Genomic DNA, 57,306 nt, shown 5'->3' on the forward strand with positions numbered 1-57,306 from the left:
TTTTCAAAACTTTTTTCAAGTGCTTAGCTTGGCTAATTTGACCTGCTGATTCGTTTTGGTTTCTTACGAAGCCATCCCGTGTCAGCGAGGTGGCATTATAGAGATTTCGATCACACTGGCAAGCCCTTTTTGAAGTTTTTCTTACTTTTTTGATTGTTCGAGCGTTTTTTGTTCAAAACACCCCATTTTCACTAGTATTCCCCTTAATTAACGGCTTAAGGTGCCTATATAAAGGAGGATTTATGAGTTCAATACGCAGTTATAAAGGAATATCCCCTCAGATAGGGCAAGGTGTCTATATAGATACAAGTTCGGTACTGGTTGGTGATATCAAAATCGGTAATGACTCTAGCGTGTGGCCTTTGGTTGCAGCTCGAGGGGATGTGAACCACATTCATATTGGAGAGAGAACGAATATCCAAGATGGTAGTGTCTTGCACGTCACCCATAAGAATGCAGAAAACCCTGAGGGTTACCCTCTATTAATAGGCAATGATGTCACTATCGGTCATAAAGTAATGCTGCATGGCTGCACGATTGAAGATCGTGTACTTGTGGGTATGGGAGCTATTGTGCTTGATGGCGTGATTATTAAAGAAGAAGTGATGGTTGGTGCTGGTAGCTTAGTGCCACCGAACAAGGTACTTGAAAGCGGTTATCTCTATGTAGGAAGCCCGGTAAAACAAGCACGCCCATTAAACGATAAAGAGCGTGCTTTTTTACAGAAGTCAGCTGACAACTATGTTCAGAATAAAAACGACTATCTAGACTCTGTACTTCCAGTCTAAAGCGCTTTGATTTGGATCCGATTAGAGGAGTCATACTCCTCTTCTTCTATTAACTCTTCAGCTAGCTCTTCAATATCGAAACGTAACTCTGAAAAGATAACTAAAGCTTGATCGCCTTCTTCTATATCTTTGCCTGCCAATCGAGACAACTCTTCAATAGACATTACACACTCAATCAGTGCACCCGACTGCTGTGCTGGGAAGGTGATTGATTGATTCTCTTCATCCCAATCTTGGATATCAGAAAATAGAATTGATTGATTCATTTTTTATAAACACCTCATTACATCTCTAGGTTTTTACGTAATTCTCTTAAAATCTGTTTTGTTCCCGGACGAAGACCACGCCAAAGCATAAAGCTTTCTGCTGCCTGCCCCACCAACATACCCAAACCATCATAAGCAGCATGAACACCATTATCTAATGCCCATTGATTAAATACTGTGGTTCCCGATCCATAAACCATGTCATAAACGGCGCTAGTAGAATTGAAAATAGCATCAGACACTTCAGGAAGCTGCCCACTTAGACCAGATGAGGTCGAGTTAATAATGACATCAAAACCTTCATTAACATCACTTAACCCTATACCTTTGATATTTCCATGCGACGAAAACATCTCAGCCAGAAGTTCAGCCTTGGAGCAGGTTCGATTAGCGACCACCAGCTGTTGTGGCTTTTGATCGAGAAGAGGTTGAATCACTCCTCTCGCAGCACCACCAGCGCCAAGAAGAAGAACGCGAGCTCCTTTTAACGCAACTTGATGTTGAAGAAGGTCTTGAACTAAGCCTTCACCATCGGTGTTATCACCAATGATCTCTCCATCATCTAGCTTCTTAAGTGTGTTTACGGCACCTGCTAGTTCAGCTCTCTCAGTCAGGCGATTAGCGAACTGATAAGCATCTTCTTTAAATGGCGCAGTGACATTACACCCTCTCCCACCTTCACTAAAAAATGCTTGAGCAGCAGTGATGAATTCACCTTGTTCTGGCTGGAGTGCTGTATAGGTAAGTTGTTGGCTGGTTTGGCGAGCAAATAATGTGTGAATGAATGGCGATTTGCTTTGCCCAATAGGGTTACCGAAAACGGCATAACGATCTACTTGCTGTGTCATATCCTTACCTAACAGAAATAAAAAAGGGTCATCTATATAGATGACCCTATCACTATCCCTATAAGGAAGGAAGAACTACCAAACTCGAGGCTTTAGGTAGTCGCTATAAAGCCGAGCTTCTGGTGAACCCGCTTGTGGTTCGTAGCGGTATTCCCAACGAGCCAATGGCGGCATCGACATTAATATAGACTCTGTGCGACCACCGCTTTGTAGACCAAATAAGGTGCCACGGTCATACACTAGGTTAAATTCAACATAGCGGCCACGACGGTATAGTTGGAAGTCACGCTCACGTTCGCCATAAGGTGTCTCTTTGCGTCGTTCTACAATTGGTAAGTACGCCGCAGCAAAGCCTTCACCGACCGCCTGCATGTAAGCAAAGCTCTTATCGAAGCCCCACTCATTTAAGTCATCAAAGAACAAACCACCCACACCGCGTGTTTCGTCTCGGTGAGGCAGATAGAAGTATTTATCACACCACTCTTTATGCTCTTGATAAACATCATCACCAAACGGCGCACAAAGATCTTTAGCGGTTTGATGCCAAGATTGGCAGTCTTCATCGAAAGGATAAAATGGCGTTAAATCAAAACCACCACCGAACCACCAGATAGGGTCTTCCCCTTCCTTTTCAGCAATAAAGAAGCGTACGTTGGCGTGTGAGGTTGGGATGTATGGGTTTTTAGGGTGGATAACTAATGAGACACCCATTGCCTCAAACTTGCGTCCAGCTAATTCAGGGCGATGAGCCGTGGCTGAGGCAGGCATTGCCTTACCCGCTACGTGAGAGAAATTAACCCCACCTTGCTCAAATACCGCACCATTGGTCATCACACGAGTTCGACCACCGCCACCAAGGCGTTCGCCAGGTTCACGTTCCCATGCATCTTCTTCAAACAGTGCTGCGCCATCAGCTTGCTCAAGCTGTTGGCAAATCGAATCTTGTAGGCTCAGTAAAAACTGTTTTACTGCTTCTTTATCAATTGCTGACATCTTTCTTCCTCTGCAGGGTTTAACCCTGTCTTAATATTTTCGACGTTTTTGCATCTCTAATTTCGCTTGGCTTCTCACGACCACCCGTTTGACCTTCTAAAATAGCCACCAAATGTTGACCCAGTTGCTGTTGAACTTCTTCAGTCGTCATACAAGGCGATTCACCTGTCAGGTTAGCACTGGTCGAGGTTAACGGCTTACCGAATTCATTACACATTCTTTGAACTAAAGGGTGATCCGTCACTCGCACCGCGATGGATTCAAATTGGCCACTGACCCAGTCAGTTACTTTACTGCTGGTTGGCATTATCCAAGTCACTGGTCCCGGCCATGTCGCTTTCACTGTTGCCAACTGCGCTTCCGTCAACTGGCTTTCATCAATATAGGGCAGCAACTGCTCGTAACTCGCTGCAATTAGGATCAACCCTTTCTCCATCGGCCGCTGTTTTAAATCGAGCAATTTCTTAATGGCTTGTGGATTATCGGGATCACAACCGACCCCAAAAACGCCTTCAGTCGGGTAAGCAATGACTTCACCTTGTTGCAATGCCTGCAAAGTATGTTGAAAGTTATCCACGGGTTGCCTCATAAATTCTGTTATCGAACTCGCTAAGTGTACAAATTATCATTCACTGTGACTAAAGCTATTTGTTTATAAAATGTATCAATTAACAACTTAGACTGACGCAAACGTTTTCCTTAAGCAATTTTACCCGTATAATGCGCGCAAAATATCTAATCACTAATTAAATCGTACCTGAAGGAGTTTGAGATGACTGTCGGTATTATCATGGGTTCTAAATCTGATTGGCCAACAATGAAGCTAGCTGCAGAAATGTTGGATCAGTTTGGCGTGGCGTACGAAACAAAAGTGGTTTCTGCTCACCGCACACCTCAGTTGCTTGCAGATTACGCAACCAGTGCGAAAGAGCGCGGTATTAAAGTGATTATTGCGGGTGCTGGCGGTGCAGCTCACCTTCCGGGCATGGCAGCTGCTTTCACAAGCGTCCCAGTTCTTGGTGTTCCTGTTCAGTCTAAAGCACTGAAAGGCATGGACTCACTGCTTTCTATCGTACAAATGCCAAAAGGTATCGCGGTAGGTACTCTGGCTATCGGTGAAGCTGGCGCTGCCAATGCAGGCATCCTAGCCGCTCAAATCATTGGTACACACAATGAAGAGGTGATGGCGAAAGTAGAAGCGTTCCGCTCTGAGCAAACAGAAACGGTTCTTGCTAATCCAAACCCTGCAGAGGACTAATTCCAATGCATGTTCTTGTGTTAGGCGCGGGCCAACTTGCTCGCATGATGTCCCTAGCTGGGGCACCGCTGAATATTGAAATTTCTGCTTTTGATGTTGGCAGCAAAAATATTGTTCACCCATTAACGCAAGCGATTCTAGGCAACGGCTTAGACAATGCGATTGAGCGTGCGGACGTCATTACTGCTGAATTCGAACATATCCCTCACGATGTTCTTGAGGTATGTGAGCGCAGCGGTAAGTTCTTACCGACAACAGAAGCAATCAAAGCTGGCGGTGACCGTCGCCTTGAAAAAGCCCTGTTAGACGAAGCAAACGTGAAAAATGCTAAGTACTACGAGATTAACTCTCGTGAAGACTTTGACGCTGCGATCGCTCACGTTGGCTTACCAATGGTATTGAAGAGCACACTTGGTGGCTACGATGGCAAAGGCCAGTGGCGCTTAAAGACATTAGATAATGTTAACGCGACTTGGGCAGAAATGGCTGAGTGCATCGCTGCAACAGACAACCAAGCGATTGTTGCTGAAGAGTTTGTCCCGTTTGACCGCGAAGTATCACTGGTGGGTGCTCGTGGCGCTAATGGCGAGATTCAAGTGTACCCACTGGCTGAAAATGTTCACACCGACGGCGTGTTGAGCTTATCGACAGCGATTGATGACATTGAACTGCAAGAGCAAGCAAAAACCATGTTCACCGCTGTTGCAGAACGTTTGGATTACGTTGGCGTGCTAGCGTTAGAGTTCTTTGATGTTAAAGGTTCACTGCTGGTTAACGAGATTGCACCACGTGTTCATAACTCTGGCCACTGGACACAGCAAGGCGCTGAAACTTGTCAGTTTGAGAACCACCTACGTGCTGTGTGCGGTATGCCACTAGGCAGTACTAAACTGATTCGCCCAACCGCAATGATCAACATTCTTGGTGAAGATACCCTACCTGAGGCTATTCTGGCTCAAGGTGGCTGTCATGTTCATTGGTATGGCAAAGAGAAGCGTGCAGGTCGTAAGATGGGCCACATTAACGTGAGCGCTGACTACAACGCAGAGCTGCAAAGAGCGTTATGCTCACTGGCAGACATTCTCGATAAGCAAGCCTACTCTGCTGTGCATGAATTTGCTGAGCAGATGAAGTAAATCTACATTGCTTGATGGATATAGAACGTTTATTGGATATAGAAACGGCGCTCATTGAGCGCCGTTTTTTTTCTATAACATCAAGTTATTGAGATTGAATGTGATGACACTTGCGATCAGCACATTGCTTCTTAGTGCCACTGGCCGTTTTCTTCTCCAGCAACAGCGGGAACTGACACTCTTCACAACGACCTATAACAGGTGGCTGATTAACGGCGAACTTACACTTAGGATAGTTATCGCACGCATAAAAGGTTTTACCATAGCGAGATTTACGCTCAACCAAATGGCCTCTGCCACACTCAGGACAAGCAACAAGTGGCTGCTCTTCAGGTTGTTCTTTTGGTTGATCCAAAGATTCGATGTGATTACACGTTGGGTAGCTACTACAACCAATGAACATCCCAAAGCGGCCTTGCCTTAATACCAATTCGTTTTGGCATTTAGGGCACGGCACACCCAGCTCTTTAACTACGTGGCCATCGTTCTGATGCAGAGGCTTGATGTAATCACAGCTAGGATACTGCTTACAGCCTAAAAATGGGCCGTGCTTACCATGGCGAAGCTGAAGCTCTCCACCACACTGTGGACATGGTTCATGCTCTAGTGCATGTTCATGTGCTGAAAAAAGCTGATTATCAATCTTACTACTCATGACAAGCCTGTATTAATGCAAGATACCTTGCTCTTTGGTGTACAACAGCTCTTCCATTTGCGTGTAAGCACTTTCATTACCCGGTACATTAAATAGCACCATTAAGATAATCCATTTCAGATCATCCAATTCAAATTCGTTTGTCTCAAGCCCCATCACACGATCAATCACCATTTCACGAATCTCTGTCGTGAGTACATTAATCTGTTCAAGGAAAAGTAAGAAACCTCGACACTCCATATTAATACGTGAAATCTCTCGACTGGTATAAATACGCATCGAGGTATTGGAACACACACTAATCGCCGCTTGGTTCTCAGTATCTTGCAATGCAGCAAGATCTTCTAACCAATGGAGGGCCTTATAAATATCATCTTGGTGAAACCCTGCTCGAAGAAGCTCATCTTCCAGCTCATCTTGATCCACCTGCAATTCAGAATCGCTATGGATGTAGGTTTCAAACAAGTACATCAGTATGTCCATCATCATAGCTTAGCCTCTCCCCTTTCGAATATAGCCACCGGAAACTGCAACAACATGCCCTGAGAGCTCAAGCTCTAAAAGCTGCATCATGACCTCATGCACAGGTATATGGGTTCTCTGTGCCAAAATATCAACGGGTGTCGCCTCTAACCCTACGTTAGCTAACAGCTGTGGAAATGGCAATTGTTCATTTTCCCCCATACTGGGCGTAGGTTCGAACAAGCTGGGCTGCTGATCTATAGACCAGTCTAACAGACTCTTTATTTCGATCAGAACATCTTGAGCATTTTGCACCAAACATGCACCAGCTTTAATTAGGCTGTTACCTCCGCGGCTGGTTGGACTATGAATTGAGCCAGGCAGCGCAAACACCTCTCGGCCTTGCTCCATGGCATAGCGAGCCGTAATCAAAGAACCACTCTTCTCAGCAGCTTCAACTACCAAGGTTCCGAGCGATAACCCACTTATAATACGGTTACGCCGAGGGAAATGTTCAGGTCGTGGTTTTGCGCTTGGGCGAAACTCTGAAATCAGCGCGCCATTCTCACAAATTCTATCCGCTAGATTTCGGTGACGTGCAGGATAAATGGAGTCCAAGCCTGAACCCAACACCGCAAAAGTTTCCCCTCCTTTATCCAGAGCACCATCATGAGCATAGCCGTCAATGCCCAACGCTAATCCACTGGTGACAATTAAACCGTTTTGCACAAACTCTTTGGCGAAGGACTTCGCTGTCTGCAGCCCTTCGAGGCTGGCATTACGACTGCCGACCATTGCGATTTGAGGCTCAATCAGTTTTTCAACGTGACCTTTAACGAAAAGCACGCTCGGCGCAGAGGCGGTCTCATTCAGCAGTTTGGGATAATGCGAGCAATTCGGGGTAATGATGTGATGGTTAGTTTGTTTTGCTTGCCACGCCAGGCAAGCCTCCACTTCTCTTGGGGCTTGCTCTCTTAGATAGGAAATTTGCTTGGCAGACAAACCAAGCGCTTGCAGTTGCTGGCTTGAGTAGCCAACAATATTCGAAGGGGAATCAATGCTCAGCAGTCGAGAAAGTCGCTTGCCACCCAATTGCGGTACAAAACTTAGAGTTAGCCAAGCACTCAGTTGTTGCTCATTCACTCGGAGCCCTTAAGCTCTTCCGTCAAAGCCAGATCCAGAGGCGATACAGCCAGAATGTCATTGCTAACCGGCTTAGAGCTCTGAGTGATCAAAGCCAAGCTAAAATACTCATAAGGGCGAATGACCATCAAACTACCGAGTGAGGTACTTGGCAACTGCACCTTATCGCTCGCCGCTGACTCTTTATAGCTGTATTCACCCTGCTTACCAAACACCACCGCGCCGCTTTCGCTGAGCGTAAACATAGATCCTTGGCGAAGATTGTCCTGTGAGCCTTTATTAATAACCACGACCTGATTCTTTGCACTGTATTGGCTGCCGTCTAATGAACCCAAGATATTAGCAAATTGCCCCGCAGCACTAGGCGCTGGATAAAATGTGGTTGAGAGCTTCACCTGATCAACGCCAAGTTCTGGTAACACGAGGTCGTTGAGCAGTACCTCTTGCAGCTGAGTCTCTATTTGCAAACTACTGAACTCAGCATCCACCTCTTTCAAGCGCGCCGTGGCGACCAAACGCAAAGAAGTCATACTCGCTTGAGGTTGCTGTCGTTGGTAAGTTTCGACAGAACGGTAAATACCCCATTTTTGATGTTGCTGATTGCCCGAGATAAATAGTCGGTCTTCACCTGATAAGAAACGTTTACCATCACTTGTCCCCAACACTCGTTGAGCAGATTGGATATCTTGCTGCTCCACCAAGCGATCAGACTGTAGATACGGCAAAACCAGCCCCTCATTGACGGTAGGTACTGCTTTCTTCTCAGAGACACGAATCTTAGGGCTTAGCTTGATGACGGGTTTGAGGCTCAATACAGGCTCGCCATTAATCCAAACCAGAGACAATTTATCTCCGGGGTAAATAAGGTGAGGGTTTTCTATCTCAGGATTGACCTGCCACAACCTCGGCCACAGCCATGGGCTATCGAGATACATCGCGGAGATATCCCACAAAGTATCGCCCTTCACCACCACATACGCTTCGGGTGCGCCTTGTTTAATGGTTAAAGGTTGCTCACTATTTTCAGCCATAGCAGCGAACGAAAGCGAGGCACAAATAAGAGATAAAGCGGGGGAAAAATGACGCATGACCTAGGTTCCTTGGTCTGAATATATGACATCTGATTAGAGAATTACCTTCAGGATGCTGTCATTTGACCTCTAAAATGTCTAGAATTGAGCCAACAAGGTTTAAGCTGTTTCGGCACAGTTCAATATTTCGAGTGTATATGTCTGTATTACAAGTATTAACATTACCAGATGATCGTCTACGTACCGTGGCGAAACCGGTAAAAGAAGTTACCCCAGAGATTCAAAAGTTCGTTGATGACATGATTGAAACCATGTACGACGAAGAAGGTATCGGCCTTGCTGCAACGCAAGTAGATTTCCACCAGCGCATCGTTGTTATCGATATTTCAGAAACACGTGACGAGCCTATGGTTCTGATCAACCCTGAAATTACCGACAAACGTGGCGAAGATGGTATCGAAGAAGGCTGTCTATCTGTACCAGGCGCTCGAGCTCTAGTCCCTCGCGCTGCAGAAGTAACGGTTAAAGCATTAGACCGTGAAGGCAACGAATTCACATTCGACGCTGACGACCTTCTGGCTATCTGTGTTCAGCACGAACTTGACCACCTAGAAGGCAAGTTGTTTGTTGATTACCTATCGCCACTAAAGCGCAAACGTATTCAAGATAAGCTAGCGAAGATTAAACGTTTCAACGAGAAACAAGGTTAATAACCGCTGCTATTACTAAATTAAGAAGGAAGTCTACCTTGAGTCAATCTTTAAGAATTGTCTTCGCAGGTACTCCGGATTTCGCCGCCCGTCATTTGGCGGCGTTGTTGTCTTCGGAGCATGAAGTTATTGCTGTTTACACACAGCCAGATCGTCCAGCAGGCCGCGGTAAAAAACTGACTGCGAGCCCAGTAAAAAACATCGCACTTGAAAACAATATTCCGGTTTACCAACCAGAAAACTTCAAGTCAGATGAAGCTAAGCAAGAGCTAGCAGATTTGAATGCTGACATCATGGTTGTTGTCGCTTACGGCTTGCTTCTTCCACAAGCTGTATTAGATACGCCTCGCTTGGGTTGTATTAACGTGCATGGTTCTATCCTACCGCGCTGGCGTGGTGCTGCTCCGATCCAACGCTCTATCTGGGCGGGCGATAAAGAGACTGGCGTGACGATCATGCAGATGGATATCGGCCTAGATACCGGTGATATGTTAAGTATCGCGACGCTACCAATCGAAGCAACAGACACCAGCGCGTCAATGTACGAAAAGTTGGCTGGCCTTGGTCCTGATGCTCTTGTTGAGTGCTTAGCAGACATCGCTTCTGGTAAGGCTGTTGCTGAGAAGCAAGACGACGAACTTGCTAACTACGCGAAGAAGCTGAGCAAAGAAGAAGCAAAAATTGATTGGAATGACAGTGCAGAACACATCGAACGTTGTGTGCGCGCTTTCAACCCGTGGCCAATGAGTCACTTTGCGATTGTTGATAGCAGCTCTAGTGATGAAAAAAGCATTAAAGTTTGGCAGACACGTGTTGATGAAGAGTCGACATCTGCGCCAGCTGGCTCAATCATCAAAGCAGATAAGACTGGTATTTATGTTGCGACTGGCGACAAAGTACTAGTATTGGAACAACTACAAGTTCCAGGCAAAAAAGCCATGTCAGTTCAAGATATCTTGAACTCACGTGCAAGCTGGTTTGAAGTTGGTACTCAACTTTCTTAACCGCTTTAAAGCTACTCAATATGTACTTAAAAACGTGTAGCTTGTAAAAACACTATTTAGAAAACCTTTACGAGGGCAGAGATGCCCTCATGTATTCAAATAAATATTCGGTACCCCTCATGAATGTTCGCGCTGCTGCTGCAAATGTCCTATTCCAAGTTGTCGATAAAGGCCACTCTCTTTCACACGCTCTCCCTGCGGCTCAAAAAACGATCCGTCCGCGAGACCATGCTCTACTGCAAGAGATTTGCTACGGCGCACTTCGTTACCTGCCTCGCTTGGAGTCAATCGCTAACGAACTGATGGAAAACTCGCTTAAAGGTAAAAAGCGCGTATTCCACCACCTGATCTTAGTAGGCATTTACCAGTTGAGCTTTATGCGCATCCCTTCGCATGCTGCCGTTGCTGAAACAGTTGAAGCAACCAAAACACTGCGCGGCCCAAGCCTGAGTGGTTTGATCAACGCAGTGCTTCGCAGCTACCTGCGCGATCAAGAAGAGCTAGATGAGAAAGCCGTTAGCCACAATGCGGGCAAATACAGCCATCCAAGCTGGATCCTAAAAATGCTTCAAGAAAGCTACCCAGATCAGTGGGAGCAATTGGTTGAAGCAAACAACAGCAAGGCACCAATGTGGCTGCGCGTAAACCGCCAACACCACACTCGTGACGAGTATGTTGAACTGCTTAAAAACGAAAACATTGAATACACACTGCACCCTGAAGCGGCTGATGCCATAAAATTAGCCTCACCTTGTGACGTTACTTTGCTTCCTGGCTTCGACAGAGGCTGGGTATCGGTGCAAGATGCTGCAGCTCAGCTTTCCGTTGATTTCCTAACACCAAAAGATGGTGAGCTAATCCTAGATTGCTGCGCAGCACCTGGTGGCAAAACTGCACACATTCTTGAACATACTCAAGACACTGAAGTGGTTGCAATCGACAGTGATATTAAACGCCTAGACCGCGTTTACGATAACCTTGAACGCCTACAACTGCGTGCCGACGTAATCTGTGGTGATGCTCGCTACCCTGAAGAGTGGTGGACAGGCAGTCAGTTTGACCGCATCCTACTTGATGCTCCGTGTTCAGCGACGGGTGTAATCCGCCGTCACCCTGACATTAAGTGGCTACGCCGTGCATCTGATATTGATGCACTAGCAGAGCTGCAAAGTGAGATTTTGGATGCAATGTGGCGCCAGCTAAAAGAAGGCGGCACCATGGTTTATGCGACATGTTCTATCACGCCGCAAGAAAACGTGCTGCAAGTGAAAGCATTCTTAGAGCGCACCGAGAACGCAACGCTAGTTGGGTCTGATATCGAAAAACCGGGTCGTCAAATACTACCTGGTGAAGAAGATATGGATGGCTTCTACTACGCAGTTCTAGTAAAACAGGCATAACAACTAACAGCGGCTAAGAATTTATTTCTTAGCCGCTGTTTCTTTCTAGTGCATTATCAAAGCGAAAAGAGATCACTAGAATTACAACGGCAAAAAATAAGAGAAAGGCTATGAAGATCATTATTCTAGGTGCTGGACAAGTTGGCGGTACCCTTGCTGAAAACCTAGTGGGTGAAAACAATGACATCACGATTGTCGACCGTAATGCCGACCGACTTCGTGAACTTCAGGACAAATACGACCTTAGAGTTGTAAACGGTTATGCCAGCCACCCGAACACACTACGTGAAGCGGGCGCGCAAGATGCCGACATGTTGGTTGCCGTAACCAACATGGATGAAACCAACATGGCCGCATGTCAGGTTGCCTTTTCTCTGTTTAACACACCAAACCGTATTGCCCGTATCCGCTCTCCACAGTATTTAGAAGAGAAAGAAGCACTCTTCAAATCAGGGGCGATTCCGGTCGATCATTTGATTGCCCCAGAAGAACTCGTCACCAGCTACATCGAGCGCCTGATTCAATATCCAGGTGCATTGCAGGTTGTGAGCTTTGCTGAACAGAAAGTTAGCCTAGTCGCGGTAAAAGCCTACTACGGTGGGCCACTGGTCGGTAACGCACTGTCTGCTTTGCGTGAGCACATGCCGCACATTGATACTCGTGTTGCCGCTATCTTCCGTCAAGGTCGCCCTATTCGCCCACAAGGTACTACCATCATTGAAGCCGATGATGAGGTTTTCTTTGTGGCAGCAAGTAACCATATCCGCTCAGTAATGAGTGAGCTTCAGCGTCTAGAGAAACCGTATCGTCGCATCATGATTGTTGGCGGTGGTAACATTGGTGCAAGCTTGGCAAAACGCCTTGAACAGAGCTACAGCATCAAGCTTATCGAGCGCAGCTACACTCGCGCCGAGAAGCTATCTGAAGAATTAGAAAACACCATCGTATTCTGTGGTGATGCAGCCGACCAAGAACTGCTGACCGAAGAGAACATCGATCAGGTAGATGTGTTCATCGCTCTAACCAATGAAGATGAAACCAACATCATGTCAGCGATGCTGGCGAAGCGAATGGGCGCCAAGAAAGTAATGGTGCTGATTCAGCGTGGCGCTTATGTCGACCTTGTTCAGGGTGGCGTGATTGATATTGCGATATCTCCACAGCAAGCGACGATTTCTGCGCTACTTACTCACGTTCGTCGTGCTGATATTGTTAACGTATCCTCTCTACGTCGCGGTGCTGCTGAGGCGATTGAAGCCATTGCTCACGGTGACGAGACCACATCGAAAGTGGTTGGCCGAGCGATTGGCGACATCAAACTGCCACCGGGCACCACCATTGGTGCGATTGTTCGCGGAGAAGAGGTACTTATCGCGCACGATAGAACCGTAATCGAACAGGATGACCACGTAGTGATGTTCCTAGTGGACAAGAAATACGTACCGGATGTTGAGTCTCTATTCCAACCGAGCCCGTTCTTCTTATAGCCTTGTTCTCGTAAGCATCGTTCTCGCAACTTTCTTTTTGTGAGAGCGACGCTCCGGCACAAAGCTGTAATCTATTTAAGCTATGGTCTATTAAGCTATGGTCAACTTTCGTCCGATATTATTAGTGATAGGGTTAGTATTATCAAAACTCGCCCTTTTCATGTACATCCCTACATTGGTTGCCTTTTTCACAGGCACCGGTGGCTTCCTCGAGTTTGGTCAATCGGTAGTGATCACGCACATTGTGGCGTTCATCTGCTTGAGCTTGGGCCGCTCCGCTAAGTTCCGACTTGGGGTGCGGGACATGTTCCTTATCACCTCTTTGGTTTGGACCATTGCCAGTGCCTTTGCTGCACTGCCGTTTGTCTTCATCAACCACATCAGCTTTACGGACGCCTACTTCGAAACCATGTCTGGTATCACCACGACGGGTTCAACCGTATTAAGCGGCTTAGACAGCATGGCACCAAGTATTCTGTTGTGGCGTTCTATACTGCAATGGTTAGGCGGTATCGGCTTTATCGTGATGGCGGTAGCGGTTCTACCAATGCTCAACGTTGGTGGTATGCGCCTGTTCCAAACTGAATCATCCGATTGGTCAGATAAAAGTAGCCCACGAGCGAAAACAGTCGCGAAGAACATCGTGGCGGTTTATCTGGTTCTGACTGGTTTATGCATCATTAGCTATTTGTTTGCAGGCATGGGCATCTTTGACGCGATCAATCACGCGTTCACAACACTGTCGACGGGGGGTTACTCAACCTCAGATGGATCGATGAACCACTTCTCCAACAGTGCTCACTGGGTGGGAACCCTGTTCATGTTCCTTGGCGGCCTGCCGTTCTTACTGTTTGTTAGCGCACTGCGAGGCCGAAAGCTCTCAATACTCTACAAAGACGCGCAAGTAAGAGGTTTTACATACCTGTTCTTGGTCACCAGCGCCGTAATATCAACATGGTTGGTGGTTAGAGATGGCTACACTGTTATGGATGCGATGCGTGTTTCGATGTTCAACATCGTATCAGTCGTCACCACAACCGGTTTTGGCCTAGAAGACTTCACCGCCTGGGGTGCACTGCCAACCACCTTGTTTGCATTCCTAATGATGGCGGGAGCTTGCTCGGGTTCAACCTCTGGCGGTATTAAAATCTTCCGTTTCCAGATCGCGATGACCATGCTCCACAAACAAATGATGAAGCTAATTCACCCATCGGGCGTGTTTGTTCAACGCTACAATCAGCGACCTGTGAATGACGACATTGTGCGTTCACTCGTGGCATTTGGTTTGATGTTCTTTATCACGATTATCTTAATTGCTGGTGGTTTGAGTGCGATGGGGTTAGACCCAATAACAAGCATCTCAGGCGCTATCACAGCCGTTGCCAACGTGGGTCCGGGAATGGGCAGCGTGATCGGTCCAACCGGGAACTTTGCTCCACTGCCAGACGCCGCTAAATGGTTGCTAAGTTTAGGCATGCTAATGGGACGACTCGAGATACTGACGCTCATTGTTCTATTTTTCCCAGCCTTTTGGCGACGCTAATTCCGCGAATATTTAAGGAAACACAGATGAAATCATACGTACTTCTCGCTAGCGCATTGCTCGCAAACTCAGTATTCGTAAGTTCTGCCTTTGCTGATCAAATGGTCACATTGTCTGATGGCAAGCAAGTGTTACTAAAAGACGATTTTACTTGGCAGTATGTGAGTAACGCATCATCGAATGCAGAGTCAGCATTGACGAGTATTCCTGTAGCCAAAAACACACGCGGTACCACAATCAAGATTGGAGACACCAAGCCAAGCTTGCAGCTTTCCAAATCAGGTGTGGACGTTTTGATTGGGGCAGGACTCTACGAGAATGAACAGCTAATCTTACCTATTTCAGTCACTAACCAAAGCACAGAAGCCGTTGTGCTAGTTACGCTAAATATCACAGTCTACTCACCAACGGGTGAGCTGCTGCATCAAGGCAGTATCAACACTTGGCAATCCATTAAGCGCCTTGCTGATACCTACCTTCGACCACAAACTTCGGCAGAAGGTAAATACTTAGCGATCGATGTTGATAAGTATCCTGAATATAAAATAGACGTGGAGATCACTGACGTTTCTACCCGTTAGGGGCATACCGGTTCAATCAAAACTAAACTGGTGTCACAAACAGATAGATAGCGAAGAAATGGCAAGCGCAGCCCGCCAATACAAACAAGTGCCAGATGGCATGGTTATAAGGGATGCGTTTTGCCACATAGAAAATCACACCCAGCGAGTAAATCACTCCGCCAACTGCCAGTAACACCAAACCACCTATATCGATATTCATCGCTAATTGATAAACAACTATCAAAGATAGCCAACCCATCGCTAGGTAAATGAACAGCGATAAACGCTTGAATCGATAAACGAAGGCTATCTTCATGATGATGCCCACCAGCGCAATCCCCCAGATCACCGCCATCAAACCCATAGCCAATGGGGTTCTTAAGCCCACTAAGAGAAACGGCGTGTAACTGCCTGCAATCAACAAATAAATCGCACAGTGGTCAAGGGTTTTGAGTAAGCGCTTGGTTTTCTCAGTGGTGATCGAGTGGTATAACGTGGAGGCGATAAAGAGCAGAATAATACTGCTGCCATACACCGCCATACTAGCAACAGTTAGCATGTCGGCTTGGTAATCAAACGCACGAATAAGCAGCAAGATCAGACCAACCACGCCGAGCACAACGCCCAAGCCATGGGTTATTGCATTAGCGCGTTCTTCGATGTCACTGTATTCGCTGGCTGATGATGCAGACATGAATATCCTACTAGAGTAAATGTTCGATTGACCCAGTATTGCACATTAAGCTTACACGTGTAAGCTTAAATTTTTATGACACCTTTTATGACACTAATAACGCCTGAAATATGAAATGAGGCTAAAAGATCCAAAACTAAATAACCAAAGAGTTAAATAAAGGATTATAGGAACTAAGAGGCGTTATCTAGATATTCAAGTACCATCTTGCCAGCATCTTGTGGTGAGGTATCCAGTGGCACACTCAATTGACGCTGTAGCTTACCAACGCCTAGCAAGCTAGCTAACATGCCTTTTGCACCATCGCGATTTCTATCAATCTCGAACCACAACTTCAGCTCTGTTTCATCACGATGAGCCACCACTTCCAATTCACGCCAACGGCCATGATAAGGACCCGTCGTCGGCACAAACTCAAACTCTTGTACAAACGGCAGTTCAAAGCCTTTGACCGCTTCACATTCCACTTGACGAATACGCAGGCCTTGAGCTTCAAGCTCGTTAAAAATACCATCGAGCAGTGGGTCGGGACGAACCGTTAAGGTGTCTTTATCCGATGGGTCAATCGCCATCGCAATATCCAACCCGGTTTCCAGCCATACCTTTGAATCACCAATCGTAACCGGTGTGTTCAGTGGCACATCAAACTCACATTCAAAGTCACGGGTTTCACCCGGTTGAATCACAAAGGCATACGGCAAGCTCCATTTTGCCAGCGAGTATGTCTGGTGCATTCGGCGTTTATGACCGCCCTCTTGCCCTTGCGAGTTCGCGGTAACTTCTTTGACGTAGCGACAGCATAAGTTGAGATCAATGTTATCGATCTCCTGCGGCTGAGCGCCTCCGTAGACATGTACAATAATGCTCGCCTTCTTACCTGGATAAAGCACTTCCTGTTGCAATACAGAATCCACCTTGGCAGATCCAATTCCAAAACTTGCTAACGTTTTCTTTAAGAACGACATATGCACCTCCTTTAAAGCATCATCTTAAGCCTGAAAGAGGTTCAAACTCAAATATACTGCTCACACTATTTTAGCTCTAATATCGTTTAATTATCACTCAGGCGTCGATCGATAACTTAGATAGTGATAATCTAACCCTTGATATGCATGCATATCATTATCCTGATTTATTTTTCGGATTGGCGAAAGCCAGACGAGTGACTCTTCAAGCAATTGAGGCGGAGCTCATGATAAATCAGGCCATTAGATTGGCAATGGATATGCCTGACCGTTAGGTAAATTAATGCGCCCAACAGCTGTCAGGTTCTCGCACACCAACCGTAGTGCGATGCGTCGTCGTAGTGGCTTTGTTGCTGCTCCAACGGCTAAGAAATTGGCTCCTACAATGACTCTCGTTGAGAAGGCTGCTTTATTAGCACCGACTGCAACAAAAGTAATTAAAGCCGCTTAACAAAAAGCGCAGTTTTTACTGCGCTTTTTTCTTGCCCGCTCCCATCTTGAAATGTGTTTACACATTGGTATTCCCTACCCGATTTGATACCTTAGCCACAAATCATTATAAAATTTGTGGAGAAATAAAGTATGAAGTGTCACCGCATTGAAGAACTGCTTGAACTGATGGAGCCTGAGTGGCAGAAAGATCAAGAGCTTAACCTATTAGAGTTCATCATTAAGCTATCAAAAGAAGCGGGCTACCAAGGTAAGCTTGAAGAGCTAACTGACGATGTTCTTATCTACCATCTAAAAATGCGTAATAGCGAAAAAGATGAAATGATCCCAGGTCTTAAAAAAGACCAAGAAGATGATTTCAAAACCGCAATTCTAAAAGCACGTGGCCTTCTTTAGTCGCCTATTTATTTAGGGCTCAATTGCCGTATAGATAAAAAACTCAATGTTTAAAAGCGACCACTCGGTCGCTTTTTTGTTTCTGTTCGCTATTTTTTCGTCACAACTGTTATGACTTTTGTTGTTAAAGGTTGATAGCGTTAAAGAAATGAGAACAAGATTGTCGCTATAATCGCCATCCATAAGAATCTTCTAAAATAATAAGAGTGAGTGCGATACCAATAAATGCACCAAACTCAATTTCTACAGGTTCTCTAAACCATACTTTCAAGTAATGTCGTCATGCTCGAGTTAACCGGGCAAACAAGCCACAAAAAGGATAGTCCATGAGTCAGGATAAAATCGATATCAAAGATGTGACTCCTAAAACCTTTAACCCAAAAACACATAAAGGTAATGGAGATCGATTTAACCCAAGTAACCGAATCTATGTTCGAGAAAGCAAAGGTAAATTCCAACAACTGCGCCGTTATGGCGGTTGGTTCTTACTTTTACTTTTTGCGCTTATCCCATGGATCCCATTTGGTGAGCGACAAGCGATCTTGCTCGATATCGGCAGCCAACAGTTCAACTTCTTTGGTACAACCCTATACCCACAAGATCTAACGCTACTCGCTATCCTCTTCATGATTGCGGCGTTTGGCTTGTTCTTCATAACCACCTTCTTAGGGCGAGTCTGGTGTGGCTACCTGTGTCCACAAACCGTCTGGACCTTCATGTACATCTGGTTCGAAGAGAAACTGGAAGGCGCTGCCAATAAGCGAAGAAAGCAAGACTCAGGCAAACTGACGAGCAATTTAATTCTCAGAAAAACCATCAAGCACATCGCATGGTGGGCGATTGCGATTGCGACGGGCTTAACCTTTGTCGGTTACTTCATCCCAATCAAAGAACTGGTGGTTGGCTTCTTTACCTTTAACTCGACTTTCTGGCCGGTGTTTTGGGTATTGTTCTTTGCTGGGTGTACTTATGCGAATGCGGGATGGATGCGTTCTATTGTTTGTCTGCACATGTGTCCTTACGCGCGTTTCCAATCGGCAATGTTCGATAAAGATACCTTCATCGTGGGTTACGACACTGAGCGAGGTGAAAGCCGCGGCCCTCGCTCTCGTAAAGCCGATCCAAAAGAACTTGGGCTAGGCGACTGTATTGACTGTAATTTATGCGTTCAAGTGTGCCCGACGGGTATCGATATTCGTGATGGTCTGCAATACGAGTGTATTAACTGTGGCGCGTGTATTGATGCTTGTGACAACACCATGGAACGTATGGGTTATGAGAAAGGTCTGATCAACTACACCACCGAACATAGGCTTGAGGGGCACTCAACCAAGGTGATGCGTCCTAAGCTCTTGGGCTATGGCGTAATACTGATCGTTATGTTGGGGCTGTTTTTCGCACAAATCGCGAGTGTTGATCCTGCAGGCTTAAGCGTTCTGCGCGATAGAAACCAACTATTTAGAATCAATAGCCAAGGGCTTGTCGAAAATACTTACAACTTGAAAGTCATCAACAAGACTCAGCAAGAGCAAGAGTACAAACTTGATGTCAGCGGGCTACCGGATTCTATCTGGTACGGTAAACAAAAGATTACCGTAGACCCTGGTGAGGTTTTAAACCTTCCTATCAGTTTGGGCGTCGATCCAGAAAAACTGAGCTCACCAGTTTCGACAATTCAGTTTATACTCTCGGATAATGAAGAGTTTACGATGAAAGTCGAAAGCCGCTTTATCAAGAAGCTCTGATACCAGTCACCTTAGTGCTAGGTATAACAACCCAATAAATGGAAAAAGGCTCAGTAATGAGCCTTTTTTATTCTATGACGATGCAAGCCTTTAACTTTGATAACCTGACTCCCGACTTCATGTGGTACGCACTGGAGAGTATTGGAGTCCGTGCTGAATCCGGGCTTCTCGCTCTCAACAGTTACGAAAATCGAGTGTATCAATTCACCGATGAAGACCGTAAACGCTACGTCGTTAAGTTTTATCGTCCGCAGCGCTGGAACAAAGCACAGATCCAAGAAGAGCATGACTTCGCACTCGAGCTTATCGAACAAGAGATGCCAGTTGCACCTCCAATGCGAATCAATGGCGCAACCTTACATGAATATCAAGGCTACCTATTTGCCTTATTTGAAAGTGTTGGTGGCAGACAGTACGAAGTCGACAATCTAGACCAATTGGAAGGCGTTGGACGTTTTCTTGGGCGTATTCATAAAGCCAGCGCAGGAAGAACATTCCAACATCGCCCAACCATCAGCTTAGATGAATACCTTTATCAACCACGTAAAATTCTAGATAACTCTCAGTTTATCCCGACACACCTAGAGAACGCGTTCTTCAATGATGTCGACCTTCTGATCAAAGAGCTAGAGAGCCAGTGGCCAAGCAATATTGAAAATATCCGCCTGCATGGTGACTGCCACCCAGGCAATATCTTATGGCGTGACGGGCCAATGTTCGTCGATCTTGATGACGCACGTAACGGCCCTGCGATACAAGATTTGTGGATGCTGCTTAACGGCGAGCGTCAAGATAAGCTAATGCAACTGGATATTCTGCTAGAGAGCTATCAAGAATTTTGCGATTTTAATACCGCGCAACTGAAACTAATCGAACCACTACGCGGTCTACGTATGGTGCATTACATGGCATGGTTGGCGAAACGATGGAACGATCCTGCATTTCCTCTAGCCTTCCCATGGTTTAATGATCCAAAATATTGGGAGCAACAAGTACTTGCTTGTAAAGAGCAAATTGCTACCCTGCAAGAGCCACCACTTTCGTTAATGCCTCAGTGGTAACAGCAATCGCAACACAACTAGATAAAAATTCAAACATAATGGAGATTGGATAAATGAAAAAGCTATTCGCATTTTTCTCATTGATCATGTTGAGCCTTTCAGCTCACGCTGCGAAATTTAACGAAGGTGAACACTACAAAGTTCTCGATCTAGAAGCATCAAAAAAACCAATGGTGACAGAGTTCTTCTCTTTCTACTGCCCACACTGTAATAGCTTTGAACCAATCATCCAGCAGCTAAAACAACAGCTACCAAAAGACGCTAAGCTACAGAAGAACCATGTTTCATTCATGGGTGGCAACATGGGTCTGCCAATGAGCAAAGCTTACGCAACCATGATTGCACTGAAAGTTGAAGATAAAATGGTGCCAGTGATGTTTAACCGCATCCACACCATGAACAAGCCACCACGCGATGAAGAAGAATTGCGTCAAATCTTCCTAGACGAAGGCGTTGATGCTAAGAAATTCGATGCGGCATACAACGGCTTTGCAGTCGACTCTATGGTTCGCCGCTTCGACAAAGCATTCAAAGACAGCGGTCTTTCTGGTGTTCCTGCGGTCGTCGTTAACAACCGCTACCTAGTAGACGCTCAAGGTATTAGCTCTCTCGATGAGTACTTCGAGCTCGTTAACTTTCTACTTAAGAAGTAACGTATTGATTAAAGGAAGCTTCGGCTTCCTTTTTTGCACTAGTTCAAAAAGATTCATAGATAAACAATCATCCTGAAAACGTTGTGCTTTACTGATATCAATATCCAGTCCTAAGAACTGGTAGGCAAGGAGCCTTTGAATGAAAATAAAAATAACGCTTTTGGCACTGAGCATTGCAGCCTCTCCTGCTTTTGCCAAGCTTGCAGACGAACAAGGTTTCAGTGGTGAAATCTCTATTAATACAGGGGTTACCTCTTCCACCTCAAACTTTAATACCGATGCTAATAGCACCATTTCGTCCATTAACCAGAAAGCCTCATCTGAAAGCTCATTTCTTGTCGCTCCTTTAGGCAGTATTGCTTACACCTTTGGCGAGAAATTGAATCACCAGGTATACACAGGTACCACTCGTGATGACGTAGCAACAGGTACTGTCGTGCTTGAGGTTGGTTATAAATACCAACTAGAGTCAGGCATGACCATCGACGCTTCACTTTTGCCGACTATCATGTCAGGTGAGACTTGGGCCGACCCGTACAACACCACTTCAGGTCGCACCAAAACGGATGAAACAGGCAATGCCTTTCGTGTGAAACTAAGTAGCATTGCGGGGTCTGCTTTCTCGTTAGACATGGCCTACGCCACCAAAGATGTGGAAGATGATCGGGTTAGAGAAGAATTACAGCGTGATGCCAATACTTTCTACCTGAAAGGTCAGTACCGTCAACCAATCAACCGCACCATGATGTTAGTACCATCATTGATTTACCAATCAAGTTCTGCCGATGGCAAAGCTGCCTCTTATGAACAGTTTGGCGGTGAAGTGAGTTTGTTTGGCGGTATGGGTCGTCACCAATACGCACTAACAGCGGGCTATAACCAACGCTCTTACGATGCAAGCAACCCTATCTACAGCAAGAAGCGCAGCGACGACAACATCAACCTATTTGCCGCGTATGAATATGATCAATTCATGGACTGGGAAAACTGGTCGTTTGTTTCGCTTGCGGGCTACGGCACCAGCGACTCGAACATTACCTTCTACGATGAATCACAATACATCGTCTCAGTTGGCTTGAACTACAAGTTCTAATCACTGCTTTCTAATAACCATTAGTTCATAACAACGAAAGCCTGCGTAAAAGCAGGCTTTCTTGTTTTTATACCAATCACAGTAAATAAATGACCCGTTGTTTACTACGATTGGCATGACTATACAGCTTGAGCCGAGAGTTGTTTCAAGAGTCGATCCATCGCTCGATAACCAAGTGCCTCTGATAAATGCTTCTTTTCAATCTGCTCATTACCCTCTAGGTCCGCAATGGTTCGCGCTACCTTAATAATGCGATGATAAGCACGAATTGATAAACCTAATCGATGCAGAGCCGTTTCCAGAAATTCTGCATCCTCACGCCTCAATGGGCAGTACTTTTCAATTTCTCGGCTGCCTAACAGCGCATTCGATTTATGGTTCCTAGACAGCATCAACTGGCGCGCTTGTTTGACTCTTTGCTTTACCACTTGAGTCGTTTCACCACGATCGCCACCTTCAGCCAACATCCCTTTGGGCAATAGTGGGATCTCCAATGACATATCGAACCGATCAAGCAGTGGCCCCGATAATCGATTGAGATAGCGCAATATGATCTGAGGATTAGCGCGTGCTTGATTGCCTTCGTAATAACCAGTCGGGCTTGGGTTCAAGGCTCCGACCAACTGAAAGCGTGCAGGAAAACGAGTCTTGCCTGCCACGCGTGAAATAATGATCTCACCTGACTCTAGAGGCTCTCGTAATGAATCGAGCACCTTGCGCTCAAACTCAGGCATCTCATCGAGAAACAATAATCCGTTATGCGCCAAAGAGATCTCTCCGGGGCGAGGTATCGAGCCACCACCGACCAATGCTGCCATCGAACTCGAATGGTGTGGAGAACGGAAAGGTCGTTGTTTCCAGTTGTATTGATTGATTTCTTGTTGCGTTAAAGAAGCCACCGAAGCGGTTTCCATCGCCTCGTCGTCACTCATCTCAGGTAACAAATCGCGCAATCGAGACGCCAACATGGTTTTTCCAGTTCCGGGCGGGCCGAGAAAAAGAAGGTTATGGTTGCCCGCTGCGGCGATCTCCAGTGCTCGCTTACCTTGTTGCTGGCCAATAATATCTTGTAGGTCACGATTATCAGACACATCGACATGATGATGCTCGGTTCGATATAAACCAAGCTGAGCCTGGCCACACATATCAGCGCAAACCTCCAACAAGGTTTGTGCAGATTTATGCGCTCCCTTGCCAACTAAGGCCGCCTGATCACCGTTATGGTGCGGAACCACCAAGCATCGCTCAACACTATCCGCCGCTAATGTTGCTGGTAGCACTCCTTTGACTGAACGCAGCTCTCCCGATAACGCCAACTCACCGATAAATTCATGTTGAACTATTTTTGATGTAGGAAGCTGATCTGACGCCACCAAAATCCCAAGCGCAATTGGCAGATCGAAACGTCCTCCCTCTTTGGGTAAATCTGCAGGTGCAAGGTTGACCGTGATTCTTTTCGATGGAAATTCAAAGCGAGAATTGATGATGGCACTCCTTACTCGATCTTTAGATTCCTTAACCGTCGTTTCAGGTAGACCCACCAGCGTAAAACCGGGCATTCCGTTGCTAATATGCACTTCCACAGTCACTTCTGGTGCCTCTACACCCACACTAGCTCGGCTATGAATTATTGCGAGTCCCATAACTTTCCTTTGTCTTTGATTTAAAAGTATTCACTCTGGATATTCATTGCTCACCAAAGCGATAAGGTTGTTATATAGCGTGGTGGAATGGTGTTTTAATGTGAAAAAAGAATGACATTTTCCTTGTCATGCAGCAGATTTGTGTGATAACACTAGAGATGTAGACATTTACTTAAGACAATAAACGAGAAAACTCGAACTTTATGACATTTAACGCTCGCATTTACGCACTGATTAACCTGATTATCGTAGTCATTATTGAGACTGCGCGGGGGCGAGTGGGAAAAAAGTAACCACGAATTAGAAAAAACCCCCGCACTGAAAAGTCCGGGGGTTTTTTCTAATTTAGACATTCGATTTTATATTTTGAAACATTTTCGGCTTTGCCGATTTACAGGAAGAATGGGAGCACAAGATGTGCAGAGACAATGGAAACAATTACCAAAACAAAGGTAATACGGAGGAATTACGATGAAAGGCGCAGAACTGGTCGTATCCGCACTCAAGCAACAAGGCATTGAGACCGTATTTGGTTACCCTGGCGGTGCCATCATGCCAATCTACGATGCACTCTATGACGGCGGGGTTGAACATATCCTATGTCGTCATGAGCAAGGCGCTGCAATGGCCGCTATCGGTATGGCTCGAGCAACGCAAGACGTCGCTGTTTGTATGGCAACCTCAGGCCCGGGGGCAACTAACCTAGTCACAGGTCTTGCTGATGCTTTTATGGATTCCATCCCACTCGTAGCTATCACTGGTCAAGTTGCTAGTTCCCACATTGGTACCGATGCATTCCAAGAAATGGATGTGATTGGTATGTCTCTGTCATGTACTAAACACAGCTACCTAGTAACTGATATTGAAGATCTTGCTCCAGCGCTCGCTGAAGCGTTTGTAGTAGCAAAGTCTGGCCGTCCTGGCCCGGTTATCGTCGATATCGCTAAAGATGTTCAACTAGCAGAAGCACCTGTTAACACTCTTCCTGAATTTACTCCACCCGCAATTCCTATTGCGACAACTGATGCCATTGAACAGGCACAGTACTTTTTGTCTCAAGCAACCCGTCCTGTTTTATACGTAGGTGGTGGTGTTCAACTGGCGAAAGCAACCGATGCGGTTCGTGAATTTTTACGCCTTAACCCAATGCCAGCAGTAAGCACACTGAAAGGCTTGGGCACTATCGAACGTGACGACCCACACTACCTTGGCATGCTGGGTATGCACGGCACTAAAGCCGCTAACCTTGTGGTTCAAGAGAGTGACCTATTGATTGTAGTCGGTGCTCGTTTTGATGACCGAGTAACGGGCAAACTCGATACCTTCGCGCCGCATGCTAAGGTTATCCATATCGATATCGATGCCGCTGAGTTCAGCAAACTGCGTCTTGCCAATGCTCCAATTCGCGGTGACATCAACAAGATCATGCCTCAACTGGAGCTAAGCCAAGACATCTCCTCTTGGGTTCACCACTCTGAAGGCCTTCGTAGCTCATTTAAATGGCGTTACGACCACCCTGGCGACCTTATCTTCGCACCTCTGTTGTTGAAACAACTGTCAGACATGATGCCTGCGAGTTCTATGGTTTCGACCGATGTTGGCCAACATCAGATGTGGGCAGCTCAACACATTCAGCCACGCGATCCACAAAACTTCATCACTTCAGCGGGCTTAGGCACTATGGGCTTTGGCCTACCTGCAGCCATGGGTGCATCGGTTGGTCGTCCTAATGACCAATCTATACTTATCTCTGGTGACGGCTCGTTCATGATGAACATTCAAGAGCTTGGTACGCTGAAGCGTCGCCAAATCCCAGTAAAAATGGTGCTGCTTAACAACTCGCGCTTAGGCATGGTTCGCCAATGGCAATCGCTGTTCTTTGATGGCCGACACAGTGAAACCATCTTGGATGACAACCCGGATTTCGTCATGCTAGCGAAAGCATTTGATATCCCGGGCAAAACCATCACGCGTAAAGAAGAAGTAGAACCAGCACTGAAAGAGATGCTAGAGAGCAAAACCGCTTACCTACTTCATGTTCTTATCGATGAAGAAGAGAACGTATGGCCACTAGTACCGCCAGGTGCTTCAAACAGTGAGATGTTGGAGAACACATAACATGAAAAGATACCTATTAGACATCAAAGCCGATGATAAGCCTGTACTACTAGAGCGTGTTCTTCGTGTTATCCGCCACCGTGGCTTTATTGTTAAGCAAGTAGCTGGCACTCAAAACCACGAAAGCAAAGTGGCGAGTGTTGAGATCATTGTCGACAGTGAGCGTCCGATCTCTTTCTTGGTAAACCAAATCGAAAAACTGTGGGACGTGCGTACCGTTGACGTTATCTCGATCAGCCGTAATGAATTGCCAAACAACAACTTACAACAAAAGATAAACGCATAAGGAACCGCTAACATGACAGCTAAAACAGCAGACTATATTTGGTTTAACGGTGAAATGGTTCCTTGGGCAGAGGCGAACGTTCACGTCCTGACTCACGCAATGCACTACGGTACTTCTGTGTTTGAAGGTGTTCGTTGTTACAACACGCCAAAGGGCCCGGTTATCTTCCGTCACCCAGAGCATGCAAGACGCCTAAAAGACTCAGCGAAAATCTACCGCTTCCCAATTCCTTACACAGAGGAAGAAATTATGGAAGCGACTCGCGAAACGCTACGCCAAAATAAGCTAGAGTCAGCGTACATCCGCCCTCTCGGCTTTGTCGGTAACGTTGGTTTGGGTGTCTGCCCGCCAGAAAACACTGAGATGGATCTGATCATCGCTGCTTTCCCTTGGGGTTCTTACCTAGGCGAAGAAGCGCTAGAAAATGGCGTAGATGCGATGATATCAAGCTGGAATCGTGCAGCGCCAAATACCATCCCAACCGCAGCAAAAGCCGGTGGTAACTACCTATCTTCACTACTGGTTGGTGGTGAAGCTCGTCGTCATGGTTACGATGAAGGTATCGCACTGAGCGTCGATGGTTACCTTTCAGAAGGTGCAGGCGAGAACATCTTCGTGATTCGTAATGGCGTGCTATCAACACCACCAGCAACCAGCGCAATTCTGCCGGGTATTACTCGTGATTCGATCATGACGCTAGCAAAAGACATGGGTTATGAAATCCGTGAAGAGAACATTGCTCGTGAAGCGCTATATCTTGCCGATGAAGTCTTCATGACAGGCACAGCTGCAGAAATCGTTCCAGTTCGCAGCGTAGACAAAATTACAGTAGGTGAAGGCAAACGCGGTCCTATCACTGAAAAAGTTCAAGCGGCTTACTTTGGTTTATTCAATGGCACTACTGAAGATAAGTGGGGCTGGTTAGATTACGTTTATCCAGCAGACCAAACTTCAGAAAGCCAAACACAAACCACTAAGTAAGCAACAGCCAAATATTTTATAAGGATTTAAGCAATGCCAATCTATCGTTCAGCAACGACTACCCACGGACGCAACATGGCTGGTGCGCGCGCTTTATGGCGTGCAACTGGCGTTAAAGATGATGACTTCGGTAAGCCAATCATCGCGGTTGTAAACTCTTTCACTCAATTCGTACCTGGCCACGTTCACCTTAAAGATATGGGTCAACTGGTTGCAGGTGAAATCGAGAAAGCGGGCGGTATCGCTAAAGAATTCAACACCATCGCAGTCGATGATGGTATCGCAATGGGCCACGGCGGCATGCTGTACTCACTGCCATCACGTGAGCTTATCGCAGACTCGGTAGAGTACATGGTCAATGCACACTGTGCAGATGCGATGGTGTGTATCTCTAACTGTGACAAAATCACTCCGGGAATGATGATGGCAGCTATGCGCCTAAACATCCCTGTGATCTTTGTATCAGGCGGCCCAATGGAAGCAGGTAAAACCAAGCTTTCAGATCAAATCATCAAGCTCGACCTTGTTGACGCGATGATTCAAGGCGCCGATCCAACCATTTCTGATGAGCAAAGTGAGCAAGTAGAGCGTTCAGCATGTCCAACCTGTGGTTCATGTTCAGGTATGTTCACAGCAAACTCAATGAACTGTCTAACAGAAGCACTTGGTCTATCTCAGCCTGGTAACGGTTCTATGCTGGCAACACACGCAGACCGTGAAGAGCTGTTCATCAATGCCGGTAAGCGTATCGTTGATCTAACCAAGCGTTACTACGAGCAAGACGACGAATCAGCACTGCCACGCAACATTGCAAACCGCGCTGCCTTTGATAATGCGATGGCACTTGATATCGCAATGGGTGGTTCTAGTAACACCGTTCTTCACCTTTTGGCAGCAGCTCAAGAAGGCGACATTGATTTCGATATGGATGATATCGACGCGATGTCTCGCCGTGTTCCACACCTATGTAAAGTGGCACCTTCAACTCCGAAATACCACATGGAAGACGTTCACCGCGCTGGTGGCGTAATGGCTATCCTTGGTGAACTTGACCGTGCAGGTCTACTAAACAACCAAACTCGCACGGTACTTGGTCTAAGCATGCAAGAGCAACTTGCACAGTACGACATCATGCAGACAGAAGACGAAGCCGTGCTTAAGTTCTTCCGTGCTGGTCCTGCGGGCATCCGTACAACTAAAGCTTTCTCACAAGATTGTCGTTGGGATCGTCTTGATGACGATCGCAAAGAAGGTTGTATCCGTACTAAAGAAAACGCATTCAGCCAAGAAGGTGGACTAGCGGTACTTTCAGGTAACATCGCGGTTGATGGTTGTATCGTTAAGACCGCGGGTGTTGATGAAGAAAACCTTAAATTCCAAGGCCCTGCAATCGTATTCGAAAGCCAAGATACGGCAGTAGACGGCATCTTAGCGGGTAAAGTAAAAGCCGGCGAAGTGGTTGTTATTCGTTACGAAGGTCCTAAAGGTGGTCCGGGCATGCAAGAGATGCTTTACCCAACGACTTACTTGAAATCAATGGGCTTAGGCAAGTCATGTGCTCTACTGACTGATGGTCGCTTCTCTGGTGGTACATCAGGTCTGTCTATCGGTCACGCTTCTCCAGAAGCAGCAAGTGGCGGTGTGATTGGTCTAGTGAACACGGGCGATATTATCACTATCGACATCCCTAGCCGCTCAATCACACTTGATGTGCCAGAAGCAGAGCTTGAAGCACGTCGCGTTAAACAAGATGCACTAGGCTGGAAACCAGAAAACCGTCAGCGTGAAGTGTCTTTCGCACTGAAAGCTTATGCAAGCATGGCGACCAGTGCCGACAAAGGCGCTGTACGTGATAAGTCTAAACTTGAGGGCTAACTATGAGTGATGACACCTCCAGCCCCCAAAAACAAACTGGCGCAGATTATCTGCGCCAGATCCTGAGAGCGCCGGTTTACGAAGCGGCGATTGTGACACCTCTGCAAGATATGCCACGCTTAAGCGCTCGTATCGGTAATCAGGTTCAGCTTAAACGAGAAGACCGTCAGCCGGTGCACTCGTTCAAGCTACGTGGTGCCTACAACATGGTATCAAGCCTTTCTGAACAACAGAAAGCCGCAGGTGTGATTGCTGCATCGGCAGGTAACCATGCTCAAGGTATGGCGCTGTCCGGTTCTAAGCTTGGTATTCAGACCACGATTGTGATGCCAAAAACGACGCCGGATATCAAGGTTGATGCGGTACGCGGATTTGGTGGTAATGTGGTTCTGCACGGCAGTAATTTCGATGAAGCAAAAGCGGAAGCGGAACGCCTATCGGCTGAACATGGCTTCACCTTTGTACCTCCTTTCGATCACCCACTGGTGATTGCAGGGCAAGGTACTATGGGCATGGAGATGCTGCAGCAAAACGGTCACATGGATTATATCTTTGTGCCGGTTGGTGGTGGTGGCTTAGCCGCTGGTGTTGCAGTGCTTATCAAACAACTGATGCCAGAGATTAAAGTGATTGCGGTAGAGCCTGAAGACTCAGCTTGCTTGAAAGCAGCACTGGATGCGGGTGAACCAGTGGTACTGGATCAGGTCAGCATGTTTGCTGATGGTGTTGCGGTTAAACGCATTGGTGAAGAAACCTTCCGTCTTTGCCAACAGTACATTGATGGTCATATTACAGTATCTAGCGATGAAATCTGCTCTGCGGTAAAGGACATCTTTGAAGACACCCGTGCAATTGCTGAGCCTTCAGGAGCGCTTGCTCTGGCAGGCCTTAAGAAGTTTGCAGAACAAAACCAACTGCAAAATAAGCAACTAGCAACGGTATTGTCTGGTGCGAACACCAACTTCCACGGTCTGCGTTATGTCTCTGAGCGTTGTGAATTGGGTGAGAAGCGAGAAGGTCTACTTGCGGTGACTATTCCAGAACGACAAGGTGCGTTCCTAGAGTTCTGTAACATTATTGGTGGTCGAGCGGTGACTGAGTTTAACTACCGCCACAACGACGAAAGCCTGGCGAATATCTTCGTTGGTGTACGTCTACAAGGTGGACAAGAAGAACTCGAACACATCATCAATGACTTACGTGAGGGTGACTACGCGGTTGTCGACTTGTCTGATGACGAGATGGCAAAACTTCATATTCGTTACATGATTGGCGGCAAACCATCGAAACCATTGAAAGAGCGTCTGTACAGCTTTGAGTTCCCTGAATACCCAGGAGCATTGATTAAATTCCTTGATACCTTAGGGACTCACTGGAATATCAGCTTGTTCAACTATCGTAACCATGGTGCTGATTACGGTCGTGTGCTGTGTGGTTTTGAGCTTGGTGATGACGATTTGGCTCAGTTCTCTACGCATTTAGAAGAACTCGGCTACCAATGCAAAGATGAAACCGATAACCCTTCCTACAAGTTCTTCTTGTCTTAAAAGTTCGGACTAAACATGAAAAAGAGCGAGTTATGATAACTCGCTCTTTTTATTGGGCTGATTCAAACCTAACCCGAATGATCTTCAACGGATCGCATCATTAGATCGCTTTACGATGATCCAACCAATCTTGGTGAAGTTGCTCACTTGATCCTAGATATTTGACCATCCATTCGATCAATTTATGGTTATCGTCTTTTCGCCACACCAAACAACAATGACTCTGCGGGCTTGGCTCGGGCAATATTTTTTCTACCAGCAAACCTTGCTCAATAATAGGTGCGGCGATATGCCTTGGCATGTAACCCACCCCAACACCATTTTTAAGACACTCTATCGCACTGTACCAGTTAGGTAACAATAGACGCCTTTGATTCGAAAAGTGCCCTGTGTGTCGCTTAGGCAGTACACTAGAGGTATCATCCAAACATATTGCTGGGTATTGACTGACAAAGGCTTCATTAAGGTTTTGCTCTCGCACACACGGGTGACTGGGTGACATCACAAATGCCCAATCTAACCGCCCCATATCCTTAACTTCAAAGTCACCACCAACCGGAATCGCCGAGGTTGCACCAATCACGACATCCGCCCTGCCCTGTGCAATGGCTTCCCAAGAGCCGTTAAACACTTCCATGTTAATCTGCAGCTCAGCGAACTCAAAGGTTTGATAAAACTCTTCAATCATAGGCTTCATCTTGTCGAGCTTAACCACGTTATCAAGCGTTAAGCGCAAGGTTTTCTTCCAACCACGCGCAGCTCGGCGAGTCTGGGCACTGAGTTCTTCCATCTGTCTCAGCAGTTGACGAGCCTCTTCAATAAACAACTCACCTGCAGGTGTCAGCTCTACTTTTCTTGGTAACCGTCTGAAAAGTAGAACATCAAGCTCTTGCTCTACCTGCCTAACCCCATAGCTGATCGCTGAGGGCACTTTGTGCAATTGTTCTGCCGCCGCAGTAAAACTGCCTAAGCGAGCAACAGTATCGAGCATTTCTAAAGAGGATTTAGAGAACATAAGCCTTCAAATTTTTTGATTGATAACCACATATTTTAGCGTTTTATTTTATCAGGTCTGAAAAATAGAATGTCAGCACAAATAAACAGGGGCTTTCACTTCTGTATATCAAACAATTTTTTTGATGATAAAAACATCACTACCTTTAGCTTAATGGCATCTTATGAATATTTCTAAATTTCAATTGGTCTACCTTGCAGTACTTTCAATGCTTGGCTTTATTGCGACCGATATGTACCTTCCTGCATTTAAGGCAATGGAAGTTGATTTCGCAACCGGTCCAGAGCAGATTGCTCTGTCTCTAACTGTATTCCTTGGCGGTATGGCAATGGGTCAGCTTCTTTGGGGTCTGGCGAGTGACAAGTATGGTCACCGCAACACACTAACGGTTGGTCTTGTTATCTTTACGGCAGCGTCATTCGGCTTGGCATTCAGCACCGAGGTATGGCACCTACTAACACTACGCTTCATTCAAGCGATCGGTGTGTGTGCGCCTGCGGTAATCTGGCAAGCAATGGTTATCAAGCGTTACTCGCAAAGCAGTAGCCAGCAAATTTTTGCTACTATCATGCCTCTAGTAGCGCTATCTCCAGCACTAGCACCTCAACTGGGTGTGTTGCTAGCAGACAGCTTTGGCTGGCACAGTATCTTCATTACATTGACTTTGATGGGCGCACTACTAATTGCAACAACAATGGCTCAACCAAAAGAAGCGCCTGAAGTAAAGCAGACATCGATTAAGACAGACATCAAGATGTTGATAAAATCAAAGCCTTACATGGGTAATGTTTTAATGTTTGCTTCGGCATCTGCAGCGTTCTTCGCTTACCTAACGGGTATGCCAGAGATAATGGCTCAGCTAGGTTATGAAGCAAAAGACATCGGCTTGAGCTTTATCCCACAGACAATCGCGTTCATGGCGGGTGGTTATTTCGGTAAGCAAGCGGTGAAGAAATATGGTGATGGCGTTGTACTAAGAAATCTTATCGGTTTGTTCAGCGTTGCAGCGATGCTTATCTTCATTGCATCACAGTGGGAACTGACGTCAATCTGGCCTCTGCTTGCGCCTTTCTGTTTGATTGCAGTAGCAAACGGTGCACTTTACCCAATAGTAGTAAACCGTGCTCTATCAAGTGCTAAGCAAAGCCCAGCAACAGCTGCTGGCCTACAAAACAGCCTGCAAATCAGTATCAGTGGCCTATCAAGTGCATTGGTCGCGGCAATGGCTAGCCAAGCACTAAGCGCAACGGGTATCGCGGTTGTGATTTGTTTGGGTGCATTGTGGGTTGGCTATATTGTTTCAAACAAAGAGCTTTCTGAACACTTCGCGACACCAGACAACTCTCGAGTGGTCGCTGACGAGAAACAAGACTAGTTTCTCGTTTAACGAAAACAAAAAAAGAGCGAGTAATCTCGCTCTTTTTTTATATCTAAAGTTATTTAGAAAGCAGCCAGTGGCATTGCTACTGGCTTGTATCCGAATATCTTTTGGACGTTAGTACTTACTTCTTAGTTGGACGTTTCCAATCAGCAATCTTACGTTCTTTAGCACGGCTGATAACTAACTCATTTTCAGCAACATCACGAGTTACTGTAGAGCCAGCACCAACGGTAGCGCCATTACCAATAGTAACTGGAGCAATTAATTGACTATCTGAGCCAACGAATACGTCATCGCCGATGATGGTCTTAAACTTGTTTGCGCCATCATAGTTACAAGTGATAGCACCTGCACCCACGTTTACGCGCTGACCAATTTCAGCATCGCCTAAGTACGTTAAGTGATTCGCTTTAGAGCCCTCACCAAGGCGAGTGTTCTTCATTTCGACAAAGTTACCAACGTGCGAGTTATTACGCATGTCAGCTCCAGGACGTAAGCGAGTGAATGGACCAACCGTACAGTCTTCACCGACCGTTGCACCTTCGATTACGCTGTATGGGCGAACGATAGTGTTGTCATCAATCTCACAGTCTTTCAATACACAACCAGTGCCGATAACCACATTATCGCCAATGCTTACACTGCCTTCGATGATAACGTTAGTATCAATCTCAACATCCATACCACACTGTAATTCACCGCGTAGATCAAAGCGGCTTGGGTCGCGTAACATTACGCCTTGCTTCAATAGCTTATCTGCTTGTTCAGCTTGGTAAGCGCGCTCTAGACGAGCCAGTTGTGAGCGGTCGTTCACGCCTTCAACTTCAATTGGGCTTACTGGATGTACAGCCTCAACCGCACGACCTTCATCGTGAGCCGCTGCAATAACGTCAGTCAGGTAGTATTCACCTTGTGCGTTATCGTTGCTTAAGCCAGACAACCAACGTTTCAGATCGCCACCAGTAGCCACCATAACGCCAGTATTAATCTCTTTGATAAGCTTCTGCTCATCGGTTGCATCTTTTTGCTCAACGATAGCGACAACCGGGCCATTGCGACGAATGATACGACCGTAGCCCATCGGGTTATCTAGAACGACAGTAAGTAGTGCGATACCACCGTTTGGTTGAGCGTCTAATAGGTTTTCAATGGTTTCAGGAGAGATTAGTGGAACATCACCGTATAGCACCAATACTTTTTCATCATCAGCAAAATGTGCAGATGCTTGATCTACAGCGTGACCAGTACCTAGCTGCTCAGCTTGCAGTGCCCAATTTACAGATTCTTCAGCTAGAGTAGCCTTCATCTGATCACCACCGTGGCCGTAAACCAGGTTGATATTTTGAGCGCCTAAACCATTACATGTATCGATAACATGCTTCACCATTGGCTTACCCGCAAGCGTGTGCAGAACCTTTGGTGTGTTTGAATACATGCGAGTGCCTTTGCCCGCCGCGAGAATCACTGCGCTAAACTTCATTGTAAACCTATCCAACAGTATTTTTATTAAGCCGATATTGTAACCGTTTTTGGCCAAAAAATTAAATCACAATAACCATTTAACCAGTAGTGATGTGTAAAAGATGCATTTTTCAGAACCTAAAAATGCAAAAAGGCGACCCTTAGGTCGCCTTTATCTCAGAGTCTATAATCTTAAAAAGATTAACGACGCTGCTTTGTCAGTTCGATAACTCGTAACTGAGCAATGGCTTTAGCCAGTTCACCGGCCGCTTGTGCGAAGTCTATGTCGCCATGCTGATTTTGGATATTCTCCACAGCCTTGCGTTTAGCTTCTTCCGCCTTTGCTGCGTCTAGCTCTTCACCACGGATAGCTGTATCAGCCAGTACAGTCGCTGTACCAGGCTGAACTTCTACCATACCACCAGAAACATAAATAATTTCTTCGTGGCCGTGCTGCTTAACAATACGCACCATACCAGGCTTGATAGCGGTCAGCAGTGGAGTGTGACCATGGAAAATACCAAGCTCACCCTCACTACCGGTCACCTGAAACGTCTCAACAAGACCAGAGAAAATTTGTTTCTCGGCACTTACAACGTCTAGGTGAAAGGTTATTGCTGCCATATCGCCTCCTAGTTAGCCTTATAGCTTCTTAGCATTCTCGATAGCTTCGTCAATTGCACCACAGTACATGAACGCTTGCTCTGGAATGTCATCGTATTCACCAGATAGAAGACCTTGGAAGCCACGTAGAGTCTCTTTAAGAGGTACGTAAACGCCTGGGTCACCTGTAAATACTTCCGCTACGTGGTAAGGCTGAGTTAGGAACTTCTCAATCTTACGAGCACGAGATACAACTTGCTTATCTTCTTCAGATAGCTCGTCCATACCTAGGATAGCAATGATATCTTTCAGCTCTTTATAGCGCTGAAGAGTAGACTGAACGCCACGAGCGATGTCGTAGTGTTCTTGTCCAACTACCAATGGATCCAGTTGACGTGAAGTAGAATCTAGCGGGTCGATCGCTGGGTATAGACCCATAGATGCGATGTTACGGTTAAGTACAACCGTTGCATCCAAGTGAGCGAACGTTGTTGCTGGAGACGGGTCAGTCAAGTCATCCGCAGGTACGTATACCGCCTGTACAGACGTGATAGAACCAGCTTTAGTTGACGTGATACGCTCTTGTAGAACACCCATTTCTTCAGCTAGTGTAGGTTGGTAACCTACCGCAGAAGGCATACGACCTAGAAGTGCTGATACTTCAGTACCTGCTAGTGTGTAACGGTAGATGTTATCAACGAACAGTAGAACGTCACGACCTTCGTCACGGAAGCGCTCTGCCATTGTTAGACCAGTCAGTGCAACACGTAGACGGTTACCTGGTGGCTCGTTCATCTGGCCGTAAACCATCGCTACTTTTGATTCTTCAGGTTTTTCGATGTTTACAACACCTGCTTCCTGCATCTCAAAGTAGAAATCGTTACCTTCACGAGTACGCTCACCTACACCTGCAAATACAGATAGGCCTGAGTGTTGAAGTGCGATGTTGTTGATAAGTTCCATCATGTTAACGGTCTTACCTACACCAGCACCACCGAATAGACCGATTTTACCACCTTTAGCGAATGGACAAATCAAGTCGATTACTTTAACACCAGTTTCTAGAAGAGCTGTCTCGTTAGACTGCTCTTCGTAGCTTGGAGCTTCACGGTGAATGGCGTAATGCTCTTCAGCACCAATCTCGCCACACTCATCAATCGCGTCACCTAGGACATTCATGATACGACCCAATGTCTTAGTACCTACTGGTACTGAGATTGGAGCGCCAGTATTTTCAACTGTCAAACCACGACGTAAACCATCAGAGCTACCCATTACGATTGCGCGAACTACGCCACCGCCAAGTTGTTGCTGAACTTCAAGAACTAGACGCTCTTTCACTTCATTAACATTCAGAGCATCGTATACACGAGGTACTTCGCCCTGTGGGAACTCTACGTCGACTACCGCACCGATGATCTGTACGATCTTACCTGTAGCCATCGTTAATCCTCTAACTATTTAGTTTTACCTAAGCTTAAACCGCAGCTGCGCCTGAAACGATCTCAGAAAGTTCTTGTGTAATCGCCGATTGACGGGCTTTGTTATACACAAGTTCTAAGTCATCAATAATGTCACCAGCATTATCTGTTGCTGATTTCATTGCAATCATTCGAGCCGCTTGCTCACAAGCAAGGTTCTCGACCACACCTTGGTACACTTGAGATTCGACATAGCGAACCAATAGTGCATCTAGTAGTGGCTTTGGCTCGGGCTCATAAATGTAGTCCCAAGAATGACTGCGTTTCATTTCTTCGCTGTCTGATTTAGGCAAAGGAAGTAATTGATCGATCGTTGGTTCTTGAACCATAGTGTTTTCAAACTTGTTGAACACTACGAACAGGCGATCTAGTTCGCCTTCATCATATTTCTTCAGCATAACGCTCACAGAGCCAATCAAGTCTTCAAGGCTTGGACGATCGCCCAGACCAGAAACTTGAGCTGCTACTTTCGCGCCGCTGTTGTTGAAAAATGCTGTTGCTTTAGAGCCTACAATTGCAAGCTCAACATCAGCACCTTTCTCAGACCAATCTTTCATGTCGTTCATGGCTTTCTTGAACAAGTTAATGTTCAAACCACCACAAAGACCACGGTCTGTAGAAACGATGATGTAACCAACACGTTTGGCTTCACGTTCCTCAAGATAAGGATGCTTATACTCGAGGCTACCATTAGCCAAATGACCGATCACTTTACGCATTGTTTCTGCATATGGACGAGTAGCTTCCATTGCGTCTTGAGAACGACGCATTTTTGAAGCTGCTACCATTTCCATTGCTTTCGTAATCTTCTGTGTGCTTTTAACACTACCGATTTTATTACGTATCTCTTTTGCGCCGGCCATCGTTACTCTCCGTTAATGGTATGAGGTGGCCCTAAGACCACCTACCAATTACCAGGTCTGGGTTGCCTTGAAATCGTCAACAAGCTTCTTCAGCTCAGCTTCGATTTCTTTGTTGAAAGCACCCGTTGCGTCGATCTGTGTTACTAGATCAGCGTATTGACCACGAGCAAACGACAGTAAAGCAGCTTCAAAGTCTAGAACTTTAGAAAGTTCAACGTCTTGAAGGTATCCACGCTCTGCAGCGAAGATTACTAGAGCTTGGTCAAATACAGACATAGGAGCGTATTGCTTCTGCTTCATCAGTTCTGTAACTTTTTGACCGTGGTCTAGCTGCTTCTTAGTCGCTTCATCAAGATCCGAAGAGAACTGAGCAAATGCTGCAAGTTCACGGTATTGAGCTAGAGCAGTACGGATACCGCCAGATAGCTTCTTGATGATTTTAGTCTGCGCCGAACCACCTACACGAGAAACTGAGATACCTGGGTCAACAGCTGGACGTACGCCCGCGTTGAACAGCTCAGTTTGTAGGAAGATCTGACCATCAGTAATCGAGATTACGTTCGTTGGTACGAATGCAGATACGTCACCAGCTTGCGTTTCGATGATAGGAAGAGCTGTTAAAGAACCAGTCTTGCCTGTCACTTCGCCGTTAGTGAATTTTTCTACGTATGCTTCGCTTACACGAGCTGCACGCTCAAGTAGACGAGAGTGAAGGTAGAAAACATCACCTGGGAACGCTTCACGACCTGGTGGACGCTTAAGTAGTAGCGAGATTTGACGGTAAGCGACAGCTTGCTTAGATAGATCATCATAAACAATCAGTGCATCTTCACCGCGATCACGGAAGTATTCGCCCATCGCACAACCAGCATACGGTGCAAGGTATTGCAGCGCTGCAGATTCAGAAGCAGATGCAACAACAACAACAGTGTTTGCTAGTGCGCCGTGCTCTTCTAGTTTGCGAACTACGTTAGCAATAGTCGACGCTTTTTGGCCGATAGCTACGTAGATAGAGAAAATACCAGAATCTTTTTGGTTAATAATCGCATCGATCGCCATTGCTGTTTTACCAGTCTGACGGTCACCGATTACTAGCTCACGTTGACCACGACCGATAGGGATCATTGAGTCAACAGACTTGTAACCAGTTTGAACAGGTTGATCTACCGATTTACGGTCGATTACACCTGGTGCGATAATTTCTACAGGCGAAGTCAATTTAGCTTCGATTGGACCTTTACCATCAATTGGCTCACCTAGCGTGTTTACAACACGACCAAGCATTTCAGGACCTACTGGTACTTCTAGAATACGACCAGTACCTGTAACTTTCATGCCTTCCTGTAGGTCAGCATACGGGCCCATTACAACAGCACCAACCGAATCACGGTTCAAGTTTAGTGCTAGAGCGTAACGGCCACCCGGTAGTTCGATCATTTCACCTTGCATCACGTCCGCTAGGCCGTGGATGCTAAGGATGCCATCGCTTACAGAAACGATAGTACCTTCATTGCGAGCTTCACTAACAACGTCGAAAGATTCAATACGTTGTTTAATTAGATCGCTAATTTCAGTGGAATTAAGTTGCATGCTCCAATCCCCATTAAGACTGCAATGCATCGCTCAGGCGGTCTAAACGACTGCGCGCTGAGTTATCGATGACTAGGTCTCCGGCTCGAATAATAACTCCACTAAGTAGAGTCTCATCTATACTGCAATTCAGCTGAACTTTGCGCGCTAAGCGCTGTTCCAATTTGCTGCTGATCTCTGCTCGTTGTTCTTCAGAAAGTTCTACCGCTGAAGTTACTTCAACGTCGATCTCTTTCTCATACTCTTTTTTGAGTATAAAGAACTCTTTACAAACATCAGGAAAAGCCATTAAGCGGCCATTCTCTGCCATCACTTTAATTAAGTTCTGACCGAATTCATCAAATTGTTCGCCACAAATTACAATGAATACTTCAGCTAATTTTTCAGCAGTCATAGAACCGCTTAATAAATTGTGAACATCATCATTTTGTGCCACTTCGGCAGCAAAAGTAAGCATTTGACCCCATTGGTCTAGCTCACCTTTATCTACCGCAAAGTCAAACGCTGCTTTAGCATAGGGGCGTGCGATTGTAGTCAAATCAGACATATACAGCCCCTTGCTTTAAAGTTTTGCAGTAATGTTGTTAAGAAGATCATCGTGTACATCTTTATCGATTGTACGTTCAAGGATTTTCTCAGCACCAGCTATAGCCAGAGTTGCGACTTGTTTGCGCAGGTCATCACGGGCACGTGTACGCTCTGCTTCAATTTCTGCTTCAGCTTGCGCTAAGATCTTCTGGCGTTCTGCCTGAGCCTCTTCGCGTGCTTCATCAATAATTTGAGCTTTACGTTTGTTTGCCTGATCAATAACCTCAGTTGCAGTGCGCTTTGCTTCTTTCATTTGCTCAGAAGCGTTGGCTTGTGCCAGGTTCAAGTCTTTAGCAGCGCGTTCAGCGGCTACTAGACCGTCAGCAATTTTTTTCTGACGTTCTTCAATTGCTTGCATGATTGGTGGCCATACATATTTCATGCAGAACCAAACAAACAGTGAAAAAGCAATTGCTTGACCTAGCAGAGTTGCGTTCATATTCACAACAGCTACCCCTCGTTAAGAATCAACTACAAAAATTTAATTAACTATTTAGAAGTTAATTAGCCTGCTAGTTGACCAACAAATGGGTTAGCAAACGTGAATAGTAGTGCGATTACGATACCGATCATTGGAACAGCATCCAATAGACCAGCGATGATGAACATCTTAACTTGTAGCATTGGAGCCATTTCAGGTTGACGCGCAGCGCCTTCTAGGAATTTACCACCAAGAATAGCAAAACCAATTGCAGTACCTACGGCACAAAGACCAACAATGATAGCAACAGCGATTGCTGAAAAACTTAGTACAGTTTCCATTTACGTTCTCCGATTAACATTAATAGTTAGAATAAAGCTTAAAAATTTTTTAGTGATCACTATCTTCATGAGCCATTGATAAGTAAACGATTGTCAACATCATGAAAACAAACGCTTGAATCAAAATAACCAAGATATGGAAGATAGCCCAAGGTAGTGCACCTACCCATTGTAAGTACCACGGTAGCATTGCCGCGATAAGAATAAACACCACCTCACCCGCAAACATATTACCAAATAAACGCATACCTAGAGATAGTGGCTTCGCTAATAACGAAATTACCTCAAGTACCAAGTTAAATGGAATCATGATTGGGTGATTAAATGGATGCAGTGCCAATTCTTTAGCAAATCCGCCTAGACCTTTCACTTTGATGCTGTAGTAGATCATCAGAGCAAAAACACCTAAAGCCATTGCCATTGTTATATTAACATCAGCTGTAGGAACCACTTTCAAGTAAGGGATACCTAGCCAATGCTCTGCAGGATATGGTAAGAAATCGATAGGCACTAAGTCCATCAAGTTCATAATGATAATCCAGCAGAATATAGTCAGTGCTAGTGGGGCAATCAGAGGGTTGCGGCCATGGAAAGTTTCTTTAACGTTGTCACCAACGAATTCCACTACCATTTCAACAAAACACTGAAGCTTACCAGGTACACCTACTGTTGCTTTCTTAGCGACTGAGCGAAAAACCCAAAGGAATAACATCCCTGTCAACACCGAAAAAAACAGACTGTCTATATGTACGTTCCAGAAACTTGTCTCCTCTACAAGACCAAACTTAGCTAAAGAAAGGTTTTGTAAATGGTGTTCAATGTATCCGGATGCTGTTGGCGCAGCCATAACTCATCCTATTTTTTATTGTTAATGAAAAGCACTGGCGCAAAGATATTAATACCTAGAACCAGTAAATAGGTCAGTTTGAGGGGAATTAATTCCACCTGCATATACATGTAGACGATAGAGAATAGTAGAACTGTGATTAAGATTTTGAGCGCTTCACCTGCATAGAACGACGCCGCAACTAACTTAGTTGCGCGAGCTCCACAAAATAGAAAAGCACACACACAAAAAACTACATTCGCGATGACAAAAATACCGCCACCGATTAATGCAGCAAAACCCCAATCAGGATTAACAGCTAAACCTAACCCTATCGCCACTAATATAACCGCGCTAAGCTCGATCAATAACATTTGCTTTGCAAGCACTCGTCCTGGTCTTGCTAACGCCGCTACCATGTATTCGTTCCTCTTTTAAGCCTACTTTGATACTCGCTTAAAAGCGTGCTGATAAATTGGCGAAAATTATACGTTCAGCCAAATTGATTGCAATAAGAATGCAGCAATCATTTACATTTTTGTATACAAACCGACAACTTTTGTACGAAATCACTTGTTCATTACATAATTGACCTAAATCAATTATCTCACTTAGTACTCTAATTTAGCAATAAGTTGATCTAATTTGTGAGGCTCATCAAGAGTAATTGTCACTTTTGACTTCCCACTAACAGAACGAGTAACTGAAACGTTTGCTTGCAATTTTTCCGTGAGTCTTCGTGAAAGTTCGATAGCTTCAGTGTCTTCTTGCTTCGATTCTGATTCAACGTCTGGCTTTAAGCACTTTTTAACAAGCTGCTCAGTTTGACGCACGGTCATTTTTTTGGTTGCCGCAGTGTTTGCTGCCTCAACCTGGGTATCGCCTTCGAGCGCAAGCAATGCTCTAGCATGCCCCATTTCCAGGTGTTTGTTGGAAACTAAACTTTTTACTTCATTTTCGAGCTGATTTAGACGTAATAAGTTACTAACCGTTGCTCTCGATTTACCGATCACTTCAGCAACTTGTTGATGTGTCAGCTCAAATTCGTTCTGCAAGCGCTCTAACGCTTGTGCTTCTTCGATAGCATTCAAGTCTTCACGCTGAATGTTCTCGATCAATGCCATCGCAATCGCGGCCTTGTCTTCGACTCTCTTAATTAGACATGGCACTTGCTTAAGGCCAGCTTGACGAGCAGCTCTCCAACGACGTTCGCCAGCAATAATCTCAAACTGGTCGTGTGCTAAGGGGCGTACAACGATTGGCTGAATAATACCTTGAGATTGGATTGATGCTGCCAGCTCTTCTAGCGCTTCCGGCGCAATATCCTTACGCGGTTGATATACACCTGGCTTTAAGCAACCAACAGCCAATTCGATAAGCTCACCATCAGCCGACAACGCCTGACTATAAGAAGCAACTTGCTGCTTTTCACGAGCTAATGAGCTAGTTGCAAGCAATGCATCTAGCCCCTTTCCTAAACCACGCTTAGACATTGAGCGAATTCCTTTGGTTGGACCTATACTGGGACTTCTTCACGACGTAACATTTCGCCAGCAAGAGCAAGATATGCCTTAGCTCCTGCAGAATATTTGTCGTAGTACATTGCTGGCTTGCCATGACTCGGCGCTTCTGCCAGACGCACATTTCTAGGGATCACAGTTCGATAGACTTTGCTACCGAAGTGCTTTTTGAGTTGATCAGATACTTCGTTCGATAAGCGGTTACGAGGGTCGTACATAGTACGCAGAAGACCTTCAATCTTCAGATTCTCATTGACCACCGCAGCGAGCTTGCTAATGGTATCCATCAACGCAGTCAAACCTTCCAAAGCAAAGTATTCACATTGCATAGGAACCAATACGGAATCGGCCGCAGCCATCGCATTAATTGTAAGAAGATTTAATGACGGTGGGCAATCGATAAAGATGAAATCATAGTTATTACGAATGGATGCCAACGCGTTCTTTAGGCGAACTTCACGAGCAAACACTTCCATCAATTTGATTTCTGCCGCTGTAACATCACCATTTGCGGCGATAAGGTCATAATTGCCAGATGTACTTCGGCAAACTACCTCATCAAATGGGGTGTCTTCAACCAGCAAATCGTAAGCAGTTGCTTCAACCTGATACTTGTCAACACCGCTCGCCATCGTGGCATTACCTTGAGGATCGAGGTCAACAACCAATATCTTGCGCTTTGTTGCCGCCATTGATGCTGCCAAGTTAATGCAAGTTGTTGTTTTTCCTACGCCACCCTTCTGGTTGGCAATTGCTACGATTTTACCCACTATGGCCTCGCTGATTATCCTTGACGCGATAAAGTAACTAGATGACGCTCTCCATCAAGCTCTGGCACTTGCAAAGCTTTAATGTCTGTCACTGAACACCATTCAGGTAACAGGTCGATTTCGTCTCTAGGATGTTGTCCCTTAAGAGCCAAAAATACACCGGATTGCTCTTTAGGTAAATGATGACACCACTCTACCATGTCTGTCATTGATGCAAATGCGCGACTGAGCACGGCATCAAACTTTTCTTCTGGTTGAAATTCTTCAACACGACTTTGAATCGGCACCACGTTGTCGATACCCAGCTCATGAATCACTTGCTTGATAAAACGAATACGCTTACCCAAGCTGTCTAGCAAGTAAAACTCGCAGTCAGGATTCATGATTGAGAGCGGAATCCCAGGAAGGCCAGGGCCTGTGCCAACGTCAATAAAGCGCTTGCCTTGTAAGTGAGTGCTAACAATGATGCTATCCAAGATATGTTTCACCATCATTTCTTGCGGATCACGAACTGACGTCAGATTGTATGCTTTGTTCCACTTGTTTAGTAACTCAACGTAGCCAACCAATTGGCTGCGTTGCTTTTCAGATACTTCAAGTTCAGTCTGGCCAATCAGGTGATCCAGTTTTTCGCGTAATGCGCTCATTATGCTTCCTCACCTTTTTTCAACAGGCCGTGTTTTTTCAAGTAAACCAACAGAATTGAAATTGCAGCAGGTGTGATACCTGAGATTCGCGATGCAATACCAATTGAGTCTGGTTTAGCGGTAGTTAGTTTTAGAACCACTTCGTTAGAAAGCCCTTTTACCTTACTGTAATCGATGTCAGCCGGCAGTTTGGTGTTTTCATGACGCAGTGATTTTTCAATTTCATCTTGTTGACGTTGGATATAGCCATCGTACTTCACTTGGATCTCAACTTGCTCTGAGGCTTGTTGATCTTCCAGTGCAGGACCGAAACGATCCAACGACGTTAGCTGTGAATAAGTCATTTCAGGACGACGAAGAAGATCTTCACCACTCGCTTCACGAGACATTGGTGTTTTCAGGATCTGGTTCAATTGATCAATATCTTCAGATTTTGGGTTAATCCATGTTTCTTTAAGACGTTGACGCTCTTTCTCCATGTTTTCCATCTTCTCGTTGAATCGCGTCCAACGAGCATCGTCGACCAAGCCAAGTTCACGTGACTTTTCAGTCAAACGGATATCAGCGTTGTCTTCACGAAGCAACAAGCGGTATTCCGCGCGAGATGTAAACATGCGGTACGGTTCTTTGGTACCCATTGTCGACAAGTCATCGATAAGTACACCCATGTAAGCTTGATCGCGGCGTGGGCTCCAGCCCTCTTTGCCTTGCGTAAACAAACTCGCATTCAAACCGGCCATTAAGCCTTGTGCTGCAGCTTCTTCGTAGCCAGTGGTGCCATTGATTTGCCCTGCAAAGAACAACCCCTTAATAAACTTGGTCTCGTAAGTCAGTTTAAGATCGCGAGGGTCAAAGAAATCGTACTCAATCGCGTAACCAGGACGAACGATGTGTGCGTTCTCAAAACCTTTCATTGAGTGAACGATTTTTACCTGAACATCAAACGGCAAACTGGTTGAAATACCATTAGGGTATAACTCGTGCGTCGTTAGGCCTTCAGGCTCAATGAAAATTTGGTGACTGTTTTTATCAGCAAAGCGCATCACTTTGTCTTCAATCGACGGACAGTAACGAGGGCCAATACCTTCAATCACACCAGCGTACATCGGGCTGCGATCGAGGTTGGCACGAATAACGTCATGCGTATTTTCGTTAGTGTGCGTGATGTAACATGGAATCTGACGCGGCTGCTGAGCTCGGTTACCCATGAATGAGAAAACCGGAGTCGGATTATCGCCGTGTTGAACCTCAAGATCAGAAAAATCAACGCTGCGTGCATCAATGCGAGGAGGTGTACCTGTTTTCAGGCGATCAACTCGAAATGGAAGATCACGAAGACGGTCAGCGAGCGCGATCGATGGTGGATCACCCGCACGTCCACCCGATGAACTTTCCATACCAATATGAATCTTACCGCCTAGGAATGTGCCTACCGTTAAGACCACAGCATTAGCGCGGAATTTGAGGCCCATTTGCGTAACCACACCCACCACTTGATCTTGTTCAACGATCAAGTCATCAACCGACTGTTGGAACAGAGTTAGGTTTGGTGTGTTTTCAAGAACATTACGGACAAAGGCTTTGTAAAGTGCGCGGTCAGCTTGTGCACGAGTTGCACGTACCGCAGGGCCTTTTGATGCGTTTAATGTTCTGAACTGAATACCTGCATGATCAATAGCTTGCGCCATTAATCCACCCATAGCATCGACCTCTTTTACCAAGTGGCCCTTACCGATCCCGCCAATGGCTGGGTTACAAGACATCTGTCCCAACGTATCGATATTATGAGTTAGTAATAACGTACTTTGACCAGTACGTGCAGATGCGAGTGCGGCTTCCGTTCCTGCATGGCCACCACCAACAACGATGACGTCAAATTTTTCGTGATAAAGCATGAACCGACCTCAGGTACTCAAACGTTTCTAGATTGATAAAAAGGAGCGATATTCTACCTGTTTTCATAGCTTGAGAAAACGTTTTTGGAATTTTTCGAAAAAGCTGTTTTTAATTAATATAGATAAGATCTTTAGAGAGATCTTTTATTAGATCTATTATTAGGATCGAGGGCGTCTGTGGATAAGTAGAAAATGATCAACAAGATCATGGATCTTTTTTGGATCAAAGGGTGTGATCTAACTTTGATCATAATGAGGATTAGCTGGGATCAAAATGGCTACTTATACACAAGGGGAAATTACCTAGAAAGTTGTTATTTGGATAACTATAGGTTGATCACCGTATATGTATGATCTTATCCACAGAGGAAATTGAAAAAATGGGCATGTATTTCGATTTATTTTCAAAAAAGTTATTCACAATCACGATTTTCAGAGACAAAAAAAGCGGCATAAGCCGCTTTTTAGAATGTTGAGGTGTTAAAACTGGTCACTATGATCGTTAAACCATTCCTCTGCAGCATCTTCTGGGACCGGTGTTTCAAGAACATCGATGGTAAAACAGCCAGAAATAGCTTGAGCACCGAGCTCTTTTAGTTGGCTGTGGACAGATTTACCTGCCAAACAGAAGGTATCGTAGCTCGAATCTCCAAGCGCCACTACAGCAAAGCGAACCTGGCTTAAATCTGGAGATTGCTGGGTCAATGCGTCGATAAACGGCTTAATATTATCTGGAAATTCACCGGCACCATGAGTTGAAGTGACCAACAACCAAAAGCCTTGTTGGGGGATATCATCGTATTCAGGCTGATTATGAAGGGTTATTTCATGACCTTGCTCTTCAAGAAGATCATTAAGGTGATCGCCAACGTACTCTGCACCACCTAAGGTGCTACCTGTAATAATGTGGATCATTAAGCTGTCCTTACTAAAGAAGAAGGCCAGCATGAGCTGGCCTTTTAAGGTTATTTACCAATACAGAATGAAGAGAAGATGCGACCTAAAAGATCGTCTGAACTGAACTCACCCGTGATCTCATTGAGGTGCTGCTGAGTAATTCGAAGCTCTTCCGCTAAAATCTCACCCGCCATGTAGCCTTCAAGCTGCTGTTGGCCGATATCTAGGTGTTCTGATGCTCGTTCTAGGGCATCTAAGTGACGACGACGTGCCATAAAGCCACCTTCATGACCACCAGCAAAGCCCATACAATCCTTTAGATGACTACGCAGAGCGTCGACACCTTGGCCTGTTTTGGCTGATAAGCGAATCAGGGTTGGATCGTTAACATGACAAATGCCTAACTCTTCACTGGTTTGATCCGCTTTATTACGAATTACCGTCATTCCGATGTTGTTTGGTAGACGATCAACGAAATCTGGCCAGATATCTTTCGGGTCTGTTGCGTCTGTTGTTGTGCCATCAACCATAAATAAAACTCGGTCTGCCTGAGCTATTTCTTCCCAAGCACGTTCAATACCGATTTTTTCTACTTCATCTGAGGCCTCACGTAGGCCTGCGGTATCAATAATATGCAGTGGCATGCCGTCAATATGGATATGTTCACGCAGTACATCACGTGTCGTTCCCGCAATATCGGTCACAATGGCAGATTCTTTACCCGACAGCGCATTCAATAGGCTTGATTTACCCGCATTTGGGCGGCCTGCAATCACGACTTTCATGCCTTCACGCATGATTGAGCCTTGATTGGCTTCTTGGCGTACAGCTTCTAGGTTATCAATGATAGCTTGTAAGTCAGTGCTTACTTTACCGTCAGCCAGAAAATCAATTTCTTCTTCTGGGAAATCAATCGCGGCTTCAACGTAGATTCTTAAGTAAATCAGAGAATCTACCAGCGTATTAATGCGTTTAGAGAATTCACCTTGCAGGGATTGTAGTGCAGATTTCGCCGCTTCTTCTGAGCTGGCATCAATCAGGTCAGCAATCGCTTCTGCTTGTGTTAAGTCCATCTTGTCATTCAAGAAGGCACGCTCAGAGAATTCACCAGGACGCGCAGCACGCACACCTGAGATGGATAGGATACGTTTGATCAGCATGTCCATAACCACAGGACCACCGTGGCCTTGCAGCTCTAACACATCTTCGCCTGTGAACGAATGTGGGTTAGGGAAGTAAAGTGCAATACCTTGGTCGAGTTCGGTGCCATTGTGAGATTTAAAAGGCAGGTACTCGGCATAGCGCGGTTTTAGTACTTTGCCTGTTACTTCAAGCGCGACTTGAGCGGCTTGTGGGCCTGAAACGCGGATAATACCGACGCCACCACGTCCTGGCGCAGTCGCTTGAGCAACAATCGTATCTGTAGTCATAGTTGTGCCTGCTAGCATGTGAAGGCCAAAGGGGCGTTCACGATTAATCAATTAGCTGAATTGTAATCAGCTCAAAACAAAAAGGCGACCTTTTGGTCGCCTTTCTTTTATCTCTTTCTGTTATCGAACTTACTTAGAGTGTAAGCCTTTCTTTTCCAGCGCGCGGTAGATAAGCGTTTGCTGAATTAGAGTTACGATGTTCGATACTAGCCAGTAAAGAACCAGACCTGAAGGGAAGAACAGGAAGAAGAACGTGAACATAACCGGCATAAAGGTCATGATCTTCTGCTGCATTGGATCCGTTACAGTTGTCGGGCTCATCTTCTGGATTAGGAACATTGAAGCACCCATCAGAAGTGGCAAGATGTAGTATGGGTCTTGTGCTGAAAGGTCAGTAATCCAACCGAAGAACGGTGAGTGACGCAGTTCAACAGACTCCATTAGTGCCCAGTATAGTGAAATGAAGATAGGCATTTGAAGAAGGATAGGTAAACAGCCACCTAGTGGGTTTACTTTCTCTTTCTTGTAAAGCTCCATCATTTCTTGACTCATGCGTTGACGGTCGTCGCCAATACGCTCACGCATTGCAGTCAGCTTAGGCTGAAGCATGCGCATTTTCGCCATAGACGTGTACTGAGCTTTCGTTAGTGGGTACATAGCACCACGAACGATGAAAGTTAGACAGATGATTGCCAGACCCCAGTTCACAACGATGCCTTGAATAAATGAAAGCAGAGTATGAAGTGGTTTAGCAATGAACCATAACCAACCGTAGTCAACTACTAGGTCTAGGTTTGGTGCAACAGCAGCCATTTGGTCTTGAAGTTTAGGACCAACCCAAAGCGTTGCTTTGAAGCTTGCTTCGTCGCCAGTAGCGATGGTTTTGTTCGGCATGCGAACACCGATGTCGCCAAGGTTACCAATTACACGAGTGTAAAGGTTGCTGCCTGCTTCGTCGCGTGGAATCCAAGCACTTGCAAAGTAGTGTTGAATCATCGCTGCCCAACCTTGACCGTTTGCTAGGTTAAGAGAAAGGTTGCGATCTTGCATGTCGTCGAAGCTGTATTTTTTGTAACGCGTATCTTCCGTAGAGTAAGCACCACCACGGTAAGTTGGCATTGTTAGGCTACCACCGTCATCCATAACGTTTTGACGTAGGTGAGCGTACATGCCGAATGTTGCGTTATTGCCAGAGTTGTTGACTACATCGTATTCAACGTCAATCGCGTAGCTGCCGCGCTTAAGGACGAATGTTTTTGTGTAATCCAGGCCGTTCGCTTGGTAAGTCATTGGGATGCGTAGTTCATCTTGACCTTCAGCCAACGTGAAGCTGTCTGCTGAAACCGTGTAGCTAGGGCGGTTAGTGCTGCTTAAATCGATACCTTGAGGACCCACTAGACCGCTTTGAGCGATAAATTGGTGACCAGGCTCGTTTTTAAGAAGAACAAAAGTATCTTCAGAATCGAACTCAGCAGAGTAATCGTTTAGGTTTGCTGTAACGACATCACCACCAACCGTATCAATTGACAGAGTCAGAACATCAGTTGTTACTGTGATAGTTTTAGCAGAAGCAACTTGACCAGGAGCTGGGTCTAGATCATCTGCATAAGATGGCGCTGGTAGGGTGCTGCCAGATTGTGCCTGCTCAACCGCTTGTGGAGCTGGGTTCTGAGCTACGTTCCATTGTTGGAACAGTAGGAAAGAAACCAAAGCCAATGCGATTAACAGGATATTACGTTGAGAATCCATCGTTATTTATCTCTGTCTTGTTTTTGGACTGGTGGAACGGGGTCAAAGCCCCCTTCGTTCAAAGGATGGCATTTTAATAGACGTTTGCCTGATAACCAACACCCTTTTACAAAACCGTGAGCTTTCAACGCTTCTATCGCATATAAAGAGCAGGTTGGAGTAAATCGGCAGCGTGGGCCGATGAGTGGACTAATAAACCATCTATAAAAATAGATGGGTATTAGCGCTATCCACGCGAAGGGCGAGACAGGCGAAGCCATAATTTGTCGAGTAGCTTGAACATTTCTTCATTGCTTAAATCTTGCGCGCTCTTCTTAGCGATTACAACATAATCTTTGTTAGGAAGTTTGTGTTGAGTGTTACGAAAGCTTTCACGAGTAAGACGCTTGAATCGATTACGACCCACGGCGGTTTTAATCTGCTTTTTCGGAACGGCTAATCCAAGGCGAGGATTTGAAAGAGAGTTATTTCGGGCAATGATGGTGAAATGAGGGGAGCCTGCTCGATGAGCTTGCTTGAAGACATTCTGATAATGTTCGGGAGTTAACAAGCGTAACTCCCGACCGAAGGCTAGCTTATTCAAAATAATCAAAGATTACTTAGAAAGACGCTTACGGCCTTTTGCACGACGTGCATTGATTGTTGCGCGACCGTTCTTAGTAGCCATGCGAGCACGGAAACCGTGTGTACGCTTACGCTTTAGAACTGTAGGTTGAAAAGTGCGTTTCATTGTAATTACCTTACTGATCAGTAGTTTTAGGTTTTTGTTAAACCCGGCGTGGGCATTTTTTCTCTTCTTTATATAAGAAAGGAAAACCGACGCCTCTCAACAAAGAGGCGGAATTGTAATCACTGTCACAAAAAGTGTCAATGATTGGGTTAACTAAAATTCCGGTCGGGGGATTATACGTAGAATAACTAAAATCACAAGGATCCTTATTCGATCCCGACCTTATTTAAGAATTTCTTTAATTTAGGATCCTGTGGATTACCAAAAATATCCTGTGGAGATCCCTGTTCGACAATGTGGCCATCAGCCATGAAGATCACTCGGTCTGCGACCTCTCTAGCGAACTGCATTTCGTGAGTAACCACCAGCATGGTTTGATGCTGATTTGCTAGTTTTTTCATTAGGTTAAGCACTTCGCCAACCCATTCAGGATCAAGCGCTGAAGTCGGCTCATCAAACAGTAAAAGCTCTGGTTGTAGAGCCATTGCACGGCCAATACCAACCCGTTGCTGCTGGCCACCAGAGAGCGCGGCTGGGTAGCTATCAGCTTTCTCTCCTAAGCCAATGTCGTCGAGTATTTGTTGTGCTTTTTCATGGGCTTGCTTCTTTTTCCAACCACGAACGGTAATCAAACCTTCAGCTATATTCTGTCTCGCGGTTTGGTGAGCAAATAGTGCATAGTTTTGGAATACAAAACCAGTCTTACGACGCAGTGCAAGCACCTCTGCTTTGGTGTGTTTCTGAGCATCAACCTTAATATCATCAATCGAAATAATACCTTGATCGGCTTGCTCTAGAAAATTCACACAACGCAGCAGGGTAGACTTACCCGTACCACTTGAACCTATGATGACAATTATCTCACCTTGTTTGATTTCTAGGTCGATCCCTTTCAAAACTTCGGTGTCACCAAACTGCTTGTGGATATTTTGTAATTTGATCATCGTACATACGCCTTATTCAGTTTCACTTCGGCCCAAATTTGAATACGAGTGAGGATAACCACTACGCCCCAGTAAATCAGCGCGACTGCTAAGAAAGCCTCGAAGAAGCGGAAACTTGAAGAAGCTTCCATCTGAGCTTTAGCCATGATTTCGGCTACACCTAAGGTGAATGCAAGTGAAGTCGACTTGATCATGTCGATGAAATAGTTCATTAAAGAAGGCAGTGCTACGCGGGTTGCTTGCGGCAAGATCACTCGGCGCATCGCTTGACTGGTTGTCATACCGACTGAGAGGCTGGCTTCCATCTGGCTACGATCAATACCGATAATCGCGGCACGAATACTTTCTGCCATATACGCGGCAAAGTGCAGGGTTAAGCCAATTACAGCGGCGCTGAAAGCATCCAACCCAACCATCCACGGGAATACTTGTGGTAAGCCGTAATAAAGGAGGAAAAGCTGTACCAACAGTGGTGTGCCTCGAAAGAAGCTAATGTACAGCTGGCTCAGTTGGTCGAGTACTGGGATTTTGAATACACGAATATTCGCCAGTATCAGAGACAGGATCAGAGCAAAGAACAAGCCCCAAGTCGCCATCTCCATCGTGGTGCCTAAATACTTCAGTAGTATTGGCAACAGCTCTAGCATGTAATTAAAGTCAAATCCCATAATCTATCTCGTATTAGTATTGGAAGTGTTGTTCTATTTGGAAATACTGTTCTATCAGGCTTTTAATCAGTGCACAAAAGCAAAAAGCCCACCGCCGTGTAAAGCAGTGGGCCTCGAATGGAGATAGTGAGTGATTACTTCTGAGTAATGTCCGCACCAAACCATTTCTGAGAGATACTTTCTAGCGTACCATCTGCGCGCATTGCTGCTAATGCTTCGTTTACTTCTGCTTGCAGTTTTTTACCGTTGTCGTTGTCCACGAAAGGCCAAGCGTTTTCAATGGTTTCGAATGGCTGACCCGCTAGCTGTAATGGTAGACCCGTCTTCTTGATAAGCTCTAGTGCTGATAGGCGATCCATTACGAATGCATCGGCACGACCAAGAGCGACATCATGCTCAATACCTGTATCGTAGGTCTTCACATTGATCTTGCCATCTTTATCGTAGCTGCGAAGCAGTTGTTCAAAGTTTGAACCTAGGTTTACCGCAACCGTCTTGCCATCAAGGTCTTCGATACCCTTAATGCTGTCATTACCTTTACGAACGGTAATTTGTGCACCGTCTACTACGTATGGGTCTGCGAATAGGTATTTCGCTTTACGTGCATCCGTCATTGTAATTTGGTTTGAAATGGTATCGATACGACCCGTTTCAAGAAGACCAAAAAGACCAGAGAAGTTTGCCGTTACGTATTCAACCTTGTAATCGTTACGCTTACCGATCTCATCCCATAAATCCACTTCAAAACCTTGTAGTTGGTCTTGTTTAACGAACGTAAACGGGAAGTAGCGACCAGACATGCCGACTTTAACTTCAGTCGCGGCTTGAACAGTAGCAGCAGAGAGTGCGATAGCCGCAATTGCAGCCTTAATCCAGTTATTCATTTGGTAACTCCTTATATTTATAGGGTTGGATGTTACTGGGAAAATGCTCAATAGAATAAATAACCAGATGTTATTAACCATAACCAGATCGCATTCTCGATTTGGGGATAACTAGCAAGGATCCGGGCATAAGTGGATCATTGTGTGAGTAAATTAGGGGCAAGATGTGTGGATCCACCGATTATTTACAAAATTATTGTGAATAACTTGGATCTTATTCACTGGATCTGTGATCAATTGCTGGTGATCTGACTTATCAACAGGTAAAATTAACGGTCATTTCATATAACTTAAATAGAGTGGGGCACCGTGTCATCTTCGCTTTGGTTGCAATGCTTGCAACAGCTTCAAGAAGAGTTACCAGCTACAGAATTCAGTATGTGGGTACGTCCGTTACAAGCGGAGCTCAATGGTAATACTCTAACTCTATTTGCACCAAACCGATTTGTACTCGATTGGGTGCGCGATAAGTACCTAAATAGCATTAACCGTTTGCTACAAGAATATTGTGGTAATGATATCCCGCATCTTCATTTTGAAATTGGGAACAAACGAGTTACTGCTCCAAAATCTGAGACTATCGCCCCAGCTCGTACCCGTACAGCCGCTGATGTGGCCGCTGAATCGTCAGCACCTGCGCAGTTACAAGCTCGTAAGCCTGTTCATAATATCTGGCGTGATGAAGAGCCTGTAGCGGTTGATCTTAACCACCGTTCAAACGTAAACCCAAAACATAAGTTCAATAACTTTGTTGAGGGTAAATCAAACCAATTGGGTTTGGCGGCGGCACGTCAGGTTTCTGATAATCCAGGAACAGCTTATAACCCGTTGTTTTTATACGGTGGCACCGGTTTAGGTAAGACACACTTGTTGCATGCGGTGGGTAATGCCATTGTTGATAATAAGCCGAATGCGAAAGTGGTTTACATGCATTCTGAGCGTTTTGTTCAGGATATGGTGAAGGCGTTACAAAATAACGCGATTGAAGAATTTAAGCGCTACTACCGTAGTGTTGATGCTTTGCTTATCGATGATATCCAATTTTTCGCGAATAAAGAGCGCTCTCAAGAAGAGTTCTTCCATACCTTTAATGCGCTGCTTGAAGGCAACCAACAGATCATCCTAACCTCTGACCGTTATCCAAAAGAGATCAACGGGGTAGAGGATCGTCTTAAATCTCGCTTCGGCTGGGGTTTGACGGTAGCGATTGAGCCTCCTGAGCTTGAGACTCGTGTTGCGATCTTAATGAAGAAAGCCGAAGACCACCAAATTCACCTTGCGGATGAAGTGGCATTCTTTATTGCTAAGCGTTTACGCTCTAACGTTCGTGAGCTTGAAGGCGCATTGAACCGTGTTATTGCGAATGCAAACTTCACTGGCCGTCCGATCACGATCGATTTCGTGCGTGAAGCACTGCGTGACTTGCTTGCCCTGCAAGAAAAACTCGTCACCATTGATAACATTCAAAAGACAGTCGCTGAATACTACAAAATCAAAGTTGCTGATCTATTATCTAAACGTCGTTCTCGTTCTGTTGCTCGTCCACGCCAACTGGCGATGGCACTGGCTAAAGAGTTAACTAACCACAGCTTGCCTGAGATTGGCGATGCATTCGGTGGCCGTGACCACACGACCGTACTGCATGCTTGTCGTAAGATTGCTCAGTTGCGTGAAGAGAGCCACGACATTAAAGAAGATTATTCGAACTTGATTCGTACCCTTTCTTCTTAATACACAGTATTCTTAACCTTAATAAGCAGAATCTTGGCCACGTACTATTACGCAGTGCCATTTAGACCGTAAGAGCAAGATATGAAATTTACCATTGAACGTAGTCACCTGATTAAGCCATTACAACAAGTATCTGGCGCACTCGGTGGCAGGCCAACGCTTCCAATTCTAGGAAATCTACTGATTAAAGTAGAAGATAACGTGTTGTCGATGACAGCAACGGATCTAGAAGTTGAACTGATCAGCCGTGTAACGCTTGAAGGTGATTTCGAAGCGGGCAGCATTACTGTACCTTCACGTAAATTCCTAGATATCTGTCGTGGCTTGCCAGACAGCTCAGTGATCACTGTGGTATTGGATGGCGACCGTATTCAGGTTCGTTCTGGTCGTAGCCGCTTCTCATTAGCAACATTACCTGCGGCAGATTTTCCAAACATTGAAGACTGGAGCAGTGAAGTTGAAGTGTCAGTGACACAAGCTGAGCTACGTGGTCTTATCGAGAAAACCCAATTCTCAATGGCGAACCAAGATGTTCGTTACTACCTCAACGGTATGTTGTTTGAGATTGAAGGTTCAATCCTACGAAGTGTCGCGACTGATGGTCACCGTATGGCGGTATCTCAAGCACAACTGGGTGCCGATTTTGCTCAGAAGCAGATCATTGTTCCTCGTAAGGGTGTGCAAGAGCTAGTGAAGCTACTGGATGCACCAGAGCAACCGGTAACGCTGCAGATTGGTAACTCTAATGTGCGTGCTGAAGTGAACAACTATGTCTTCACTTCTAAGCTGGTTGATGGTCGTTTCCCTGATTATCGCCGCGTAATGCCGCAAAATACTACCAAGACACTTGAAGCTGGTTGTGATGAATTACGTTCAGCATTTTCTCGTGCTGCGATTCTGTCGAATGAAAAATTCCGTGGTGTTCGCGTTAATCTTGTAGATAGCGAGATGCGTATTACCGCGAACAACCCAGAGCAAGAAGAAGCGGAAGAAGTGCTAGACGTAACCTTTGATGGTGATGCACTAGAGATTGGTTTCAACGTAAGCTACGTGTTGGATGTTCTGAACACACTACGTTGTGAGCAAGTTCGCATCTCAATGTCAGACGCCAATGCGAGTGCTCTTATCGAGAACGCACAAGACGACAGCGCGATGTACGTTGTTATGCCTATTCGCTTATAAGCGTTGTTTGTGATGTTTACTGATCAACAACGTTTACCTATCGAGTCGTGATTGAAGATTAATATGAAGACGTTATGCCTTTATCGCGCTTAATCGTTAAGCAGTTTAGAAATATAGAAGCCTGTGACATTCAACCGTCATCAGGCTTTAACTTTCTTATAGGGGCTAACGGGAGCGGAAAAACCAGTGTCCTTGAAGCGGTATATCTGCTTGGACATGGTCGCTCATTTAAGAGTTCACTCACCGGCCGTATCATACAAAACGAGTGCAGTGAGCTGTTTGTACATGGCCGTTTTATGACCTCGGATCAATTTGAGCTGCCAATTGGCATTAATAAGCAGCGCGATGGCACAACAGAGGTTAAAATAAGCGGTCAAACTGGGCAAAAATTGGCTCAGTTAGCTCAGGTTTTACCTTTGCAGTTGATTCACCCGGAAGGGTTTGATTTACTAACCGATGGACCTAAGCATCGCCGCGCATTTATTGATTGGGGAGTCTTCCACAGTGAGTCCGGCTTTTATGATGCATGGGGCAGGGTAAAGCGCCTCAATAAGCAGCGAAACGCCTTATTGAAAACGGCAACACACTATCGAGAACTGAGCTATTGGGACCAAGAATTGGCCCGTTTAGCGGAAAGTATCAGCCAGTGGCGTGCCACTTACGTTGAACAGCTTAAAGAAGTCGCCGAAGAAATCTGTGCGACCTTCCTTCCTGAGTTTGAGATAAAGATTAACTATTATCGTGGTTGGGACAAAGACACTCCATACGCCGAGATTTTAGAAAAGAATTTTGAAAGGGATCAGCAGCTTGGTTACACCTTTAGTGGGCCAAACAAAGCGGATCTGAAGATAAAAGTGAACGGCACTCCAGTGGAAGATGTCTTGTCACGAGGTCA

At 45.6% G+C, this 57,306-nt stretch carries 59 protein-coding genes (1 of these 59 only partly in view); 24 read left to right on the forward strand and 35 right to left on the reverse strand.

The features are described from left to right. The first annotated feature begins 242 nt into the window (after positions 1-242). Complete coding sequence (locus tag AB4513_RS15190; RefSeq protein ID WP_009848088.1) at positions 243-788, forward strand: gamma carbonic anhydrase family protein; 546 nt, start codon at positions 243-245, stop codon at positions 786-788. Here the strand turns inward: AB4513_RS15190 and AB4513_RS15195 are convergent. The 4 genes from AB4513_RS15195 to AB4513_RS15210 form a co-directional block, all read right to left on the reverse strand. Continuing rightward, entirely contained in the window at positions 785-1,054 is a 270-nt protein-coding gene (locus AB4513_RS15195) for a DUF1488 domain-containing protein (protein ID WP_065676886.1), read from the reverse strand. The genes AB4513_RS15190 and AB4513_RS15195 overlap by 4 nt on opposite strands. A gap of 17 nt (positions 1,055-1,071) precedes the next feature. Further along, on the reverse strand, positions 1,072-1,902 hold the full coding sequence (aroE, locus tag AB4513_RS15200; RefSeq protein ID WP_065676887.1) for a shikimate dehydrogenase: 831 nt from the start codon (positions 1,900-1,902) through the stop codon (positions 1,072-1,074). Positions 1,903-1,977: 75 nt separating this feature from the next. Then, positions 1,978-2,895 (reverse strand): oxygen-dependent coproporphyrinogen oxidase, encoded by a 918-nt coding sequence (hemF, locus tag AB4513_RS15205; protein WP_009848091.1) that lies wholly within the window; start codon positions 2,893-2,895, stop codon positions 1,978-1,980. A gap of 19 nt (positions 2,896-2,914) precedes the next feature. Further along, positions 2,915-3,472, reverse strand: a complete 558-nt coding sequence (locus AB4513_RS15210) for an L-threonylcarbamoyladenylate synthase (RefSeq protein WP_009848092.1) — start codon at positions 3,470-3,472, stop codon at positions 2,915-2,917. Positions 3,473-3,667: 195 nt separating this feature from the next. Between AB4513_RS15210 and purE the strand changes: the two genes are divergently transcribed. Together purE and AB4513_RS15220 are read left to right on the forward strand one after the other, a co-directional pair. Beyond that, entirely contained in the window at positions 3,668-4,153 is a 486-nt protein-coding gene (gene purE / locus AB4513_RS15215; RefSeq protein WP_004735777.1) for a 5-(carboxyamino)imidazole ribonucleotide mutase, read from the forward strand. Positions 4,154-4,158: 5 nt separating this feature from the next. After that, positions 4,159-5,289, forward strand: coding sequence for a 5-(carboxyamino)imidazole ribonucleotide synthase (locus AB4513_RS15220; protein WP_009848093.1), 1,131 nt, complete (start codon positions 4,159-4,161; stop codon positions 5,287-5,289). Positions 5,290-5,374: 85 nt separating this feature from the next. On the opposite strand, the gene AB4513_RS15225 is transcribed toward AB4513_RS15220, so the two are convergent. Genes AB4513_RS15225 through AB4513_RS15240 form a run of 4 tightly spaced genes read right to left on the reverse strand, consistent with a single transcriptional unit; the run spans position 5,375 to position 8,637 of the window. Next, complete coding sequence (locus AB4513_RS15225; protein WP_004735775.1) at positions 5,375-5,944, reverse strand: type I DNA topoisomerase; 570 nt, start codon at positions 5,942-5,944, stop codon at positions 5,375-5,377. A 12-nt stretch (positions 5,945-5,956) separates the two neighbouring features. Beyond that, positions 5,957-6,433, reverse strand: a complete 477-nt coding sequence (locus AB4513_RS15230) for a DUF494 family protein (protein WP_009848094.1) — start codon at positions 6,431-6,433, stop codon at positions 5,957-5,959. Between the two features lie 3 nt (positions 6,434-6,436). After that, complete coding sequence (gene dprA / locus AB4513_RS15235) at positions 6,437-7,549, reverse strand: DNA-processing protein DprA (protein ID WP_102258033.1); 1,113 nt, start codon at positions 7,547-7,549, stop codon at positions 6,437-6,439. After that, positions 7,546-8,637, reverse strand: coding sequence for a LysM peptidoglycan-binding domain-containing protein (locus AB4513_RS15240; RefSeq protein ID WP_009848096.1), 1,092 nt, complete (start codon positions 8,635-8,637; stop codon positions 7,546-7,548). Before AB4513_RS15240 ends, dprA begins: the two co-directional genes overlap by 4 nt. 140 nt (positions 8,638-8,777) lie before the next feature. Between AB4513_RS15240 and def the strand changes: the two genes are divergently transcribed. The 6 genes from def (at position 8,778) to AB4513_RS15270 (ending at position 15,305) form a co-directional block, all read left to right on the forward strand. Further along, complete coding sequence (gene def, locus AB4513_RS15245; RefSeq protein WP_004735769.1) at positions 8,778-9,290, forward strand: peptide deformylase; 513 nt, start codon at positions 8,778-8,780, stop codon at positions 9,288-9,290. A gap of 38 nt (positions 9,291-9,328) precedes the next feature. After that, the gene (fmt, locus tag AB4513_RS15250; protein ID WP_009848097.1) at positions 9,329-10,294 is read left to right on the forward strand and encodes a methionyl-tRNA formyltransferase; all 966 of its coding nucleotides are present in this window, start codon (positions 9,329-9,331) and stop codon (positions 10,292-10,294) included. A gap of 119 nt (positions 10,295-10,413) precedes the next feature. Then, positions 10,414-11,694 carry a 16S rRNA (cytosine(967)-C(5))-methyltransferase RsmB gene (rsmB, locus tag AB4513_RS15255; protein WP_009848098.1) on the forward strand — a complete coding sequence of 427 codons (1,281 nt, stop codon included), beginning with the start codon at positions 10,414-10,416 and terminating at the stop codon, positions 11,692-11,694. Between the two features lie 110 nt (positions 11,695-11,804). Next, complete coding sequence (gene trkA, locus AB4513_RS15260; RefSeq protein ID WP_004735766.1) at positions 11,805-13,181, forward strand: Trk system potassium transporter TrkA; 1,377 nt, start codon at positions 11,805-11,807, stop codon at positions 13,179-13,181. 97 nt (positions 13,182-13,278) lie between these two features. Next, positions 13,279-14,724, forward strand: a complete 1,446-nt coding sequence (locus AB4513_RS15265; protein WP_009848099.1) for a TrkH family potassium uptake protein — start codon at positions 13,279-13,281, stop codon at positions 14,722-14,724. A gap of 26 nt (positions 14,725-14,750) precedes the next feature. Further along, positions 14,751-15,305 carry a DUF3157 family protein gene (locus AB4513_RS15270; RefSeq protein ID WP_009848100.1) on the forward strand — a complete coding sequence of 185 codons (555 nt, stop codon included), beginning with the start codon at positions 14,751-14,753 and terminating at the stop codon, positions 15,303-15,305. Between the two features lie 22 nt (positions 15,306-15,327). On the opposite strand, the gene AB4513_RS15275 is transcribed toward AB4513_RS15270, so the two are convergent. Together AB4513_RS15275 and AB4513_RS15280 are read right to left on the reverse strand one after the other, a co-directional pair. Beyond that, a complete protein-coding gene (locus tag AB4513_RS15275) occupies positions 15,328-15,981 on the reverse strand; it encodes a hemolysin III family protein (RefSeq protein ID WP_009848101.1) in 654 nt (217 codons plus the stop codon). A gap of 173 nt (positions 15,982-16,154) precedes the next feature. Then, on the reverse strand, positions 16,155-16,946 hold the full coding sequence (locus tag AB4513_RS15280) for a sporulation protein (RefSeq protein ID WP_009848102.1): 792 nt from the start codon (positions 16,944-16,946) through the stop codon (positions 16,155-16,157). A gap of 283 nt (positions 16,947-17,229) precedes the next feature. Here AB4513_RS15280 and AB4513_RS15285 point away from each other — a divergent pair, with 283 nt between their 5' ends. From AB4513_RS15285 to AB4513_RS15310, 6 genes are all read left to right on the forward strand, one after another. After that, positions 17,230-17,397: a hypothetical protein gene (locus AB4513_RS15285; RefSeq protein ID WP_009848103.1), complete on the forward strand. Its 168-nt coding sequence runs from the start codon at positions 17,230-17,232 to the stop codon at positions 17,395-17,397. Between the two features lie 131 nt (positions 17,398-17,528). After that, positions 17,529-17,792 carry a YihD family protein gene (locus AB4513_RS15290; protein WP_009848104.1) on the forward strand — a complete coding sequence of 88 codons (264 nt, stop codon included), beginning with the start codon at positions 17,529-17,531 and terminating at the stop codon, positions 17,790-17,792. A gap of 326 nt (positions 17,793-18,118) precedes the next feature. Further along, entirely contained in the window at positions 18,119-19,537 is a 1,419-nt protein-coding gene (gene ccoG / locus AB4513_RS15295) for a cytochrome c oxidase accessory protein CcoG (RefSeq protein WP_009848106.1), read from the forward strand. Positions 19,538-19,611: 74 nt separating this feature from the next. After that, positions 19,612-20,598 (forward strand): serine/threonine protein kinase, encoded by a 987-nt coding sequence (locus AB4513_RS15300; RefSeq protein WP_102258034.1) that lies wholly within the window; start codon positions 19,612-19,614, stop codon positions 20,596-20,598. A 53-nt stretch (positions 20,599-20,651) separates the two neighbouring features. Then, positions 20,652-21,251 (forward strand): thiol:disulfide interchange protein DsbA/DsbL, encoded by a 600-nt coding sequence (locus tag AB4513_RS15305; protein ID WP_009848108.1) that lies wholly within the window; start codon positions 20,652-20,654, stop codon positions 21,249-21,251. A 139-nt stretch (positions 21,252-21,390) separates the two neighbouring features. Further along, a complete protein-coding gene (locus AB4513_RS15310) occupies positions 21,391-22,344 on the forward strand; it encodes a DUF2860 domain-containing protein (RefSeq protein WP_009848109.1) in 954 nt (317 codons plus the stop codon). Between the two features lie 119 nt (positions 22,345-22,463). Here the strand turns inward: AB4513_RS15310 and AB4513_RS15315 are convergent, their stop codons facing one another. Then, a complete protein-coding gene (locus tag AB4513_RS15315; RefSeq protein ID WP_009848110.1) occupies positions 22,464-23,987 on the reverse strand; it encodes a YifB family Mg chelatase-like AAA ATPase in 1,524 nt (507 codons plus the stop codon). A gap of 471 nt (positions 23,988-24,458) precedes the next feature. Here AB4513_RS15315 and ilvG point away from each other — a divergent pair, with 471 nt between their 5' ends. The 5 genes from ilvG to ilvA are packed head-to-tail and all read left to right on the forward strand — an operon-like array spanning position 24,459 to position 30,794. After that, positions 24,459-26,105, forward strand: a complete 1,647-nt coding sequence (ilvG, locus tag AB4513_RS15320) for an acetolactate synthase 2 catalytic subunit (RefSeq protein ID WP_009848111.1) — start codon at positions 24,459-24,461, stop codon at positions 26,103-26,105. 1 nt (position 26,106) lies between these two features. Further along, the gene (gene ilvM, locus AB4513_RS15325; RefSeq protein ID WP_009848112.1) at positions 26,107-26,391 is read left to right on the forward strand and encodes an acetolactate synthase 2 small subunit; all 285 of its coding nucleotides are present in this window, start codon (positions 26,107-26,109) and stop codon (positions 26,389-26,391) included. A 12-nt stretch (positions 26,392-26,403) separates the two neighbouring features. Then, a complete protein-coding gene (locus AB4513_RS15330; protein ID WP_009848113.1) occupies positions 26,404-27,372 on the forward strand; it encodes a branched-chain amino acid transaminase in 969 nt (322 codons plus the stop codon). Between the two features lie 33 nt (positions 27,373-27,405). Further along, positions 27,406-29,247 (forward strand): dihydroxy-acid dehydratase, encoded by a 1,842-nt coding sequence (gene ilvD / locus AB4513_RS15335; RefSeq protein ID WP_009848114.1) that lies wholly within the window; start codon positions 27,406-27,408, stop codon positions 29,245-29,247. Positions 29,248-29,249: 2 nt separating this feature from the next. Further along, on the forward strand, positions 29,250-30,794 hold the full coding sequence (gene ilvA, locus AB4513_RS15340; protein ID WP_009848115.1) for a threonine ammonia-lyase, biosynthetic: 1,545 nt from the start codon (positions 29,250-29,252) through the stop codon (positions 30,792-30,794). Between the two features lie 100 nt (positions 30,795-30,894). Here ilvA and punR read toward each other — a convergent pair whose 3' ends face one another. Beyond that, positions 30,895-31,809 carry a DNA-binding transcriptional activator PunR gene (gene punR, locus AB4513_RS15345; protein ID WP_009848116.1) on the reverse strand — a complete coding sequence of 305 codons (915 nt, stop codon included), beginning with the start codon at positions 31,807-31,809 and terminating at the stop codon, positions 30,895-30,897. A 163-nt stretch (positions 31,810-31,972) separates the two neighbouring features. Between punR and punC the strand changes: the two genes are divergently transcribed. Then, a complete protein-coding gene (punC, locus tag AB4513_RS15350; protein ID WP_102258032.1) occupies positions 31,973-33,184 on the forward strand; it encodes a purine nucleoside transporter PunC in 1,212 nt (403 codons plus the stop codon). 127 nt (positions 33,185-33,311) lie between these two features. Here the strand turns inward: punC and glmU are convergent, their stop codons facing one another. From glmU to AB4513_RS15465, 23 genes are all read right to left on the reverse strand, one after another. After that, positions 33,312-34,670 carry a bifunctional UDP-N-acetylglucosamine diphosphorylase/glucosamine-1-phosphate N-acetyltransferase GlmU gene (gene glmU / locus AB4513_RS15355; RefSeq protein WP_009848118.1) on the reverse strand — a complete coding sequence of 453 codons (1,359 nt, stop codon included), beginning with the start codon at positions 34,668-34,670 and terminating at the stop codon, positions 33,312-33,314. 182 nt (positions 34,671-34,852) lie between these two features. Further along, positions 34,853-35,275, reverse strand: a complete 423-nt coding sequence (locus AB4513_RS15360) for a F0F1 ATP synthase subunit epsilon (RefSeq protein ID WP_004735742.1) — start codon at positions 35,273-35,275, stop codon at positions 34,853-34,855. A gap of 18 nt (positions 35,276-35,293) precedes the next feature. Further along, positions 35,294-36,697, reverse strand: a complete 1,404-nt coding sequence (atpD, locus tag AB4513_RS15365; protein ID WP_009848119.1) for a F0F1 ATP synthase subunit beta — start codon at positions 36,695-36,697, stop codon at positions 35,294-35,296. A gap of 34 nt (positions 36,698-36,731) precedes the next feature. After that, the gene (atpG, locus tag AB4513_RS15370; RefSeq protein ID WP_009848120.1) at positions 36,732-37,598 is read right to left on the reverse strand and encodes a F0F1 ATP synthase subunit gamma; all 867 of its coding nucleotides are present in this window, start codon (positions 37,596-37,598) and stop codon (positions 36,732-36,734) included. Between the two features lie 48 nt (positions 37,599-37,646). Then, positions 37,647-39,188, reverse strand: a complete 1,542-nt coding sequence (gene atpA, locus AB4513_RS15375) for a F0F1 ATP synthase subunit alpha (protein ID WP_009848121.1) — start codon at positions 39,186-39,188, stop codon at positions 37,647-37,649. 13 nt (positions 39,189-39,201) lie between these two features. After that, entirely contained in the window at positions 39,202-39,735 is a 534-nt protein-coding gene (gene atpH, locus AB4513_RS15380; protein WP_009848122.1) for a F0F1 ATP synthase subunit delta, read from the reverse strand. 15 nt (positions 39,736-39,750) lie between these two features. Then, positions 39,751-40,221: a F0F1 ATP synthase subunit B gene (atpF, locus tag AB4513_RS15385; protein ID WP_010433231.1), complete on the reverse strand. Its 471-nt coding sequence runs from the start codon at positions 40,219-40,221 to the stop codon at positions 39,751-39,753. 59 nt (positions 40,222-40,280) lie between these two features. Next, positions 40,281-40,538 (reverse strand): F0F1 ATP synthase subunit C, encoded by a 258-nt coding sequence (gene atpE / locus AB4513_RS15390; RefSeq protein ID WP_004411110.1) that lies wholly within the window; start codon positions 40,536-40,538, stop codon positions 40,281-40,283. Positions 40,539-40,587: 49 nt separating this feature from the next. Next, complete coding sequence (atpB, locus tag AB4513_RS15395) at positions 40,588-41,385, reverse strand: F0F1 ATP synthase subunit A (RefSeq protein ID WP_009848124.1); 798 nt, start codon at positions 41,383-41,385, stop codon at positions 40,588-40,590. A gap of 8 nt (positions 41,386-41,393) precedes the next feature. Continuing rightward, positions 41,394-41,783: a F0F1 ATP synthase subunit I gene (locus AB4513_RS15400; protein WP_008221392.1), complete on the reverse strand. Its 390-nt coding sequence runs from the start codon at positions 41,781-41,783 to the stop codon at positions 41,394-41,396. A 192-nt stretch (positions 41,784-41,975) separates the two neighbouring features. Then, on the reverse strand, positions 41,976-42,857 hold the full coding sequence (locus tag AB4513_RS15405; protein WP_009848125.1) for a ParB/RepB/Spo0J family partition protein: 882 nt from the start codon (positions 42,855-42,857) through the stop codon (positions 41,976-41,978). 23 nt (positions 42,858-42,880) lie between these two features. Continuing rightward, positions 42,881-43,654: a ParA family protein gene (locus AB4513_RS15410; RefSeq protein WP_009848126.1), complete on the reverse strand. Its 774-nt coding sequence runs from the start codon at positions 43,652-43,654 to the stop codon at positions 42,881-42,883. Between the two features lie 14 nt (positions 43,655-43,668). Further along, positions 43,669-44,301 carry a 16S rRNA (guanine(527)-N(7))-methyltransferase RsmG gene (rsmG, locus tag AB4513_RS15415; protein ID WP_009848127.1) on the reverse strand — a complete coding sequence of 211 codons (633 nt, stop codon included), beginning with the start codon at positions 44,299-44,301 and terminating at the stop codon, positions 43,669-43,671. Then, positions 44,301-46,196, reverse strand: a complete 1,896-nt coding sequence (mnmG, locus tag AB4513_RS15420) for a tRNA uridine-5-carboxymethylaminomethyl(34) synthesis enzyme MnmG (RefSeq protein ID WP_009848128.1) — start codon at positions 46,194-46,196, stop codon at positions 44,301-44,303. The genes rsmG and mnmG overlap by 1 nt, the downstream gene beginning before the upstream one ends. Before the next feature lie 480 nt (positions 46,197-46,676). After that, a complete protein-coding gene (gene mioC / locus AB4513_RS15425) occupies positions 46,677-47,111 on the reverse strand; it encodes an FMN-binding protein MioC (RefSeq protein WP_009848129.1) in 435 nt (144 codons plus the stop codon). Positions 47,112-47,161: 50 nt separating this feature from the next. Next, positions 47,162-48,523 carry a tRNA uridine-5-carboxymethylaminomethyl(34) synthesis GTPase MnmE gene (gene mnmE / locus AB4513_RS15430; protein ID WP_009848130.1) on the reverse strand — a complete coding sequence of 454 codons (1,362 nt, stop codon included), beginning with the start codon at positions 48,521-48,523 and terminating at the stop codon, positions 47,162-47,164. Positions 48,524-48,652: 129 nt separating this feature from the next. Next, on the reverse strand, positions 48,653-50,272 hold the full coding sequence (yidC, locus tag AB4513_RS15435) for a membrane protein insertase YidC (RefSeq protein WP_009848131.1): 1,620 nt from the start codon (positions 50,270-50,272) through the stop codon (positions 48,653-48,655). Between the two features lie 2 nt (positions 50,273-50,274). Further along, positions 50,275-50,532, reverse strand: coding sequence for a membrane protein insertion efficiency factor YidD (gene yidD, locus AB4513_RS15440; RefSeq protein ID WP_004735802.1), 258 nt, complete (start codon positions 50,530-50,532; stop codon positions 50,275-50,277). Continuing rightward, complete coding sequence (rnpA, locus tag AB4513_RS15445) at positions 50,499-50,822, reverse strand: ribonuclease P protein component (protein ID WP_029223763.1); 324 nt, start codon at positions 50,820-50,822, stop codon at positions 50,499-50,501. The genes yidD and rnpA overlap by 34 nt, the downstream gene beginning before the upstream one ends. A gap of 45 nt (positions 50,823-50,867) precedes the next feature. Next, positions 50,868-51,002, reverse strand: coding sequence for a 50S ribosomal protein L34 (rpmH, locus tag AB4513_RS15450; RefSeq protein ID WP_004735800.1), 135 nt, complete (start codon positions 51,000-51,002; stop codon positions 50,868-50,870). 206 nt (positions 51,003-51,208) lie between these two features. Beyond that, positions 51,209-51,946 (reverse strand): amino acid ABC transporter ATP-binding protein, encoded by a 738-nt coding sequence (locus tag AB4513_RS15455; protein ID WP_009848133.1) that lies wholly within the window; start codon positions 51,944-51,946, stop codon positions 51,209-51,211. Beyond that, positions 51,943-52,614 carry an amino acid ABC transporter permease gene (locus AB4513_RS15460; RefSeq protein ID WP_009848134.1) on the reverse strand — a complete coding sequence of 224 codons (672 nt, stop codon included), beginning with the start codon at positions 52,612-52,614 and terminating at the stop codon, positions 51,943-51,945. The genes AB4513_RS15455 and AB4513_RS15460 overlap by 4 nt, the downstream gene beginning before the upstream one ends. Positions 52,615-52,748: 134 nt before the next feature. Continuing rightward, positions 52,749-53,498: an amino acid ABC transporter substrate-binding protein gene (locus AB4513_RS15465; protein ID WP_009848135.1), complete on the reverse strand. Its 750-nt coding sequence runs from the start codon at positions 53,496-53,498 to the stop codon at positions 52,749-52,751. Positions 53,499-53,807: 309 nt separating this feature from the next. Between AB4513_RS15465 and dnaA the strand changes: the two genes are divergently transcribed. From dnaA to recF, 3 genes are all read left to right on the forward strand, one after another. Further along, positions 53,808-55,229 (forward strand): chromosomal replication initiator protein DnaA, encoded by a 1,422-nt coding sequence (gene dnaA, locus AB4513_RS15470; RefSeq protein ID WP_009848136.1) that lies wholly within the window; start codon positions 53,808-53,810, stop codon positions 55,227-55,229. 81 nt (positions 55,230-55,310) lie between these two features. Further along, positions 55,311-56,411: a DNA polymerase III subunit beta gene (gene dnaN, locus AB4513_RS15475; RefSeq protein ID WP_009848137.1), complete on the forward strand. Its 1,101-nt coding sequence runs from the start codon at positions 55,311-55,313 to the stop codon at positions 56,409-56,411. A 74-nt stretch (positions 56,412-56,485) separates the two neighbouring features. Further along, positions 56,486-57,306: the 5' portion of a DNA replication/repair protein RecF gene (gene recF / locus AB4513_RS15480; protein WP_017103129.1), read on the forward strand. Its footprint extends 259 nt past the window's final position; only the first 821 of its 1,080 coding nucleotides appear in the window; its start codon is at positions 56,486-56,488; the stop codon falls past the right edge of the window.

It is taken from the genome of Vibrio sp. 10N.222.54.E6 (genome assembly GCF_041473955.1).
Classification (GTDB): domain Bacteria; phylum Pseudomonadota; class Gammaproteobacteria; order Enterobacterales; family Vibrionaceae; genus Vibrio; species Vibrio tasmaniensis_A.

Excerpts from the sequence above, each read along its gene's own strand:
- atpE (WP_004411110.1), bottom strand. The coding sequence starts at position 40,538 with ATGGAAACTGTACTAAGTTTTTCAGCAATCGCTGTTGCTATCATTGTT.
- AB4513_RS15195 (WP_065676886.1), bottom strand. The coding sequence starts at position 1,054 with ATGAATCAATCAATTCTATTTTCTGATATCCAAGATTGGGATGAAGAG.
- AB4513_RS15465 (WP_009848135.1), bottom strand. The coding sequence starts at position 53,498 with ATGAATAACTGGATTAAGGCTGCAATTGCGGCTATCGCACTCTCTGCT.
- mioC (WP_009848129.1), bottom strand. The coding sequence starts at position 47,111 with ATGATCCACATTATTACAGGTAGCACCTTAGGTGGTGCAGAGTACGTT.
- AB4513_RS15330 (WP_009848113.1), top strand. The coding sequence starts at position 26,404 with ATGACAGCTAAAACAGCAGACTATATTTGGTTTAACGGTGAAATGGTT.
- AB4513_RS15225 (WP_004735775.1), bottom strand. The coding sequence starts at position 5,944 with ATGAGTAGTAAGATTGATAATCAGCTTTTTTCAGCACATGAACATGCA.
- rsmB (WP_009848098.1), top strand. The coding sequence starts at position 10,414 with ATGAATGTTCGCGCTGCTGCTGCAAATGTCCTATTCCAAGTTGTCGAT.
- AB4513_RS15190 (WP_009848088.1), top strand. The coding sequence starts at position 243 with ATGAGTTCAATACGCAGTTATAAAGGAATATCCCCTCAGATAGGGCAA.
- atpG (WP_009848120.1), bottom strand. The coding sequence starts at position 37,598 with ATGGCCGGCGCAAAAGAGATACGTAATAAAATCGGTAGTGTTAAAAGC.
- dnaN (WP_009848137.1), top strand. The coding sequence starts at position 55,311 with ATGAAATTTACCATTGAACGTAGTCACCTGATTAAGCCATTACAACAA.
- rpmH (WP_004735800.1), bottom strand. The coding sequence starts at position 51,002 with ATGAAACGCACTTTTCAACCTACAGTTCTAAAGCGTAAGCGTACACAC.
- atpB (WP_009848124.1), bottom strand. The coding sequence starts at position 41,385 with ATGGCTGCGCCAACAGCATCCGGATACATTGAACACCATTTACAAAAC.
- ilvA (WP_009848115.1), top strand. The coding sequence starts at position 29,250 with ATGAGTGATGACACCTCCAGCCCCCAAAAACAAACTGGCGCAGATTAT.
- ilvD (WP_009848114.1), top strand. The coding sequence starts at position 27,406 with ATGCCAATCTATCGTTCAGCAACGACTACCCACGGACGCAACATGGCT.
- AB4513_RS15455 (WP_009848133.1), bottom strand. The coding sequence starts at position 51,946 with ATGATCAAATTACAAAATATCCACAAGCAGTTTGGTGACACCGAAGTT.
- atpD (WP_009848119.1), bottom strand. The coding sequence starts at position 36,697 with ATGGCTACAGGTAAGATCGTACAGATCATCGGTGCGGTAGTCGACGTA.
- trkA (WP_004735766.1), top strand. The coding sequence starts at position 11,805 with ATGAAGATCATTATTCTAGGTGCTGGACAAGTTGGCGGTACCCTTGCT.
- atpH (WP_009848122.1), bottom strand. The coding sequence starts at position 39,735 with ATGTCTGATTTGACTACAATCGCACGCCCCTATGCTAAAGCAGCGTTT.
- punR (WP_009848116.1), bottom strand. The coding sequence starts at position 31,809 with ATGTTCTCTAAATCCTCTTTAGAAATGCTCGATACTGTTGCTCGCTTA.
- AB4513_RS15270 (WP_009848100.1), top strand. The coding sequence starts at position 14,751 with ATGAAATCATACGTACTTCTCGCTAGCGCATTGCTCGCAAACTCAGTA.
- AB4513_RS15400 (WP_008221392.1), bottom strand. The coding sequence starts at position 41,783 with ATGGTAGCGGCGTTAGCAAGACCAGGACGAGTGCTTGCAAAGCAAATG.
- AB4513_RS15305 (WP_009848108.1), top strand. The coding sequence starts at position 20,652 with ATGAAAAAGCTATTCGCATTTTTCTCATTGATCATGTTGAGCCTTTCA.
- rsmG (WP_009848127.1), bottom strand. The coding sequence starts at position 44,301 with ATGAGCGCATTACGCGAAAAACTGGATCACCTGATTGGCCAGACTGAA.
- ilvG (WP_009848111.1), top strand. The coding sequence starts at position 24,459 with ATGAAAGGCGCAGAACTGGTCGTATCCGCACTCAAGCAACAAGGCATT.
- mnmG (WP_009848128.1), bottom strand. The coding sequence starts at position 46,196 with ATGCTTTATCACGAAAAATTTGACGTCATCGTTGTTGGTGGTGGCCAT.
- atpA (WP_009848121.1), bottom strand. The coding sequence starts at position 39,188 with ATGCAACTTAATTCCACTGAAATTAGCGATCTAATTAAACAACGTATT.
- ilvM (WP_009848112.1), top strand. The coding sequence starts at position 26,107 with ATGAAAAGATACCTATTAGACATCAAAGCCGATGATAAGCCTGTACTA.
- glmU (WP_009848118.1), bottom strand. The coding sequence starts at position 34,670 with ATGAAGTTTAGCGCAGTGATTCTCGCGGCGGGCAAAGGCACTCGCATG.
- AB4513_RS15275 (WP_009848101.1), bottom strand. The coding sequence starts at position 15,981 with ATGTCTGCATCATCAGCCAGCGAATACAGTGACATCGAAGAACGCGCT.
- ccoG (WP_009848106.1), top strand. The coding sequence starts at position 18,119 with ATGAGTCAGGATAAAATCGATATCAAAGATGTGACTCCTAAAACCTTT.
- def (WP_004735769.1), top strand. The coding sequence starts at position 8,778 with ATGTCTGTATTACAAGTATTAACATTACCAGATGATCGTCTACGTACC.
- AB4513_RS15220 (WP_009848093.1), top strand. The coding sequence starts at position 4,159 with ATGCATGTTCTTGTGTTAGGCGCGGGCCAACTTGCTCGCATGATGTCC.
- AB4513_RS15300 (WP_102258034.1), top strand. The coding sequence starts at position 19,612 with ATGACGATGCAAGCCTTTAACTTTGATAACCTGACTCCCGACTTCATG.
- purE (WP_004735777.1), top strand. The coding sequence starts at position 3,668 with ATGACTGTCGGTATTATCATGGGTTCTAAATCTGATTGGCCAACAATG.
- yidC (WP_009848131.1), bottom strand. The coding sequence starts at position 50,272 with ATGGATTCTCAACGTAATATCCTGTTAATCGCATTGGCTTTGGTTTCT.
- hemF (WP_009848091.1), bottom strand. The coding sequence starts at position 2,895 with ATGTCAGCAATTGATAAAGAAGCAGTAAAACAGTTTTTACTGAGCCTA.
- AB4513_RS15240 (WP_009848096.1), bottom strand. The coding sequence starts at position 8,637 with ATGCGTCATTTTTCCCCCGCTTTATCTCTTATTTGTGCCTCGCTTTCG.
- AB4513_RS15360 (WP_004735742.1), bottom strand. The coding sequence starts at position 35,275 with ATGGCAGCAATAACCTTTCACCTAGACGTTGTAAGTGCCGAGAAACAA.
- AB4513_RS15405 (WP_009848125.1), bottom strand. The coding sequence starts at position 42,857 with ATGTCTAAGCGTGGTTTAGGAAAGGGGCTAGATGCATTGCTTGCAACT.
- mnmE (WP_009848130.1), bottom strand. The coding sequence starts at position 48,523 with ATGACTACAGATACGATTGTTGCTCAAGCGACTGCGCCAGGACGTGGT.
- AB4513_RS15315 (WP_009848110.1), bottom strand. The coding sequence starts at position 23,987 with ATGGGACTCGCAATAATTCATAGCCGAGCTAGTGTGGGTGTAGAGGCA.
- yidD (WP_004735802.1), bottom strand. The coding sequence starts at position 50,532 with ATGGCTTCGCCTGTCTCGCCCTTCGCGTGGATAGCGCTAATACCCATC.
- punC (WP_102258032.1), top strand. The coding sequence starts at position 31,973 with ATGAATATTTCTAAATTTCAATTGGTCTACCTTGCAGTACTTTCAATG.
- AB4513_RS15280 (WP_009848102.1), bottom strand. The coding sequence starts at position 16,946 with ATGTCGTTCTTAAAGAAAACGTTAGCAAGTTTTGGAATTGGATCTGCC.
- AB4513_RS15285 (WP_009848103.1), top strand. The coding sequence starts at position 17,230 with ATGCGCCCAACAGCTGTCAGGTTCTCGCACACCAACCGTAGTGCGATG.
- AB4513_RS15310 (WP_009848109.1), top strand. The coding sequence starts at position 21,391 with ATGAAAATAAAAATAACGCTTTTGGCACTGAGCATTGCAGCCTCTCCT.
- AB4513_RS15460 (WP_009848134.1), bottom strand. The coding sequence starts at position 52,614 with ATGGGATTTGACTTTAATTACATGCTAGAGCTGTTGCCAATACTACTG.
- aroE (WP_065676887.1), bottom strand. The coding sequence starts at position 1,902 with ATGACACAGCAAGTAGATCGTTATGCCGTTTTCGGTAACCCTATTGGG.
- AB4513_RS15265 (WP_009848099.1), top strand. The coding sequence starts at position 13,279 with ATGGTCAACTTTCGTCCGATATTATTAGTGATAGGGTTAGTATTATCA.
- AB4513_RS15230 (WP_009848094.1), bottom strand. The coding sequence starts at position 6,433 with ATGATGATGGACATACTGATGTACTTGTTTGAAACCTACATCCATAGC.
- AB4513_RS15290 (WP_009848104.1), top strand. The coding sequence starts at position 17,529 with ATGAAGTGTCACCGCATTGAAGAACTGCTTGAACTGATGGAGCCTGAG.